Below are 57,671 nucleotides of genomic sequence, written 5' to 3'. Positions count from 1 at the left end.
AGATGCAATAGTTTTTGCCGCATCCCATCCTGCAATGATTTGAGATTTATTCAAAGCAGATGTTTTTGCATTCTCTTTGTGACAGGAGAAACACTTCGCTTTGTAGATTGCCGCGCCATCTGCTGCCATAAGGCTAGATACTGCTGCAATTGCCAAAACTGTACAAATTTTTTTCATTTGATACCCTTTCCTAAGTTGTGTGTGAAAAATTATAACCAAGCAGACTTTATCCCTGCTTATATTTTTTATCACCTTTGGGATACAATTTTCGTTTTATAAAAATTAGCTATAATTTAATCATATTGAATGTAGTAAAGAGGCATGGGTGTTTCGAGGATTTGTGTTAATCATGTGGATGCAAGTGGCGCTTTTTTCTGCAACGCACAGTGTATGTGAAAGTGAACGCATTGAAATAAGCAGAGCCAAAGAGATTGTTGAGTCTATCTTAAAAGAGGAGCCAACGAATGCCATTTGTATGCTACAACTTGCCAATATTTACCTGAAGCAAGGCGAAATCGCCAAAGGATTTGACACCTTAGTCAATGCCTATTTGCTTGACCCACACCATGTTCAAAACAGTAAAATCGCCTCTGTTCTTCCTTTTGCTCTTAAAGTCACCAATTTAAAACTACAAGCACAAAAAACAAACGATAAAGCCATTTGGAATGATTTGGGTGATGGCTATTTTGAGATGGGTATTTTTAATGAAGCTGCTTTGATGTACAAACAGAGCCTTTTCGCAGACCCAACACAACATATGATTCGCTTAAAACGTGCCCTTGCGCTTCAAAAAGAGTCGCATGTTTATACCGCTCTTGAAGAGGTACAAACGGTTTTAAATCAAGAACCTTCGCATGTCTTTGCAAATTATTATATGGCAAAATTTTTAGCGTATGATGTCAAAAATAGAGTCGAAGCAAGGGTGTTTTTTGAACGAGCACGGAGCGCATTGATTGCGCAAAAAGATGCCTTTGCTTATTTAGAATACACCAACTTACTCAGTGATATTACAAAAGAATTGGGAGAGTAGGGTGCAAAAAGCGGTGTTTTTAGACCGAGATGGGGTGATTAACGTCGATAAAGCCTATGTTTCTAAAATTGAGGATTTTGAGTTTTACGAAGGTGTTTTTGAGGCGCTGCGTCATTTTCAATCGTTGGGGTATTTGCTCATTATTGTGACTAACCAATCTGGCATTGGCAGAGGCTATTACAGCGAAGAGGATTTTCAAAAACTCACAGAGTGGATGAAAGAAACGCTTTTACATGTAAAGATAAACATTGATGCCGTGTATCATTGTCCGCACGCTCCAGAGGCAAATTGTGCGTGCAGGAAGCCTAAAAGTGGGATGTTTGAAGAGGCGATACGTGCTTTTGATATTGATGTGAAAGCTTCATGGATGATTGGGGATAAACCCAGTGATATGGAGGCCGCACAAGGTGTGGGCATAGACAATACCATTTTGCTTAGCCAAACGTGTGAGGGTGGGGTTAAATATTGCGTTAATTTAATTTTGGATACAATTAACCTTATTCAACACTAAGGTTTCGTATGCAAATTCCTTTTATTGATTTTAATCTTAAAACCGTTCTCATCACGGGTGGAGCGGGATTTATTGGTAGTAATTTAGCCTTTTATTTTCAAAAAAATTTCCCAAAATGTCGTGTCGTTGTTTTTGATTGTTTTCGCAGTGAAGAGACCTTTTCCAATGGCAATTTAAAGAGTTTTGGGCATTTTAAAAATCTCATTGGCTTTGAGGGTGAAGTCATCAGCGGTGACATTAACGATGCGGTGGCACTAAAAGCCTTAGAAGCGTACCGATTTGATTATATTTTCCATGAAGCAGCCATCTCGGATACCACGGTTTTAGATCAGGGCATTATGGTGAAAACCAATGTCAATGCCTTTAAAAGCATCTTAGAACTGGCGTTAAAGAGCAATGCAGTGGTGGTCTATGCCTCCAGTGGCGCAACCTATGGTGATGCACCTAGCCCACAGCGTGTTGGGTTTGAACAGCCTCAAAATGTGTATGGCTTTAGTAAACTCTCTATGGATTATTTAGCACGCAAATTTAGCGCAGAACACCCGCACATCTCTGTGGTGGGACTTCGTTATTTTAATGTGTATGGACCTCGTGAATACTTCAAAAATAAAACCGCCTCGATGGTTTTGCAATTAGGCTTGCAACTTTTAAGTGGCAAAGCGCCTCGTCTTTTTTACGACTCCGATAAGATTTTACGAGATTTTATTTACATTGACGATGTCATTCAAGCGAATATTAAAGCAGCCCTTTCAGGTACTTCAGGGGTTTACAATGTGGGAACCGCCCTGCCTCGTAGTTTTCAAGATATTGCTGATATTTTGCAAAAAGAGTTAGGCACGCATTTTCAAACAGAGTATTTTGAAAATCCTTATATTGGGGCGTATCAGATGCATACGCAGGCCGATATTGACCTTACATGTAAAGCGCTTGGGTATGCGCCAGAAGTGAGTTTGGAAGAGGGCATTAGAGCGTATGTTCCAGAAATTAGACGTATTTTTGAAAGTGAAGTGAAACGTGGATAGATTACGAGCGTATAAGCCTTCCCTTTTGGTGATTGGCGATGTGATGTTGGATCACTATTTGTGGGGAAAATGTGAACGCATCTCTCCTGAAGCACCCGTACAAGTGGTCGATGTGCAAAAAGAGAGTGTATTGCTAGGTGGTGCTGGCAATGTGGTCAATAACCTTTTAAGTTTGGGTGCAAACGTGAGTGTGCTCAGTGTCGTGGGTGATGATGAAAATGGCAATGAGCTTTTAGCCATGCTTGAAGCACTAGGCGCAGATGCCAAAGGCATTGTGCGTCAAGAGGGGCGTAAAACCAGTAAAAAAAGCCGTGTCATTGCTTCGCATCAGCAGGTGGTTCGTTTTGATAGCGAATCCAAAGATGAGATAAATGAGGCGTCTTCTTTGGCACTTTTGCGTGCGTGTGAAGCCTACTTGCCTCAGGTTGATGCTATTTTGCTCTCCGATTATGGCAAAGGGGTTTTAACGCCAAGCTTTACATGTAATATCATCTCTTTGGCAAAAAAACATGACAAACCGCTTTTGGTGGATCCTAAAGGGGATGATTACAGTAAGTACCGTGGAGCAACACTCATTACTCCCAATAAAAAAGAGGCAAGCATTGCTTCAAAGATTGCTATCAAGGATGAGGAGAGTTTGAAAAAAGCAGGAAACTTTCTCAAAGAGAGTTTGGATTTGGCGTATGCCATCATCACGCTCTCGGAGGATGGTATGGCGATTTTTGGAAATACTTTTCATAAAATGCCCACCGTTGCTCGTGAAGTCTACGATGTTACAGGGGCTGGCGATACGGTGTTGGCTTCTTTGGCATATGCCCTTACGTGTGGGCTTTCCATGCAAGAGGCCGCTTCCTTTGCCAATGCCGCAGCTGCGGTGGTGGTCGGAAAAATAGGCAGTGCCACCGTCACCCTCGATGAAGTGGATGCGTATGAACATGCTCTACGCTCAGCGACCTCAGAGAGTAAAATTAAAACCAAAGAGCAGATGCTAAGACTCCTTAAAGCCAAAAAAGGGCAGAAAATCGTCTTTACCAATGGCTGTTTTGATATTTTACATGTAGGGCATGTGAAGTACCTCGAAGTGGCTAAAAGCTTTGGCGATATGCTCATTGTGGGGCTCAATTCGGATGCGTCGATAAAGCGCTTAAAAGGGCCAAGTCGCCCCATTAATGCTTTAGAAGATAGAGCCTACATTTTAGCAGGACTTGAGTCGGTGAGTTATGTGGTGCCTTTTGAAGAGGATACACCTTTGGAACTCATCGAAGCGATTATGCCTGATGTGCTTGTGAAAGGGGCAGATTATGAGGGCAAAGAGGTTGTGGGAAGCCACATTGCCAAAGAGGTGCGCTTAGTCCATTTTGTTGAAGGAAAGAGCACCACGAATATTATTAAAAAGGTTCAAACCCAATGATGACCATGATACAAAACGAGATGCTCTCGCATCAAGACGTAATTGCAAAAACCATACAAAGCCTTCAAAACCATATTTATACGGCGTGTATTATCGCCACAGAAACCCTTAAAAATGGCAATAAAATTTTACTCTGTGGCAATGGTGGTAGTGCCGCAGATGCCCAGCACATCGCAGCGGAGCTCAGTGGTCGTTATAAAACCGAACGCAGAGGGCTTGCGGGTATTGCTTTAACCACAGACACCTCCGTGCTCACAGCTGTGGGCAATGACTTTGGTTTTGAGCGTATTTTTGATCGACAAGTCGAAGCACTCGCACGAGAGGGAGACCTTCTCATTGGTTTTTCAACGAGTGGACACAGTAAAAATGTCATTCGTGCTCTTAGTCTCGCTCGTAATATGGGGTGTAAAACCATAGGACTCAGTGGACGAGATGGTGGCGTGATGGATGAATTTTGTGACATTAATATCGTGGTTCCTAGTGATGACACCCCACGCATTCAAGAGATGCACATTATGATTGGGCATATTATCTGTCAAGCGATTGATGATTCGTGGAAGTAGGTGTGTATGAACATCGCTGTGCCCTTATTTTCTTATCATTTTGAAACCAAATTAGAAAAAGTTACGTTTTATTCGCTTCTTTTGTTTGTGCTATTGCTCCCTTTTTCAAAAGCGTTTATGAGTTTTTGTGTTTTTTATTTTCCTCTTTTACTTTTTTTAAACTTTGGGATCAAGGGCATATGGGAAAGACTCAAATGTATTCCTGCTATGCTTCCATTTTTTCTTTTTATCGGCTATATGAGTGTTACAGTGTTGTGGACAGAGCGTTTTGTACAGGCTAATGGTCTTTTAAAGCTCTATTTTTTACTCTCTTTGATTCCTTCTTTGGCTCTTTTGGTGAAAAAAGAGTGGCTTAAACCCTTGGTGGTGGCATTTTTATTTTCTCTTAGCGTAAGCAGTGCACTCTCTATGGGGCATTATTTGGAGTGGTGGCAGATTAGAGGTCAAGCACAGTTGAATACTTCACCTTTTATGAATTCTATTCATTACAGCGTATTTATGGCAGTAGGTGCTATCAGTACACTTTATATAATGATTACACTAAAACGAGATAGAGTAAAACAGTTTGGACTTTTAGCGCTCTCTCTTTTGTTGATCGTAACACTGTTTCTCTCAAATGGCAGAACAGGGCAACTCTCTTTTTTAGTGGCACTCTGTTGGATGATCGTTATGTTTTTTAGAGGGAATATGAAACTATTATCGGGATTGGTTTTTACCGTTTTCATTGCTGCTTATGGTATTTATAATGGTGTGCCTCAATTTCAAAAGAGGATTGATACCATTTTTGTGGATGTTCAGAAAATGAAACAAGGCGTGTGGAATACTTCTATTGGTCTACGTTTAAGTTACTGGTTACTTGCCAAAGAGATTGTTTTAGAACATCCTCTTTTGGGTGTTGGCTATGGGGACTATAAATTAGCCGTGGAAGAGGCACTTCAAAAGAATGATTTTGGTATAGAAGCAAAAGCGAAAGCATTTTTAATTACAAATGATTTACACAGTCAATATTTAATGGTGGTTGTACAAGGCGGTCTGATTGGGCTTGTGCTTTTTGTATGGTTTTTAATAGCGCTCTATCGTCTTCCTATTCAAAATCCTGTGTATAAACGACTCAGTCTATTACTTTTAAGCATTTATATTATTGGGTGTTTCCCTGAACCTTTACTGATTTTACTCAATCCTCTAACTTTGTTTGCCTTTTTTGTGGGATTGAGTATGGCTGTTTCTAGTAAACTTGACCAAGAGAAAGTGTTACATTAATGGATCGATTTTATTTTATTTTATTTTATTGTTTTAGTGCTTTAGTGAAATACACACCACGGAAAGTGTTAGATTTATGTTTGATTTTTATCGCTGATGTGGTGCGTTTTTTCGATACTAAACATCGCTCGATTATTATGACAAATCTCAATCTTGCCTATGAAAAAACCCTCTCTCTAGCGCAAAAAGAGGCGATTATGAAAGCGGCATATCGTAATCTTGCCTTTAATGGGGCGGATTTTGTACGCAATTATCCTACTACCAAAGAGGCTGTTTTAAAGAAAGTGCGTTTTGAAAATGAAGATATTATGCAAAAGGTACTAAAGAGTAAACGCCCGATTATTTTTCAAACGGGGCATTATGGGAATTGGGAGTTAATTTCATTAGCACTTGCCGCACGTTATGGCGCACTCAGTGGTATTGGAAGACCACTGGATTCACCGACGATGGATCGGATTGTTCGTACCAATAGAGAACAACTGGATATTGAGATGATTGATAAAAAAGGGGCAATGCGCCCGATGCTTAAAGCAGTTAAAGAGGGACGAAATATTGGATTATTGGTCGATCAAAACACCTCTCAAAAGGCAGGGATTGTTGTTAAGTTTTTTGGTAAAAATGTACGACATACCCCAGCTGCAAGCATTATGGCACGGCGTGTCAATGGTTTAATTGTCCCTGTTTTTATGACCACAAATGATCATGTGCTTTATACGCTGAGTTTTCATGAACCCATCGAAGTTGCCAATACAGAAAATATGGAGCAGGATATTTTAGAAGCGACTCAAGCCCAAGCTAATGTGATGGAAGCCGTGATTCGAGCAAAGCCTGAGGAGTGGTTTTGGTTTCATAGACGTTGGAAAGGCGAGCATAAAAGCGTGTACGGTGTGCGTAAAAAAAGGAAAAAAAGAGATGCCTAAATCGTTTTTACATGTAAACTTTGCGAAAGGATTTCGAGGTGGAGAACGTCAGACGTTGCTTCTTATTCAAGAGCTGTCCAAAAAAGGATATGTTCAAACACTTTTAACCAGAAATCAGGCGGAATTGGCAAAACGAGTCGCAGCGCTAAAGCTTCCTCATGTGATGATAATTGAGGTGAAAAAACCCTATTTGCTTTCGCTTAGCCTTCTTAAAAAGGCTGATGTGGTACATGCGCATGAGACGAAAGGGGCGCAATTTGCCTTTTTAGGGTATCTCTTTTTTAAAACACCGTATCTCATTACCAGATGGGTGGATAGTGCGATTAAAAAGAGTAGCTTTACAATCTTGATAAAGATTTGCGAAAGAGACTTACCGAGCGTGCCTTTCATGACACGGATACGTTTTCACCTGAGCGAATGGCTGAGCGCTACGAGGCATTGTATGCTGAGGTACTAGGGTGAGAATTTGCATCGTAAAGCTCTCCGCCATGGGCGATATTATTCATGCGATGGTAGCACTACAATTCATTAAAAAAGCCTTACCAACTGTGCGTATTGATTGGGTCGTGGAAGAGGCTTTTAAAGGTGTTTTGGAGAATAATCCCGATATCGATAATGTTTTGTGCGTCAATCTAAAATCTTTAAAAAAAAAGAAGTCGGCTCTCTTCTCACAGTATCGTCTTTTAAAAAGCTATGCTAAAAATAATTACGATGTGATTATTGATGCGCAAGGGCTTTTAAAATCAGCTTTGGTTGCAAAAATCATTGGGGCAAAAGAGATTGTGGGATTTGATAAAGCTTCTATTCGAGAGGGCATTGCCTCTTTGTTTTATAGCAAAACAGTCTCTATTGCCTACACGGCAAATACGATTGACCGTAATGTGCGAGTCTTGTGTGAGCCTTTGGGGATTGAGGTGAGCCCTCAAGAGATTATCCACAAAAAACCTTTTTTGGTAAGTAATCATGTTGTGGAAGCGTTGCCAGAGAAATTTTTGCTTTTGGTGATTGGCTCCACATGGGAGAGCAGAAATTATCCTAAAGAGAAGTTTGTGGCAGTTGCTGAGGCATTGGGCATGAAAGCGTTGGTGGTTTGGGGAAGTGAAGAGGAGCATCGTAAAGCTTTGTGGATGCAAGAGCAAAGCGCTTTCATTGAGGTGTTGCCAAAAGGCTCACTCGATGCTTTAAAATATGTGATTTCACACTGTGCTTTGCTCATTGGCAATGACACGGGACCTACGCATATGGCATGGGCGCTTAATGTTCCTTCCATCACTATTTTTGGCCCAACACCGATTAATAGAGTCTATGTTACTCCCATAAATAAGGTTGTGAAGTCCAAAAGCAGCGTCAACCCTCTAAAACTCAATAAGCAAGATTTTTCCATTCGAGAGATTGAAGCAGAAGAGATTGTGAAGGTTGCTAAAGCATTGCTTTTATCGTAAATGTTTAGGATTTCTTATCAAAGATATAAATATCATCAAAAAATTTATGAGACTTCTTGCAAAAATCATTTTGCAAGAAGGAGAAAAGCACCAAGGGTGCGTGGGCTTTTGGCCAAAGAAAACTCAGTGTTAACGTAACCTTTAGAGCTTTGCTTTAAAGGCGTGTCAAGAGTTCTGCAAGAACTCTAATAAAAATGTAGAAGAGTAAACGTGAATAAACCTATCCCTTTTGAGCATATTAGCTATGAAGAACATACCCTTTTGGACTATATCTTCGAATCTGTTTCCAATGATACTTTAGCGCACGTAGCAGAAAAAACTATTGAGACAGGGCGAACAGATCATCAACTTTTTATTGTTTCTCATCATTCTAAGCGTTATTTTGTCAAAATCTTTGACACATCTCATCATACAAGATGGGCAAGAAGAGTCGAACTTGGATTAAAAGATATTTTCTCTTCAGGAGCAAAGCGCTGTTTTGAAGGCTCCGTAATGCTCTATCGAAAAGGAATCCCAACGGCTAAACCGATTGGGTATTTTTCTATGGGATTAGTGCCATGGAAGAAAAAAAGTGTGGTCATTTTTGAAATGATAGAAGATGCGCAAGCGCTTCATGTATTGTATAAAGATTTGGATAGTCGTTTTGAAACATTTTTTGCTTTGATGGCGCACTATACCAAAAAAATGCACGATGCCAATATTCGTCATACAGATATTGTGTTACACAATTTTTTAGTGCAAGAAGACAATGGGGTACAAAAACTCTATATGATTGATACGGATAAAGTACATTATGCAGGTTTAAGTAGAATTTCTTTTCTGACAAAAACTTTTTTTGATATGCATTGTATTCGAAGGCTTAATGTGAGTGAAGAAGAAATAGAACTTTTTTTAAGACATTATTTTGGAGAAAAATACACGTCTTTTTGGAAAAAAGTGTTTGCTTTTTGGAGTAAAAAAACGCTCTAAAATGCTTACATGTAAGAAAGCAGATAAACAATGTATTTATCTGTTTTTCTTGTTACATGTAATGGATGTTTGAAGTTTTTTTATAGTGATTCAAAAAATTGAAGATAGTTAGAAACTGTTTTTGTGTGGGAAAACTCGTTATCAATCGTTTTTTTCACGTTAGCTTTTAGTTCGTTAAGCAAAGTGGGTGACTCATACAAAGAGCGAATTTTTTGGGCTATCGATAAAGCGTCTTTAATGGGAACGATAAGTCCATTGACATGGTCTTGAATGATTTCAAGTGAGCTTTCATTGGCTGAGGCAATGACGGGAGTACCGCTTGCAAGAGATTCAAGAATGACTCGAGGCAAACCCTCTTTACGGGTAGATGCATGTATAAGAACATCGCATGACGCAATAATCTGAGGAACGTCTTTGCGATGTCCTGTAAGGTGAATTCTCTCTTTCATTCCACTTTTTTCAATCACTTCTAAATAGTGTGGTTGATCAATATGATTTCCTATTAGGAGGATGTGCAAGTTTGGTATATCTGCGAGGTGATGCGCCGCTTCTAAAAGATAAATGAGTCCCTTGTGTTCTCGAACATTTGCGACGAAAGCTACATTGAAATTCGTTGGATGTGTTCCAAAGATTTCAAGATTAGCAGGCGTTTCGTTATACCATGCGGTATCGTGTCCTTTGTATATGGTGACAACTCTTTTTTTCGTTCTTTTTAACTGTTTTCTTACATGGTTTTCAACTGATTTGGAAACACACACGATGCCATCAACCCTAGGATTGAGCGCATTGAGATAAGAACTTATGTCATGTCTGTAGAGTCCTCCCGTTGTGCCTCGATAGACAATTAATTTTACAGGTAATGCGAGTGTCGCAAAAATGGCATTTGAAATCGCTTTTGAATTGGTAGCATACACGATTGAAATAGACTTTTCGCGAATAATTTTTCTTATCAATAAGATCGTTTTTAGACTGATTTTTCGTTGATATTCTGTATGAAAAAGTTCAATACCATGAGATTTTAATCTTTCAGTATAAGGTGTATTTTCTTGCGTCATAATGGTGACATTGTGCCCTGCTTTTGCGAGAGAGACAAAAATTTCTAATTCAGGTCTTACGCTATTGAAAGAATCATTAGACGCAGTAAGGATGAGAATATTCATGGTGTTGTTACCTTTAAAATTTAGATAATATGAGATAAAACCATCCCCGCATCAATGCCCTTCATGCACGCATGGTGACCCAAAGGGCAGGTGCGTTTCATGCAGGGCTGACAAGAGAGATTTAATTTTACAATGGTTTCATACGGGTTGTTCCAGCCATGTGTTTCGGTGCAAATGGTTGGTCCAAAAATGGCAATGGTTTTGACTTTGTAGGCTGCTGCGATGTGCAAAGGCCCGCTATCGTTGGTGATAAAAAGATCCACTCCTCCGATGTGCTCACACAAGCTTTTAATGGAGGTTTTTCCTGCAAGATTTTCAACATTTTCAATGCCCTGTGCTCGTATGAGATTTTCAATTTCGTGGGCGATTTCAACTTCGCTAGGCCCTCCAAAGATGACAATGTTATAGCGTTCATGCAAGGCAATCGCCACTTTGGCAAACTCCTCAGGATACCAGCGTTTCGCACTGCCATAGGTTGCGCCAGGGTTCAGTCCTAGGGTTTGTTTTTCGTAGCGATGCGCTTTAAAAGGCAGATACAAATCGCCCAACGGAAAGTTTACATGTAAAGCATGTGAGGCAAAATCGTTGTAGCGTTTGACTTGATGGATGGACTCTTTTGAGAGCCGTTTGTAATGCATTTTCTGTGTGGCACTCAGGCACAGCAGTAAAAATTTTGTGCTCCATTGTCTACGAAAAGAGAGGGCGATGTCGCATTTGCCAACCTCTTTGCTCATTTTGTAGAGCCATGCCCAACGGTTAGCACTTTTTTTACTCTCATCCACAATGACATAGCTTACACCCTCATAAGCTTTGTAGACTTCCATTGCCGCAAAGGAGCCAAAGAGAATAATCTCCGCTCCCTTAAAATGCTCAATAATATTTTTAATCGCTACACTTGCCATAATGGCATCGCCTAGCCATACAGGCGTTTCAATGAATAGTTTCATGCAAGACCTCTTTAAAGGCATAAAAGCCTTCCCTTTTTCGAATGCCCTCACGGTTATCGACCAGTCCGTATCCAGGGGCAATCAGTTGGTGCCAAAAGAGTTTACGCACCTTACCACTCTCTTTGGCGGTACGGATGTAGGCTTTTAAAAACGTGGCGTAGTCGCTTTCACTCACGCACTCTTTTTCGCTGGTTGGCGCATACGGAGCAGTGTTGGAAAGTGGCCAGTTCACTTCGGTAATGTAAATATCATCGCTACTTTTAGAGCTCAGCGCACACAAAGAGGAGAGCAGGTTGATTTTATCTAAAGTGTTAAAGCCTAGCTGGGTGTTGCTAGGTGCACCCCTTCTGTCCACATACAAAAGTGAAGTGTGTTTATCAAAACGCACATTAAAGCCATTAAAAAGGGCACGAGCCGTGTAGTGGTACTCAAAGTCGATGATGGAAGGACCTAAGAGAGATAGTTTGGGAAACTCTTTGTCTCGAAGGGCTTGTATGCAGGCATAAAAACGCAAATACTCTCCCACGCTAAAAAAGCCCCATTTGGCACGATTAATCGCATTGCCAATTTGAAATTCACTCACCAAAGGAGAAAAAAGCTCAAAAACTCTTTTTACATGTAAAGCGCTAAGTTCCAAATCTTCGATATGCTCTCTATCTTGCATGATGCAGAGCACACAGTGTTTATCCTCACCAAAACGCTTTAAAAAAGCCACATACGCTTCAATGTTTTGCATCTCCCAAAGTGGAAAACGACAGAGCAGATGCTTGACTCCCAACTCCTCCACGAGAGCGATTTGCTCTTCACCCTTGTCTAAATTGACACAAAGACCAAGATCAAACGCTTTGGCTACTTTTTGTGTGCGAAATTTCATGTGTAAAAACGCTACTGGCAGTATAAAAAGAGCGGTGAAAAAGGTTTTGAGGTACTCCTTCCACTGTAACGCCCGCATACGCTTTTTATAGGCTTTATCCTTTAAAACATGAGGCTGATCAGAGTAGCCATCCCAAAAAAACGGGGGTTTCACTGTGCGTCTCTTTCACGGTTGGCTTCGTAGAGTTTCATGTACTTGTAAAAGTTGGTCACCATGTGCGAAAAGGAGATGATAAGTCCTGGATAACCATCTAAAAAGCCACGTTTGAGGATGTAGGTTCTCAAAAAGGAGTAGAGGCCATTGAAAAAAGCTTTGGCGGGAGAGGAGGATTTTTTGCCCACAAAATCATTGGCAAAAAGGCTAGAGTAACGATCGGCTTTGATGATAAAATCGCTAATGCTAAGGTAGCTGTAATGCTCAATGTTTCCTCCCTCAAAACTCTTTACATGTAAACCCTCATCGATGATATTTTCATGCACATAGTTGTCGTTAAAACGGGTGATGGTTTTGTTGTAGAGGCGTTTAATTTTTTGATTGTTCCAGCCACAGTGATAAATGGGGAATTCTTTGTAAAAGGCTAAAAAGTTAAGCGAATAAACCGTTTTATCTTCGAGGGGTGTGCTTAAGAGTGCTTGCGACAAAGAAGCGTCAATCACTTCATCAGCATCCAAAATCAGCACCCAATCGTGTTTGGCAAAGGAAGCGGCTTGATTTTTTGTAGCTCCAAAGCCTTTAAACTCACCCTCAATGAGTCTCACATTGCCAAAGGGTTTGGCAATCTCTTTGCTTGTATCGCTTGAGCCATTATCGTACACGATGACATCATCAAAAGCATGCAGGCTTTGAAGGGAGCGCTCAATCGTTTTTGCACCGTTTTTAACAATCATAACAATGGAAATGTGATTCATCCGAGTACCTTTTTGAAAAAGCCTTTGAGCCAAAAGAGCGTGAGATTTTTAAGGCAAAAGAGCGCATGCGGTGTTTGCATGCCATCGCCGTTGATGCGATAATTGAGTCCTCGAATGCCTGAAAAATCGCTCTGCAAAGCGTTACCAATGCGAAAAATAAAGCGATAATGCTTTTGCGTCTCCTCTAAAATGGCAGCATTGTATTTACCAAAAGGAAAAACAAAACTCGATACTTCAACGCCTAAGGCTTCTTCTAGGAGTTTTTTAGAGGTTTTAATTTCAAGCTCCATATCCGTGTTGGGTAGGCAAAGATTGGTATGCGAATGGGCATGAGAGGCTACCATGACGTGCCCTGAGGCTATCATCTCTTTCATCTCTTCTATGGTGCAAAATGTCCCTTTTTTATAGTTTGCGTGGGCTTCTTGGTGAGAAAATGCCATGCGCTCTTCTGCTAAAAGAGAACTGTTTGGAATGAGATACGCACTAGAGAAGGCTAAAAGCGCTTTGAGTTGGTACTTTTTTAAGAGCGGATAGACTAAAAAATAAAAATCACAATAGCCATCATCAAAGGTAAGACAAACTGAAGTTTGCGTGATATTCTCCCCTGGAAGTACGCAGGTAAAATGCGCTTTAATGTAAGCAAAATGCGCTTCAAGCATTTCTACGCTATTGCTAAAAACCTCTTTATTGGCGTGATGGTACATAATGTTAATCAACAACGTTCACCCCTCGCAGACGTTTTTTGAAGTTAATTTTGGCTTTGTGTGAGCGTGAGGCTTTAAGTCCCTCTTGGATGAAGGCATCCACATCAAGATGTGCGAGTGAGGCATAGTGGCTAAGCATCAAGGTTAAATCTTCATCGCTTGCCCAAAGTTTGGCAAAATTGTGTGCTCTTTGTTTGAAACTTAGGGGTTTAAAGCTCATACGATTAATGTCCACCACACAGCACTTTAATCCCTCTTTTTGAATCAACACATTGCCAGGGGAGAGGTCTTTGTGGGTGATGTGCGCCTCATGTAAGGCATAGACAAACTGGGCAAAGGCCTTAAAAATAGCTTCACGCAGGGGAAAGGTTTTGTTTAAAAGGGGTTCTCGAATGGTAAAGTCATACGGCCATTTCACACTGACATAAAAGCTCTCTTTTAAAATCCCTTTTTCAAAAAACTCAATGTAGCCCACAGGGGAAGGCGTTTCAATGCCTTTTTCTTGAAGAATGCAGGCATGGGTGTAAGAGGTTTTGGCTTTGCTAGGGCGTAGAAAACTGTAAAAGTATTTTTGAATGCCACGGGGAACTTTAAAGGATTTGACCACCAATGCTTCTTCCATGTCGTTTACATGTAAGATTTTTAATTCATTTCTAGCACGATGAATACTCTCAGAGCTTGCATTAAAATGCGTTTTGATGGTTTGTAAGAAAGCATCGCATTTTTGAAAGTGTGGTGAGAGAGCATAGTGGTGGGTGTGCATTCAATGTGTTCCGTGTAAAATTTCTATATAATTGCTTCATTTTACTTTAAAAAATCTAAAAAGGTACTTTATGATTTGTGTATTTGACATCGAAACCATCCCTGATTGCGAGCTGATTCGTAAGATTTTGGGGCATGAGGGGAGTGATGAGGAGGTTTCACGCTTTGCTATTAAGGAGCAAGAGGAGAAGAGTGGAAGTGGATTTTTACCTCTGCCTTTTCATAAAGTCGTGGCGATTTCGGCGGTCATTGCGGATGATTTTGGCATCTTTCGTAAGGTGAGTAGCATTGAGGGACGTAATGAGTTTGAGATGGTGAAGAACTTTTTAGGCTTTATCAACAAACACAACCCAAAGCTGGTGAGCTTTAACGGGCGCAGTTTTGATATGCCACTTTTGATGCTTCGAGCGATGCAATACAACCTTACATGTAACGCCTATTTTGAAGTGGAAAACAAGGAGCTGAGTAAAAATAAATGGGAAAATTACCGCTCACGCTATTCAGATCGTTTTCATGTGGATGTGATGGATCATTTGTGTGAATTTGGTGCGGTGCGTGGCTTAAAGTTAGACCATGTCTGTGCGATGGTGGGACTTCCTGGAAAATATGATGTCCATGGTGATCAGGTGATGGAACTTTTTTACGCAGGTGAGCTTGAGAAAATCAAAGAGTATTGTGAGAGCGATGTGCTCAATACCTACTGGCTTTTTTTGAAATACGAACTGCTCAAAGGTAACCTCATTATAGAGGATTATCAGCGAGCTTTGGTTACAATGCAGGAAAATTTGAAGCATGACAAATCCTACACAGACGTGTTTGGCATAGCCATCGAAGATGAATTATACAAGGAGAACCATTGAAAACGATTTTTAGAGAGTATGACATTCGGGGTATTTACGAAAAAGAGCTTAATGAGCAGATGGTCAAGTTGATTGGCTATTTTTTAGGAAAGCGCATTTTGGAGGTGGGCAAAGTGGTCTCCATTGGCTATGACGCACGTTCTCACTCCCCCATTTTATGTGAATACCTCACCAGTGGCTTAAATAAAGCAGGGTGTAAAGTCCTCAATATGGGCTTAGTGGCAACGCCTGTGAACTACTTTAGTAACTTTCAAAGTTTCGATGGTATCACCCCTAATGCTTCTATTATGATTACAGGTTCACACAATCCCAGCGAATACAACGGCTTTAAAATTACCATCGATAAAAAGCCTTTTTTTGGCGAAGATATTTATGCTTTGGGTCGTGAGATTATGCAAAATTACGACGTGGACGTTGAGGATGATTTTAGCTCGATTGCTATTGACGCCAAAGAGCGTTACATCGCTTATATGATTAAAGAGTTTGACCATTTAAAGGGCTTTGAGAAACCGTTTGTGTATGACTGTGGCAACGGTGTAGCAGGGGTTGTGGTGCAAGATATTTTTAAAGCACTGAACTTTACATGTAAAGGTTTATTTGTAGACCCAGATGGTACGTTCCCCAATCACCATCCCGACCCAACGGTGGAGAAAAACCTGAGGGACATTAAAAACGAGCTAGAGGGTGACTTTGAGCTAGGATTCGCTTACGATGGCGATGCGGATAGAATTGCCTTTTTAACCAAGAAAAACAATGTCAAAGGCGACATTATGGCGATTCTCTTTTCTCGTGCGATGAAGAATCCAACGGTGATTGGTGAAGTGAAGTGCTCTCAAATCATGTACGATGATATTAACGCTAGAGGCAAGGCGATTATGTACAAAACGGGGCATAGTAACCTCAAAGTGATGATAGCAAAAACCAATGCAGACTTTGCGGCAGAAGTGAGCGGTCATCTTTTCTTTAACGATCGTTATTTTGGCTACGATGATGCCATTTATGCCACGCTTCGTATGATAGAGCTTGTTAAAAATGGCTTGGATGTGGATGGCGAAATCGCAAAACTTCCTGTGGTCTATTCGACTGAAGAATTAAAAGTAGAAACCAATGAAAACGATAAATTTCCTTTGGTTGAAAAAGTCAAAGAACTTTTGAAAAACCCTCCAAAAGATTTTCCGCTTATCAAAGAAATCGTTGATGTCGATGGCGTGAGGGTTATCTTTAATGATGGTTGGGGACTCGTGAGGGCGAGTAACACCACACCTGTGCTGGTCACCCGTTTTGAATCCACCAATGAAGAAAACGCAAAGTTGTACGAGCGAAAACTCAATGAAATTATAGCAACAGCTAAAGCAGAGCTTCACTAATCATGAAAGGGATTATCTTAGCAGGTGGATCTGGTACAAGGCTCTATCCTGTGACCAAAAGTATCAGTAAACAACTGCTTCCCATCTACGATAAACCCATGATTTATTATCCGCTCTCCGTTTTGATGCTAGCGGGGATTCGTGAGATACTCATTATCTCCACACCTCAGGATATTGGTAAATTTGAAGAGCTTTTGGGCGATGGCAGCATGTGGGGCGTGCAACTCTCTTACAAAATTCAACCCAGCCCCGATGGACTCGCACAAGCGTTTCTTTTGGGAGAAGACTTTATCGGTGATGATAGTATTTGTTTGATTTTAGGCGATAATATCTTCTACGGTCAAGGCTTTACCCCCTTGCTTCAGCACTCTGCCAAGCTTGAAAAAGGAGCGGTCGTTTTTGGCTATCAAGTCAAAGACCCACATCGTTTTGGGGTGGTGGAATTTGATGAGAACCAAAAAGCCATCAGCATCGAAGAAAAACCGATTCATCCTAAATCGAATTTTGCAGTCACAGGGCTTTACTTTTACGATAACGATGTGATTGAAATTGCTAAAAATGTGAAACCAAGTGAGCGAGGAGAGCTTGAAATTACCAGCATCAATGAGGCGTATTTGAAGCGTGGTGATTTACATGTAGAAGTTTTAGGACGTGGTTTTGCGTGGCTCGATACGGGCACACACGATAGCTTGCTTGATGCAGGGCAGTTTGTGCAAACCATTGAGAAACGTCAAGGCTACAAAATCGCCTGTTTAGAAGAGATTGCTTATAATTACGGCTGGATTGATAAAGAGCGTGTCTTAGAAATTGCCAAACCACTGAGCAAAAATGGTTATGGTGAATACCTCAAGGATTTGGTGAAATGAGTCAAAAAACAATCTTAGTAACAGGCTGTGCGGGTTTCATTGGCTCAAACTTTGTTCCCTACTTTTTAGCAGAGCATCCAGAGTATCATCTCATCAATTTAGACCTTTTAACGTACGCAGGTAATGTAGAAAATCTTAGCGAAGTAGAGCACCATCCTCGTCATACCTTTGTGCAAGGCGATATTTGCGATAGAGCGCTGGTGGAATCGTTGTTTGAGCAGTATGATATTCAAGGGGTGATTCATTTTGCTGCTGAGTCGCATGTGGATAACTCCATTAAAAACCCTGGCGTGTTTGTCGAAACCAATGTAACGGGTACCTTTACACTGCTTGATGTGGCGTACAAAGCGTGGATGCAAAAACCCTTTGTGTTAAAAGAGGGATATGAAACATGTAGGTTTCATCATATTTCCACCGATGAGGTTTATGGTACATTGGGTGAGACGGGTTTGTTTACTGAAAATACCCCGTATGCGCCTAATTCGCCATACTCCGCTTCCAAAGCAAGTTCGGATATGATTGTGAGAGCGTACCATCACACCTACGGAATGAACACCGTGATAACCAACTGCTCTAACAATTATGGCCCCAAACAACACGATGAAAAACTGATTCCCACCATCATACGAAAAGCACTTTCAAATCAAAACATTCCCATTTATGGGGATGGTAAAAACATTCGTGATTGGCTCTATGTGGAAGATCACTGTAAGGGAATTGATTTGGTTTTTCATGATGGAATCTCTGGTGAGACCTATAATATTGGTGGCAGAAATGAACGAGATAATCTCTACATTGCCCATAAAATCTGTGAAATCCTCGATACGTTAAAGCCAAAAGAGCATGCGTATAAAGAGCAAATCAGTTTTGTGGAAGATAGAGCGGGGCATGATAGACGCTACGCCATTGATGCGAGCAAAATCGAGACAAAGCTGGGATGGGTTGCTGAGGAGAATTTTGAGAGTGGCATTGTGAAAACCATTGAGTGGTATCTAAATAAATACGAGGCATAATGCGATTTGTTTGGCTTTGTTTCGTTTTAACATCTTTGGTTTGGGGAGCCAAGCCTGAACTTTTACTGTTAGAGACCTATAAAGATCAAACTATCTCAGGGTGGCTGATGAGTGAAAAAATGGATGGCGTGAGAGCCTACTGGGATGGGGAGAAGCTCATCTCCAGAGGCGGAACCTTCTTTGCCGCTCCTTTATGGTTTACGAAGGACTTTCCGCCTTTTGCGGTGGATGGTGAGTTGTGGAGTAGGCGGGATGATTTTGAGCACATTCAGTCCATTGTTATGCAAAAAGAGGCGCATGAGGGATGGAGAGAGCTTGCCTTTTATGCGTTTGATGTCCCTAAAGAAAGGGGTGGATTAACGAAACGCTTAGCAAAGTTGGATTATTATTTAAGTTCGCATTCTGTGGATTATTTAAAAATAGCTCCGCAGTTTACATGTAAAGATGAAAATGAGCTTCAACGCTTTTTACACGAAGTTGAAAAGGCAGGAGGCGAGGGCGTGGTGATTCGCCATCCTAATATGCCTTATGTGGCAACTAGAGATGCCTATTCGCTGAAAGTTAAGACCTTTCATGACGCTGAGTGTCGTGTCCTTTCTCATCACAAAGGTGAGGGTAAATACAAAGATGTTTTGGGCTCACTTACATGTAAAAATGATGTAGGGGTTGTCTTTAAAATCGGTTCTGGTTTTAGTGATACACAAAGGCACAATCCCCCAGCCATTGGGGCAAGAATCACCTATAAATATAAAGAGTTAACGAAAAATGGAAAACCTCGTTTTCCTGTGTTTGTGCGTATCAGAGAAGATTTGTAAAAGGTAAAAGAGTATGAAAATAGCCATTGTTGGAACGGGGTATGTAGGACTTTCAAATGGGATTTTGTTAGCGCAACATCATGAGGTGGTGGCTTTAGATATTGTGCCTGAAAAAATTGAGATGATTAATGCTAAAATCTCTCCTATCGAAGATAAAGAAATAGAAGACTATTTAAAAACGAAATCATTAAATTTCAAAGGGACGTTAGATAAACATGAAGCGTATAGGGATGCTTCGTTTATTATCATAGCAACACCCACAGATTATGACCCTGAGAGCAACTATTTTAACACCAAATCCATCGAAAGTGTTGTGGCGGATATTCTTACATGTAATCCTCAGGCGACCATGGTGATTAAATCAACCATTCCTGTGGGCTATACGAAAAGCTTGCGTGAGCGTTTTAATACCGATAATATCATCTTCTCTCCTGAATTTTTGCGTGAGGGCAAAGCGTTGTATGACAATTTGCATCCGAGTCGTATCATTGTTGGTGAAAAGAGTGAGCGAGCTCAGGTGTTTGCGTCCTTGCTTGAAGAGGGTGCGATTAAGAAAGATATCCCAAAACTCTTCACCGATAGCACGGAAGCCGAAGCGATTAAGCTTTTTGCCAATACCTACTTAGCAATGCGTGTGGCGTACTTTAACGAGTTGGATTCGTATGCGGCGATACATGGCTTAAATACCAAACAGATTATTGAAGGGGTTGGGCTAGACCCACGCATTGGGCTTCACTACAATAACCCTAGCTTTGGCTATGGTGGGTATTGTCTGCCTAAAGATACGAAACAACTTTTAGCCAATTATGCGAGTGTTCCTTCTAATCTCATTGAAGCGATTGTGAAATCAAACTCAACACGAAAAGATTTTATTGCAGACTCCGTGCTGAGAAAAAATCCAAAGCGTGTCGGCATTTATCGTTTGGTGATGAAAGAGGGCAGTGATAATTTTAGAAGCTCAGCCATTCAAGGCATTATGAAGCGTATAAAAGCTAAAGGCATTGAAGTGGTCGTGTATGAACCTAGCATTAAAGAAGAGAGCTTTTACCACTCTTCTGTGATAAAAAATTTGGATGATTTTAAGTCATCGTGTGATGTCATAATTGCCAATCGGATGAGCCATGAACTTGAAGATGTAAAAGAGAAAGTTTATACCCGTGATATTTTCAACAGTGATAGTTAAGGGATAGTAGGATTTGTTGGGTATCTTTTGGCAAAAAAATTAAAAATATTTAATCCTATTCAAAGTGTGAATACAATATTATTGAAACTTCAAATGCTATATCAAAGGTTATGAATTGAATCACGATGAGATTACGTTAGAAATTTTAAAAAATACGGGTCGAGTCATTTCTCATAAAGTATTGGCGGAGGAAATTGGGTACAGTGTAGGAAAGATAAATTATGTTCTTAGAGGGCTTATCGAAAAAGGTCTTATTAAGGCAGAGAGATTTATTAATTCGGATAAAAAGTTACAATACAAATACCTACTGACTGAAAAAGGTATTAAAGAAAAGATTGATATCACTCAAAGATTTATAGAAAGAAAAAAAGTAGAATACGACAAACTACAAAAAGAACTGGAGTCGTATAAAGGGCAATATGAATATGCTCAAAAGTGTGTGGCTCGATAATGGCAATACTTATAACAGGCGGGGCAGGTTATATAGGAAGCCATACCCTAATAGAACTAGCTAATGCAAATTATGACTTTGTAGTATATGATAACTTATCAAATTCATCAAAAGAATCACTTAAAAGAGTAGCTAATATTATCGATAAAGAGGTAACTTTTATAGAAGGTGATGTAAGAAATACTCAAAAATTAAAAGAAGTGTTTTTAACTTACTCTATTGACTCTGTTATTCATTTTGCAGGGCTTAAGGCGGTGGGTGAAAGTGTTGCTAAGCCACTTCAATATTATGATAATAACGTAGTAGGAACTTTAAATCTTCTTGAGATGATGAAAAAGTTTGATTGTAAAAAGATAGTATTTAGCTCCTCAGCTACAGTATATGGTGATCCTACTACTACTCCAATCGTTGAACATTTTCCAGTGGGTGCTACTACAAATCCATATGGAACTAGTAAATATATAATTGAAAGAATTTTAGAAGATTTATATATATCAGATAACTCTTTTCAAATAGTAATACTCAGATATTTTAATCCTGTAGGTGCACATGAAAGTGGTACTATAGGTGAAGATCCAAATGGTATGCCAAATAATCTTATGCCATTTATTTCGCAAGTTGCGGTAGGGAAAAGAGAATATTTATCTGTATTTGGAAGTGATTATGATACACATGATGGCACAGGAGTGAGAGATTATATCCATGTTGTGGATTTAGCAAATGCTCATGTAAAAGCAATAGACTATTTAAATAAACAATTAGATAATATCAAACTACTAATTACGAACATAGGTACAGGTAAAGGCTATAGTGTTCTTGATGTAGTGAAAGCCTTTGAAAAAGCGAGTGGCAAAGAAGTACCTTATAGACTATGTGGACGAAGAATAGGGGATATCGCAAAGTGCTATGCAAATCCTGCTTATGCAAAAGAAATTCTTGGCTGGGAAGCAAAAAGAACCCTAGAACAGATGTGTGAAGATAGTTGGAGATGGCAGTCAAATAATCCAAATGGGTATGGTTTTTAATGAAAATCTTAGTGACGGGAACGGCAGGATTTATAGGCTATCACTTAGCTAAAAAACTTCTAGAACGGGGTGATGAAGTCGTAGGAGTTGATAACATCAATGACTACTATGATGTAAATCTAAAATATGCAAGATTAGCAGAATTAGGAATCCATAAAAATGAAGTAAAAGACAATAAATTGCTTGGTTCAACAACTTATCCTAAGCATCAATTTATTAAAGTCAATCTTGACGATAGTGAAACTATAAATAAACTTTTTGAATCAGAAAAATTCGATGCAGTATGTAACTTAGCCGCGCAAGCGGGAGTGAGATACTCACTGGAAAATCCCCATGCCTATATCCAATCAAATGTAGTGGGATTTTTAAATATCTTAGAAGCGTGTAGAAATTATGGTGTTAAAAATTTATGTTATGCTTCTAGTTCTTCTGTATATGGATTAAATAAATCACAACCTTTTAAAACAAGTGACCACACAGACCATCCTATAAGTCTCTACGCTGCTACTAAAAAATCAAACGAGATGATGGCACACACTTATGCTCATTTGTATAATATCTCGTGTACGGGATTGCGGTTTTTTACTGTTTATGGGGAGATGGGACGGCCCGATATGGCTCCTATGCTTTTTGCAGATGCTATATTTAACGACAGACCTATAAAAGTATTTAACCACGGAAATATGAGTAGAGACTTTACTTATATAGGTGATATCGTAGATGGTATTGTCAAAGTGATAGACAATCCAGCTAAACCATCAGATAAATTCGATGCAAACAATCCTGATTCATCTATATCTAACGCACCATATAGAATCTATAATATCGGAAATAACTCTCCTGTGCAGCTACTAGATTTTATAAAAACGCTAGAAATTGCTATAGGAAAAGAAGCAGTACAAAATTTCATGGATATGCAAGATGGTGATGTCGTTTCTACTTATGCAGATGTGAGTGATCTTATCAATGATTTTGGGTATAAGCCTGATACTTCACTTGAAGTAGGAATTGAGAGATTTGTGAAGTGGTATAGAGAATTTTATGGAGTAAAAAATGATTAATATCATCTTGTGTGGCGGAAGTGGAACAAGGCTTTGGCCATTAAGTCGTACTCTTATGCCAAAACAATTTGTCAAGTTGTTTGATGGTCAATCCCTCTTTCAATTAACTATAAAACGTAACAGTCAACTGTGTAATGAACAGTTTATTGTTTCCAACAGTGAACAATATTTTTTAGCACTCGATCAACTTGAAGAGCTGAACAGCCTCCATAATCGCTATTTATTAGAGCCTATTGGTAGAAATACTGCTCCTGCAATTGCGTTAGCGTGCATGGCTTTAGATCCCAATGAAGTTGTACTGGTTACCCCCAGTGATCATCTCATTAAAGATCAAATAGCGTATGAAAATGCGGTGAATAGAGCGATTGTTCTTGCAGAAAAGGGCTTTTTGGTTACCTTTGGCATTCAACCAATTTTTGCTGAAATAGGCTTTGGCTACATTGAAGCCAATGGTGAAGAGGTGAAAGCCTTTCATGAAAAACCAGATAGTATAACGGCAGAAGCCTATATAAAAGCAGGGAATTACTACTGGAACAGTGGAATGTTTTGTTTTAAAGCAGGTACTTTTTTAGAAGAGCTTGAAATCTATTCACCAGAAATTTTTCTTACATGTAAAAAAGCTTATGAACATGCAAAATACGATGGGATGATTCGTATACACCATGAGGATATGCTGGTAATTCCTGAAGATAGCATTGATTATGCAGTGATGGAAAAGAGTCAAAAAGTTAAAGTGATTCCTAGTGATATTGGCTGGAGTGATGTCGGAAGCTTTGATGCCCTCTCCAATGAACTGAGTAATGATGAAGCGAATAATTTTATTCTTTCCCATAAACACGTCAGTTTGATTGATGTGCAGGACTTAATTGTTATTGATACGGAAGATGCGCTTTTAATTAGTCAAAAGGGAAGTTCTCAAAAAGTCAAAGAGATTGTAGGATGTCTTAAAAAAGAGAATATTGAACTTACAAAAACTCATGCAACCGTGCATCGACCATGGGGGACGTACAGCGTTTTAGAAGATAAACCAGGCTATAAAATTAAAAAAATTATAGTAAAACCTGGTAAAAGACTGAGTCTTCAAAAGCATTTTCATCGCAATGAACATTGGATAGTCGTCAGTGGTACCGCAACGGTGAGCGTAGAAGATAAAAGTTATATGGTAAGAGAAAATGAATCAACCTATATTAGAGCGGGTGAAATTCATCGACTTGAAAATCAAGGTAAAATTCCTATTGTACTCATTGAAGCGCAAGTGGGAAGTTACACGGGTGAAGATGATATTGTTAGAATTGAAGATGATTTTAAAAGGGAAAATATATGAGTCAAAAAGTAGCATTAATTACAGGCATTACAGGACAAGATGGAAGTTACTTAGCAGAGTTTTTGCTTAAAAAAGGGTACATTGTTCATGGTTTAAAAAGAAGAAGTTCTTTGTTTAATACGGATAGAATAGACCATCTTTACCAAGATCCTCATGAAAAAGATATCAAACTCTTTTTACATCATGGTGATATGACCGATAGTATGAATCTAACACGCATTATTCAAGAAACACAGCCTGATGAGATTTATAACTTAGCTGCAATGAGTCATGTACATGTGAGCTTTGAAACACCTGAGTATGTTGCTAATGCAGATGGTACAGGAACCCTTAGAATTTTAGAAGCGGTTCGTTTATTGGGGTTAGAAAAAAAGACAAAAATTTATCAAGCTAGTACCAGTGAACTGTACGGTAAAGTACAAGAAACCCCACAAAAAGAGACGACGCCTTTTTACCCAAGAAGCCCTTATGCGGTTGCGAAGATGTATGCCTACTGGATCACGGTTAATTACCGAGAAGCTTATGGGATGTTTGCGTGCAATGGCATACTTTTTAACCATGAGAGTCCCGTACGTGGCGAGACATTTGTTACACGTAAAATTACAAGAGCCGCTTCAAAGATTGCTCTTGGTTTACAAGATAAACTCTATCTTGGAAATCTCGATGCTAAACGTGATTGGGGTCATGCGAAAGATTATGTGCGTATGATGTGGATGATTCTTCAAGCCGATGAGCCAGAAGACTGGGTGATCGCAACAGGTCAAACAACAATGGTGCGTGATTTTGTACGTATGGCATTTGGGTATTGTGGCATTGAGTTAGAGTTTAGGGGCGAGGGTGTGAATGAAGTGGGTGTTGTTAAAGCCTGCATGAACCCAGAATATCAGGTAGCAATAGGCAAAGAAGTTGTAGCGGTTGATCCTCGCTACTTTAGACCAACTGAAGTTGATCTTCTTTTGGGTGATCCAAGTAAAGCAGAACAAAAACTAGGATGGAATAGAGAATACAATCTTCAAAACCTAGTCGAAGATATGATGAAAAGTGACCTAAAACTGATGACAAAAGATGTTTATCTTAAAGAGGGTGGCTATAAAATCATGAGTTACTTTGAGTAGGATTTCGTAAATATGCAAAAAATATTAATAACTGGTTCAAGTGGCATGGTTGGGAAAAATATAGTAGAGTTTGAAAAGTCAAAAAACTATATTCTCTTAACACCATCAAGTAAAGAGCTTAATCTTTTGGATAAAAATTCAGTTGAGATGTATCTAAAAATAAATAAGCCAGATGTTGTAATTCACTGTGCTGGGAGAGTTGGTGGCATTCAAGCTAATATGGCTCATCCTGTTGATTTTTTAGTGCAAAATACTCAAATGGGACTAAATATCATCATGGCTTCTTATGAAGCTAGAATTACAAAATTCATCAATATGAGTAGTTCTTGTATGTATCCACGATATGCCAAAAATCCATTAGGGGAAGAGTTGATACTTAAAGGTGAACTTGAACCAACAAATGAGGGTTATGCAATAGCAAAAGTGACATCCACTAGACTTTGTGAATATATTAATAAAGAGAATAAAGAATTTCACTATAAAACGATCATACCATGTAACCTTTATGGAAGATATGATAAGTTTGACCCAAAACATTCTCATATGCTTCCAGCAGTAATAAAAAAAATACATGAAGCAAAAATGAACAATGAAGCTACCTTAGATATTTGGGGTGATGGAGAAGCAAGAAGAGAATTTATGTATGCTGAGGATTTAGCAGATTTTACATACTTTGCACTTGAAAACTTCGAATCTATACCACAAAATATAAATGTAGGTTTAGGACATGACTATACTATAAATGAATATTATAAAGTTATAGCAGAAGTTATTGGTTTTGAGGGTGAATTTGTGCATGACTTATCACAGCCTGTTGGAATGAAACAAAAGCTTATTGATGATACTAAACTTAAAAACTTTGGTTGGAAATATAAAATATCTTTAAAAGATGGAATCAAAAAAACATATGAATATTACTTAAAAGAGGTATTAAATGACAAATAGCTATCCGTTAGCAACATCAACATGGGATGAAAAAGAGTTAGAAGCAATTCAAAATGTAATAAATAGAGATATGTACACTATGGGTGAAAGTGTTGCACAGTTTGAGAAAGATTTTTGCCAATTTACTGGAAGTAAATATGCAGTTATGGTAAGCTCAGGTTCAACTGCAAACTTAATAGCAACAGCAGCACTTTTTTATACAAAAAATCCAAAGCTTAAGCGAGGTGATGAAGTCATAGTTCCTGCTGTTTCATGGTCAACTACATACTATCCATTACATCAATATGGATTAAAATTAAAGTTTGTAGATATAGATTTAGAAACTTTGAATTATGACTTAGATGCCTTAAAAGAAGCAATTAGTGAAAATACAAAAATGATTATGGTAGTAAATCTTTTAGGTAATCCAAATGATTTTGATAAAATTTTCGAGATGACAAAAGATAAAGATATTATCGTTTTAGAAGATAACTGTGAATCTATGGGCGCAGAATATAAAGGTAAACAAGCCGGTACATTTGGAATCATGGGAACATTTTCAACTTTCTTTTCTCATCATATGTCTACGATGGAAGGTGGATTTGTGGTAACAGATGATGAAGAACTTTATCATATATTACTCTCTTTAAGAGCTCATGGATGGACTAGAAATCTTCCAAAAGAAAATAAAGTATGTACTAAAAGTGATAATTGGTTTGAAGAGTCATTTAGGTTTGTACTACCAGGGTACAATGTTCGACCAGTAGAGATGAGTGGCGCAATAGGAATAGAACAACTTAAAAAACTTCCAAACTTTTTAGCTAAAAGAAGAGAAAATGCAAAATTGTTTCAAGAGTTGTTTTCAAATCATCCTGATTTTATTATTCAAAAAGATATTTGTAATAGTTCTTGGTTTGGATTTTCATTTATCATTAAACCAAATTCAAAATTAAAACGAGTAGATGTAGTAAAAAAACTTATGGAAGCTAAAATAGATTGTAGACCAATAGTAACTGGGAATTTCACAAGAAATGATGTTATGAAATATTTTGATTATGAGATACATAGTGAACTCAAAAATGCTGATTATTTGCATGAAAATGGATTGTTTGTTGGGAATCATCAGATAAGTTTAGAAGATGAGATTAAAAATTTATATAAAGTATTAAAATGATAATAATTAAAATTATGGGTGGATTAACTAGTCAAATGCATAAATATGCATTAGGACGTGTTTTATCTTTAAAATATAATGTTCCTTTGAAATTAGATTTAACATGGTTTGATAATCCAAAAAGTGATACGCCTTGGGAATATCAACTGGATTATTTTAATATAAATGCTACTATTGCAACAGTAAGTGAAATAAAGAAATTGAAAGGCAATAATTTATTTAATAGAATTGCTAGAAAGATAGAAAAATTTTTTTCAATAAGAATTTATAAAAAGAGTTACATTAATAAAAGTTTTATCTCAATATCTGATTTTCATAAATTAAAATCAGATATTTATTTAGATGGAGAATGGAATGGATTTAAATATTTTGAAGATTATCAAGATACTATAAAAAATGAGTTAACGTTAAAAAGAGGATCAAGCATTAATATTCAAAATACAATAAAAGAATTAAAATCAAGTGATAATTCAGTTTTTCTTCATATTAGGAGAGGTGATTATCTTTCAAATAAAAATGCTGCAGCTTTTCATGCAAAGTGTAGTTTGGATTATTATTATAAAGCAATTCAAATTGTAAAAGAAAAAATAGACAATCCAATTTTTTATATTTTTTCAGATGACATATTATGGGTAAAAAAAAATTTCGTAATAAACGAGTCTTGTAGATTTATGGAAAAAAATCAGAATTTTGAAGATTTGTTATTAATGTCATATTGCAAACATGGAATAACAGCAAATAGTGGATTCAGTTTAATGGCAGGTTGGCTTAACCAAAATAAAGATAAGATGATTATAGTTCCTCAGACATGGGTTAATGACGATAGAATAAATATAAATATTCTTAATTCCCTTGAACAAGATAATTTTACAATAATTAGATAAAAAAATGAAAGGGATAATATTAGCAGGTGGTAGCGGAACAAGACTTTATCCAATAACAAGAAGTATAAGTAAGCAACTACTTCCAATCTATGATAAACCAATGATATATTATCCTTTATCAGTTTTGATGTTAGCAGGTATTAAAGAGATACTTATTATTTCAACTCCGCAAGATATTGTAAAGTTTGAAGAACTTTTAGGAGGTGGAAGTGATTGGGGAATAAATTTAAAATACAAAATTCAACCAACTCCAGATGGGTTAGCTCAAGCTTTTATTTTAGGTGAAGAGTTTATTGGCAATGATAGTGTGTGCCTTATCTTGGGTGATAATATATTTTATGGTCAAGGATTTTCTTCTATGCTTAAAGAGGTGGCAACTTTAAAAGATGGAACAGTTATATTTGGATATCAAGTAAAAGATCCAGAAAGATTTGGTGTAGTTGAATTTGATAAAGATAAAAATGTAATCAGTATAGAAGAAAAACCAAATAAGCCAAAATCAAACTTTGCAGTAACAGGATTATATTTTTATGATAATGATGTGATTGAAATAGCAAAAAATGTTAAGCCAAGTGAGAGAGGTGAATTAGAAATTACAACAGTGAATCAAGAGTACCTAAAAAGAGGAAAATTAAAAGTTGAGCTTTTAGGAAGAGGATTTGCATGGCTAGATACTGGTACTCATGATAGCTTAATAGAAGCAGGACAATTTGTACAAACTATAGAGCATAGACAAGGATATAAAATAGCTTGCCTTGAAGAGATAGCATATAGAAATGGTTGGATAAATAAAGATAAAGTGCTAGAAATAGCAAAACCACTTTCTAAAAATGGTTACGGACAATATCTTTATGATTTAGTAAAGGAAGATGATGCTCAATAACAATAATAAATCATTACTCCTCACAGGAACAGCAGGATTTATAGGCTCAAATTTTGTACCATATTTCCTAGAAAAATACCCAGAGTACAATTTAGTAAACCTAGACTTGCTCACTTACGCAGGGAACTTAGAAAACCTAAAAGAGTGTGAACAAAATCCACGATATAAATTTATCAAAGGGGATATTTGTAACCGTGAGCTTGTAGAGTTTATCTTTAATGAATACGATATAAGAGGTGTTATCCACTTTGCGGCTGAAAGTCATGTAGATAACTCTATCAAAAACCCAGGTGTATTTGTCCAAACAAATGTAAATGGTACTTATACCCTTGTCGATGTAGCGAAAAACTATTGGATGGAGAAGCCTTTTACTTATAAAGAAGCTTATCAAAACTGTAGATTTCACCATATTTCAACAGATGAAGTCTATGGAACACTCACCCTTGACCCAAATGATTTGTTTACAGAAACCACTCCCTATATGCCAAACTCTCCATATTCCGCTTCAAAAGCTTCAAGTGATATGATTATTCGAGCATATTATGAGACTTATGGACTCAATACTGTTATCACAAACTGCTCAAATAACTATGGACCAAAACAACACGATGAGAAACTCATCCCAACTATCATAAGAAATGCCCTTAAAGGAAACCCAATACCAATCTATGGTGATGGGAAAAATATCCGAGATTGGCTTTATGTACTTGACCACTGTAAAGGGATAGATATCGTTTATCATACAGGTAAAACAGGAGATACTTATAATATCGGTGGGAGAAATGAAAGAACAAATCTTCAGATAGTAGATAGAATTTGTACTATTTTAGACCAACAAGTTCCAAAATCAAATTTTTCATATAAAAGTTTAATAACATTTGTAGAAGATAGAGCAGGACATGATAGACGCTATGCTATTGATGCCACAAAACTAAAAAATGAACTAGAGTGGAAAGCAAACGAAACATTCGACACAGGAATAGTTAAAACTATTGAGTGGTATTTAAATAAATATGGGATTAGTAAATGATTACAACTTTACAAGAATTTAAAGTATTAGGAGACTATAGAGGGCAACTTATAGCACTTGAAGCAAATAGACAAATACCTTTTGATGTCAAAAGAGTTTTTTATATCTACGGAACACAAGAAGGAATTCCTAGAGGAAATCATTCTCATTATAAAACAAAACAGTTTCTTGTATCTGTTGTGGGAAGTTGTAAAGTTACTTTAGATAATGGAAAAGAAAAAAAAACATATGAACTGAACAAACCAAATTTGGGCCTTTTTCAAGATGCACTTATTTGGGGAACGATGCATGATTTTAGTGGTGATTGTGTACTTATGGTTTTAGCTGATGAATATTATGATGCTAGTGATTATATTACTAACTATGATACATTCTTAGAGATGGTAAATAATGATTCATAAATTAGCAGATGTTCAAACGAAACATATTGGTGCAAATACAAATATTTGGCAGTTTTGTGTTGTTTTAAAAAATGCAAAGATAGGTAATAACAGTAATATCAATGCTGGAGTTCTAATAGAAAATGATGTAATTATAGGAGATAATGTAACCATAAAAAGTGGTGTGCAAGTTTGGGATGGAATAACCCTAGAAGATAATGTTTTTATCGGTCCAAATGTAACTTTCACAAATGATTTTTTACCACGAAGTAAACAATATCCAAAAGAGTTTTTAAAAACTATTATAAAAAAATCAGCTTCAATAGGTGCAAATAGTACGATTGTAGGTGGTATCACTATTGGAGAATATGCGATGATAGGAGCGGGAAGTGTTGTAACCAAAGATGTAGGAACTCAAGAACTTTGGTATGGAAATCCTGCTAAACATAAAGGGTATGTTTGCAAATGTGGACAGAAGTGTGATGAAAGCCTTACATGTAAAGAGTGCTTAGAGGGGGGGGGGTAGATAGTTATGTTAGCCTAATGGCGGCATGATCATTTATGGCAAAAATATAAATATGAGAACAGTTACTATAGAAGATGCAGAGTTTATTTATAGCATGAGACAAAATCAAGATAAAACGAAATATCTTTCAAAAGTAACAGGTACAGTTGCGTCTCAAAAAGAGTGGATAAAAAGTTATAAACAACGAGAAGAAGAGAAAAAAGAATTTTACTTTGTAATCGAATCAAAAGATGAAGAAAAACTTGGACTTGTAAGAATGTATGATTTTAAAAATAACTCATTCTGCTGGGGAAGTTGGCTTATAAAAGAGGATGCTCCAAAAACTACAGCCATAGAATCTGCACTTCAAATATATGAGTTTGCCTTTTACACACTAGGGTTTGAAAAATCTCATTTTGAAGTTCAAAAAGGAAATGATAAAGTGACAGCATTTCATCAAAGATTTGGAGCAAAAGTGGTAGCTGAAAACGAGTTGGAATATTTTTTCAATTTTGAAAAAAGTGAATATGAAATAACAAAAGAAAAATATAAGAGGTATTTGTAAGATGATTCCATTTTTAGATTTAAAAGGCATAAACACTCAGTATAGAGCTGCGTTAATAGAAGCTTGCACAAGGGTGATAGATAGTGGTTGGTACATACAAGGAAATGAACATAAAGAGTTTGAAAAAGAGTTTGCAGCGTATTGTGGTACAAAGTATGCCATTGGTGTTGCAAATGGTCTTGATGCACTTATCTTAGTTCTAAGAGCATATAAAGAGATGGGTGTCATGAGCGATGGGGATGAAGTGATAGTTCCTTCAAACACTTACATTGCATCTATCTTGGCAATTTCTCAAAACAATCTTGTACCTATTTTAGTAGAACCAGATATAAATACTTTTCTTTTAGACCCAGCTAAAATAGAAGAAAAAATCACTTCAAAAACAAAAGCAATTTTGCCAGTACATCTATATGGACAAACTTGTGAGATGAGCAAGATAAACGCAATAGCAAAAAAACATAACTTAAAAGTGATAGAAGACTCAGCCCAATCTCATGGTGCATACTTTGAAGATAAACGCAGTGGAAATCTAGGAGATGCAAGCGGATTTAGCTTTTACCCTGGAAAAAATCTTGGAGCCTTAGGTGATGGTGGAGCAGTTACAACAAATGATGAAGAATTAGCGAGTGCTATAAAAGCACTAGGAAACTATGGAAGCCATAAAAAATATGAAAATCTTTATAAAGGAATAAACAGCAGACTTGATGAAATGCAAGCAGCAATGCTTAGAGTAAAATTAAGATACCTTGATAATGAAGTAGAAAAAAGAAGAGGGATAGCAAACTATTATCTACAAAATATCAAAAATGATAAATTAATTTTACCAACTTTAAGAGCAGAAGATAATCATGTGTGGCATCTGTTTGCGATAAGAACAAATAAAAGAGATGAACTACAAAAATATCTACAGGAAAATGACATTCAAACACTTATCCACTATCCACTACCTCCACATAAACAAAATGCTTATAAAGAGTGGAATAATGATAGTTATCCAATAAGTGGACAAATACATAATGAAGTGTTGAGTTTGCCTATTAGTGGTGTTCAGAGTTTGGAAGATACTATGCAGATTGTTAAGGTTTTAAATGAGTATAAATAATTTTATCTTTAAGGTAAAGCGAAAACTAAAGCATATCGTTGAGTATTTTATTTTTCAATACCCAAGAATTTTGAAGTACAAAATGTTATCAAACTGTAAAAATATAGTTGGCAAACCAATCTATAATCAGCCAACTCAACTATTAGGGGGGGGGACAATCGTGTTTGGTAAAAATGTAAACCTTGGTGTAACGCCAAGCCCTTATCTCTACAGTGGTTATGGATATATTGACACTAGAAATGAACATTCAAAAATAGTTATCGGTGATGATGTTTGGATAAATAATAACTTTATGATCACAAGTGAAGGTGAAGGGATTGAAATAAGAGAAAAAACTCTTATTGGACTAAATGTTGAGATAACAGATAGTGATTTTCACGATTTACATCCAGAGAGACGAATGACGGGAACTCCAAAAACTGCAAAAGTAGTTATTGGTAAAAATGTATTTATTGGTTCTAATGTAAAGATTTTAAAAGGTGTAACTATTGGAGACAATAGTGTGATAGCAAATAGTTCTGTTGTTACAAAATTAATTCCTGAAAATGTAATTGCTGGTGGATATCCTGCAAAAGTGATAAGAAAATTGGATATTTAATATGATAATAATAAAAATAATGGGTGGCTTGGCGAGTCAATTACATAAGTACTCAGTTGGTAGAGCATTGTCTCTAAAATATAATACTGAATTAAAACTTGATATTTTTTGGTTTGATAATATTTCAGGTTCTGATACTATTAGAGAATATCACTTAGACAAATATAATGTGGTTGCAAAGATTGCAACAGAGCAAGAAATAAAACAGTTTAAACCCAATAAGTATTTATTAAAAATTAATAATTTATTTCAGAAATTTACTAACTGGAAAATAAATTATAGAAATTATTGTAATGAAAGTTTTATTTCCTTGGAGAATTTCAATTTGCTTCCAGATAATATTTATGTTGAGGGAGAATGGAGTGGAGATAGATATTTTAGTCATATAAAAGAAATTTTACAGAAAGAATTGACTTTAAAATCTGAATATATGGATTCAACAAATCATTTTTTGGCTAAGCAAAGTAGTGATTTTGCGCATGATGATAATGCATCGAAATTACATTGTACTTGTAGTTTGGAATACTATAAAAAAGCACTTCAATATATATCAAAGAATTTATTGAAAATGAAATTACTAATCTTTTCAGATGATCTTGATTGGCTTAAGCCCAATTTTAATTTTTTAGATAATGTTGAATTTGAATTTGTTGAAGGATTTCAAGACTACGAAGAGTTTCATTTGATGACTTTAAGTAAGCATAATATTATTGCTAATAGTGGTTTTAGTTTGTTTTTTGCATGGTTGAATATTAATCATAATAAAATTATTATATCTCTATCAGAATGGGTATTTGAAGAAAAACTAAATAAGTATATTATTGATAATATAAAAGATAAAAATATTTTATTTTTGGAAAACTTAGAATGAATAAACCATTAGTTTCGGTATTAATACCATTATATAACCATGAAAGTTTTGTTGAATTTGCTATTGAAAGTGTTATGCAACAGACATACAGGAATATAGAATTAATAGTAATAAATGATGGTTCTACTGATAATTCAGATGATGTAGCACAAAAACTGTTAGTCAAATATAGTTTTCAATATTATAAACAAGAAAATCAAGGATTAATTTTTACTATAGAAAAATTAAGAAGTCTATCCAGAGGAAAATATATTTCACTTTTGGCTTCTGATGATGCGTTTGTAGATAACAAAATTGAAGTTTTAGTTAATTATCTTGAAAATAATCCTCAATATGCAATGGTTTATTCTAATATGTATTTTATAAATATGAAAAATCAAATTATAGGTAAGATTAAAGATGGTGGAGAAAAAGGAAATATATTTGAAAGTTTACTTTGTGGAAATTTTTTTATTAATAGTTTAACAACACTTATAAATAAAGATATATTTATGAAATATAATTATGACAAAGGATATATTGAAGATTTTCAGATGTGGTTGAAAATAACAAAAGATAATCAAATAGGTTATGTAGATGAATATTTAGCTTTATACAGAGTTGGTAATGCATTAAGTTTATCTAGTAATATATCAAAAATGCAAAAAGCAGAAGAAGAGATAATCTTAAAATATTCAAATGAACCAATTTTTGATGAAGCTTTGAGAAAGTGGAATATTAGATGGCTTGGAAGTTTTGGAAAATGCAATAAAATTTATGCAATAAAATATTTTTTATTTAAAAATATTACATATAGAAATTTTTTTGATTTAAATTTTTTTAAAGCACTATTAAAATTATTGATACCTTGTTTCATTTTTAAAAGAATTAAATGAAAGAAATATATTACACTGTATTAACTCAGGCTATTCAAATGGGTGGAGGACTTCTGGTTTTTAAGATACTTACCTCAAAGCTATCTGGTTTAGATTTTGGGCTTTATGCTTTGATCTTATCCTTCAGTGCAATCATTTTTACATTTCCTTTTACAGCCATTCAACAAGCTTTGACAAAGTATACATCTGTATTATCACAAAAGAGAGCTATTGATGTTTACAAAACAATTTTCATATTAGATATAGCATTTTTTGTAATCTATATAGTTTTAACAATGATTTTATTTTTTTCTAATCTGATAAATATTGATGGTGTTGAATATATTGTAGTTATGGCTTATATTGTAAGTGAAGTATTAAAAATTAATAACTATATATTTATAAATTCTTTAAGAAATAGAAAAAAATATCTTAATTCTATTTTTGTTGAATTTTTCTTGAAATTAGTGTTATTGTCTATTCTCTCAAATTCTACTATGGGAGTATTTACCATATTTATAATAGTAAATATAGTAATTATTATCTATTCTAAACCTAAGAATTCAGATTTCAATTTTCCAAATAGGGTTCAGTTTTTTTATTGGGCAAAAATGATATATATTTTTGCTTCTCCTTTGGCTATTTGGGGGATATTTGGCTGGATGAGAGATATGTCTAATAGGTGGATAATAGAATATTATCTCACTTTAGAGGATGTAGCTCTTTTTGCTGTAATGAATTCTTTGGTGGTAATAATTCCAGGAGCATTACAAGCTTTTTTTGGAATGTATTTTATGCCAATACTATATAAAAAAGAAAAGGAAAAAAAAGGTTCAATTAGAGAATTTAATAAAAAAATATTAATTATAGGTTTTTTCATAATGATATTTGGAGCATTATTTATTAATTTCTTTTCTGAATATATAGTTACTATTTTATCTGATGTTAAATACATTGGGGGAGCTTGGATGCTAGTACCTATGTTTTTAACATATTCATTGTTTTCGCTAACAATGTCAATTACTTCAGAAATATTTGCACACAATAAAACAAAACTATTATTAATGCCAAATATTATTTCAGGAATAGTTTCAATGATAGCTTTTTTATTTTTAGTTAAATTTTATGGAATGAACGGTGCATTATATGCTTTTATTATCTCATACTTGAGTTATAGTATATTAACTTTTTTTGTAGTCTATAAGTTTAAAATATGATATTAAATAGAAAAATTTTATTTTTACAATTTTTATCAAATATATTAATTATTTGTTTAGTTTTATTAACAATTAGAAAGAGATCAATAGATATAAATATTATATATTTTTGTTATTTTATATTAGTATTGACATATTTAGATTCTTTTTTTTTACATAAAACGGAAGATTCTCCTACGGAGAGTTTTGTTTCTTTTAACATAAGTAGATATTTAGTTTTTTTCATAGGATATGTGATTTTTTACTTTGCGTATTATTACCCTAAGAATGAAATAATAAGTGTAATCGCTCCTGATGAATATTTTGATAGTGGTATGTATGTGTATGTGGCCAAAAATCTTGTTAATGGATTGTCTGTTGTAAATACAGATTTTGCATTATATTATGGTACGCAGATGTCTCCTAATTGGGCATTGATCGTTTACCTTTATGGGGGAATGTTTTTAATATTTGGAATTGAAGAACAAATTTTACCAATGATAAATTTATTTATTTATTCTTATATGTTTTTCTTCTTTATATATATTTTAAAAATGACAAATTTAAGTAAAAATAAAATTTATAGTATTTCTTTTTTGATGTTATTGTTACCTGGACCAATCTATTGGATCGCATCACTATCAAAAGAAGTTTTATATTATGTTTTTTTGGCAATATTGTTTTATTTATTATTTAAGAATAAAAAAGTTATTTCAAAAAGAATAATATTCATTTCACTTTTAGCTTCATTTCTTTCTAGATTTAATATTGTGGCAATAATAATTTTTAGTAAAATTTCTAATTTATTAAACTATAACACTAAAAAGTCATTTATTAAAAATTTATTTAAAACTTATATTTTTATTTTATTTATCTTTATATTGTCAATATATTTCTTAGATTTATTGTTCAATATAAATTTTTTTCAAAGTCCAATGTATATCCCTTTTGGCTTTGATACAGAAGAGCTTTGGGGATATAAAATGGACTATGTTCCTATGAGTATTTTAGAACTACTGTATAAACTCCCAGTGAAATTTTTATTAACAATTTTTAGTGAAGTGAATATTATCTATTTATTTAGGTTTCCTTATGGAAATACAAATTCATATGCTATTGTTTTTAATATACTAGAGGGATTTATAAGGAGTATGTTTATAATACTTCTCTTAGTAAATTTTTATAGGAAAAAAGATATTAATAATATAACCTATAAGTTTATGGGATTAACTTTTATATTTTGGCTTTTATTTGCGATATCCATTGGTTTTTTTCAATCAAGATATTTGATTTTCGGGGATTACCTTTTAATATTTTCATATATTTTTTTAAAATCAAACAGGAGATATCAATGAATAAAATTGGAATATTGTACATATGTACAGGTGATTATTGGAAATTTTGGGAAAATTTTTATAAAAGTTCAGAAGAATTATTCTTAACAAATGAAGAAAAACACTATTTTCTTTTTACGGATAATAGGGAACTGTTAAATATTAATAATGAAAGAATTCATTCATTTTTTCAAGAAAAGATGGATTGGCCATATCCAACTTTGTATAGATATAAAACATTCATAAAGTATAAAACAGTATTCCAAGATATGGATTATTTAATATTTTGTAATGCAAATCTATTATTTAACGAAAAAATTTCAAGAAATGACTTATTTGCCAATAAAGAGTTGTTTGCTACCTTGCATCCAGGTTTTTTTGATAAAAAACCTCAAAAGTTTACTTATGAAACAAATATAAAATCTTTAGCTTATACTGAAAAAAAAGTAGATAGCATTTATGTATGTGGTGGATTTAATGGTGGAATAAAAAATGATTTTCTTAAGATGGCAGAGATATTAGATGATAATATAGATAAAGATTTTTCAGAAAGTATAATCGCAATTTGGCATGATGAAAGCCATATAAATAATTATGTACAAAATAATAAAGAAAAATTTAATATTCTTTCACCTAGTTTTTGTTATCCTCAGCATTATAGTATCGATATTAATAAAAAAATTATAGTTCAAGATAAAGAGAAAATAATAAGTATAAAACACAAGGGAGTATTTTATAATATTCGATTTCTTATTATTAAAATGTTAAAAAAAATGTTCAGGCATAGGAGATAAATTGATTTTAGTAAGATTGGTAGGAGGCTTAGGTAATCAAATTTTTCAATTATCTGCTGCATTGTTATTGGCAAAAAGATTAGGATTAGAAAAGATTTTAATCGATATATCTGGACTTAATAAATATGAAATAAAACACAAAAATGAGTTAGTTTATTTTTTTGATTTTAAAAATATTGAAGTCCAATATATAAGAAATAAAATTCTTGATTTTAGAATTCCTAAAATATTTCCACTTAAATTTCCTTTTTATCCATTTATTAATGATAAAAATTTTCAATGGGGAATGAAATATCCCAATAAGCAACTCATAATTTTAGATGGTTATTTTCAAGATTGTTTATTACAAGAAGATTTTAATAGTGAGATAAAAATATTAAAAGAGATTTTCATACCAAGTAAATATGATGAAAATGAAGAATATTGTGTTATTCATATTCGAGGTGGGGATTTTGTAAAACTTGGATGGAATATTGTTTCTCCGAAAGAATATTATATTAAAGCTATTGATATTATGAAAAGTGAATATCAGCGAGATAAGTTTCATATAGTTACGGATGATACAAATTATGCTAAAACTATTTTGGATGAACTGAATATTGATTATAAATTTATTGGGAATAATATTTATGATGATTTTTATTTAATAGGTAGATATCAATACCGTATTCTGTCTTCAAGTACATTTGCTCTATGGGCTAGTGCATTAGCAAATAATGAAAACAGTGTCGTAATTTCGCCTGAATATTGGACTCCCAATAATCTAAGAAAAATATTTTTACCAAATGAAAGAAGGATTTTATTTTGAATCAGTTTTCAGTACTAATGTCAATTTATTACAAAGAAAAACCTGAGTACTTTAATAGAGCTATGCAAAGTATTTGGGATGACCAGACTATTAAACCGAATGAGATAGTTCTAGTTCAAGATGGAAAATTAACTCTTGAATTGTATGAAGAGATAAAAAAATGGAAAGAAAAATTAAAAGATGTTTTTATAACTGTTCCTTTAGAACAGAATGTTGGTTTGGGTGATGCCCTCAACATTGGCGTACAACATTGTTGTTATGACTTGATAGCTAGAATGGATACAGATGATATTTCATTACCATATAGGTTTGAAAAGCAATTAAAAGTTTTCGAAAATAACAATGTTGATGTTTCTAGTGCTTGGATAAGTGAGTTTGTTTGTAGCGAAAATGAGATTTTAAGATATAGAAAGCTACCTCAAAATCATAATGACATAATAAAATATGCAAAAACTAGATGTCCTATAAATCATCCAGTTGTTATGTATAAAAAGGCTGTAGTTCAAAATTCAGGTGGATATCAAAAAATGATGTTAATGGAAGACTATTATTTATGGGGGAGAATGATAGTACAAGGTGCAAAGTTCTACAATATTCAAGAAGTACTTCTGAACATGCGAGCAGGTGATGATATGCTTAAAAGACGAAGTGGCATTGTTTATGTGAAAAGTGAGCTAACTTTATTAAAGGAATTTAGAAATATTGGATTTATTTCAACTCTTGAACTTATTAAAAATATGTTCATAAGAGTTCCAGTTAGATTAATGCCAATAAAAATTTTAAAAATTGTATATAGTATTATAAGAAGTTTATAAGTTATGAAACTATTAATTACAGGCTCAAGGGGCTTTCTAGGAAGCTATTTTATAAATAAATATAAAGAAAAGTATGAAATAAAAACTTTTAGTTTTTTACAAGATGATATCAATATCTTGGATTGTCAAGAAATTGATATTATCTTACATCTCTCTGCTTTAGTACATCAAATGGCTGGAGCGAGTGCTGAGGAATATGAAAAAGTAAATGTTGTTCAGACTTTAAAATTAGCAAAAAAAGCAAAAGAGAGTGGAGTAAAATACTTTCTTTTTATGAGTACAGTGAAAGTATATGGAGAAGAGACGGAATCTAAATATGCTGAAAATAGTGTTTGCAATCCTGAAGATGAGTATGGAAAAAGTAAATTAAAAGCAGAAATCGAACTTCAAAAATTAGAAAACGAAAACTTTAAAGTAAGTATCATAAGAACTCCTATCGTATATGGATATGGAGTAAAAGCAAATATAAAAAGCCTTTTACATCTTGTAAATAAAATTCCTCTATTACCTTTTAGGGGGATTGAGAACAAACGAAGTATGGTTTATATAGGAAATCTCTGTCATATGATAGATAAGATAATAACTCAAAAACAAAACGGTGTATTTTTAGCTAGTGATGATGAGCCTTTAAGTACTTCAAAATTGATAGAACTCATAGCAAAAAATCTTTCTAAAAAAATATATCTAATAAAAATACCTTTTTTTGAGTTATTACTGAAAATAGTTAAACCATCATTTCACAAGCGACTTTATCGAAGTTTGGCAGTTGACAATAGCATCACAAAAGAGAAGTTAGATCTTAAAAATCCTTATACGATAGAAGATGGTATTAGATTGATGATACAAGGAGAGTCTATTTGATTTATATAGTTTTATTTTCAATATCTTTTGCCCTTACATACTTCATAAAAGAGTATGCCATAAAAAAATCACTTATAGCTACTGTGAATGAGCGAAGTAGCCATACAGTACCTATTCCTCATGGTGGAGGAATTGCAGTTGCTATTACTTGGTTTGCAGGGCTTATCTATCTGTATATAAACAATCAAATAGAGCCAACACTCTTCTTTGCATTTATTATCGGTGCTGTGATAGCTGTAGTTGGGTTTGTGGATGATATAGTAGAATTATCTCCAAAAATCAGAATGATAGTGTTTGCATTGGTAGGCGCTACTGGGCTTTATATCATAGGTGGACTTGATGTACTAACTTTTGGATTGTTTGATATATCAAATACTTTTATTACATCAGTATTTGCAATGCTACTTATACTTTGGTATATAAATCTTACTAATTTTATAGATGGGATTGATTCTTATCTTGGTGTGAAATTTATATTTTTAAGTGTCGCCGGATTAGTTATATTTGGAGCTGATTACTTTGCAGTGCTCGGTGTATCAGTACTGGGCTTTTTATATTGGAACTGGCATAATGCAAAGATATTTATGGGAGATGTGGGAAGTACACTTCTTGGGTATACCATAGCTATTATTACTCTATACTATGCAAATATACAAAGCCAAAATTTATGGATATGGATCACACTCTATGGGGTATTTTGGTTTGATGCTACTATGACTTTAGTTCGTAGAAAGTTAAATGGTGAAAAGCTAAGTCAAGCTCATAAAAAACATGCTTATCAACGACTCACACAAGCAGGATGGAGTCACAGCAAAGTTACGCTTTATGCTCTAGGACTCAATGTAGTAATATTTTTATTGGTCTATTTTATACCAAATATTGCTGTTAGTTTTGCTCTTAGTTTAGTTTTGCTTTATGTTGCCTATAGGTTTGTGGATAGTAAGAAGAAGTTTGAATCATGAATTACAAAAAACTTGAAATACCAGAACTCATACTTTGTGAGCCAGTTTTTCATAACGATAACCGTGGATTTGTTTTTGAGGCATTTAAAAAAGAAAGTTTTAATAAATTTGTAGGATATGAAGTTGATTTTTGTCAAGATATTATTTCACATAGTAAATATGGTGTAATAAGAGGACTTCATACAAATACTCTTAATTTTGCTCAATCAAAATTAGTTAGCGTACTACGAGGAAAGATTTTAGATGTTGCAGTTGATTTTAGAGTTGGAAGTCCAACTTTTGCAAAAGTCGTGAGTGTAGAGCTGGATGATGTTGAAAATAAACAGCTCTTTGTTCCAAAAGGATTTTTGCATGGGTTTTCAGTTTTAAGCAATAAAGCTATTGTAAATATGAAAATAGATAGATATTTTGAATCTGGTGAGAGTATAGGTGTGAGATATAACGATTGTGATTTAAATGTTGAATGGAAGATAAAACCGCAAGATATTATTTTAGGTAAAGCAGATATTGGACTAAAAATGTTTAGTGATGCAGTAAGTCCATTTGATTATGGTAAAAAATATTACTAGTGAAGTGATGTATATGTTTTTTTAAGTAAAATAAGATCTAAAAAATAAAGGTTTGATAACACAAAAATAAAACTTATTTATGTATGATGAATATTTTAAATAGGGCTATTGTGTAGCAAATAGTATGATGACAATACAAAAGGATGTATTAATGATAGACAACAAAATTAAAAAAAATTTGGTTTAAGATATGATGACTGTTGATAAACGTATTTTAAACATTTTAGTGATTGTAGTGCTTTCTTGTATGAGCTTTGTGTGGACATTTTGGATCTTTCATCTACCGATTCAGTGGAGTACAATCGGAATCGTTATCGCTGTACGTATAGTGGCTTCTATTGTTATTTTTAAAGATTTTTCACTCTCTTGGTCAAAGGTAACGCAAAAAACATTTCTGATGAAAAGTTTTGTGTATATAGTTGCTTTTTGTGTGTATGTTCCTTTTTATTATGGAAAATTGCGTCTTTCATTTATGCTCTCAGAACTCTTTTTGTATCTCTTTTCGATTAATTTTTTAATGTATGCTTATTATCTGTTCGTGAACAGAAGTCATGTGAGCAAAGAGAAAAATCTTGTTATCTATGGGGCTGGAAAAGCAGGGTTAAAACTTGCAGAGGAATTTAGAGATAGTCAGTATAAGATACGTTATTTCGTCGATGACAACACACTGCTTCAAAAACGAAGTATTGATGCGATTAGAATCATTTCCAAAGAAAAATTAAAACAAAAAATGCAATCGAGCACATATGATTTGTTGTTGATTGCGATACCCTCAGCACCAACAAAAAAAATCAATGCACTTTACGAAGAATTCAAGCCTTTTTTTAGTGAAATTAAAATTTTACCGACATTGGAGAATATTCTCTCCGATACAGTTTTATCGAATCAACTCAAAAATATTACCGTTGAAGATTTATTAGCTAGGCATCCTCAAGATTTGGATAAGGTCAAAATTGGGGAATTTATCCATGATAAAGTGGTCTTGATAACAGGTGCGGGTGGAAGTATTGGTAGTGAAATTGTGCGACAGTGTTTAAAATACAATGCAAAAAAGCTGATTTTAGTGGATCATAGTGAGTTCAATTTGTATCAAATCATAGAAGAGCTACACAGTGATAAACTTGTACCCATTATGCAAAGCGTTTTAAACGAGTCATTGTTGGAAGATGTTTTTCATCGCTATCGCCTAGATATTGTGGTACATGCCGCTGCCTATAAACATGTACCACTGGTGGAGGCAAATCCAAAAGAGGGCATTTTAAATAATATTTTGGGTACAAAAATTTGCATTGATTTGGCGATTAAATATGAAGTAGGTAAATTTATTTTAATCTCAACCGATAAAGCAGTACGTCCCACCAATGTGATGGGTGCGACAAAACGTGTGTGTGAGCTGTATGCTCAAAATGTGGATGCGGGTAACACACACATTGTTGCAGTACGCTTTGGAAATGTTTTGGGTAGTAGTGGCTCTGTTATCCCTAAATTCAAAGCGCAAATTGAAAAAGGAGGTCCCATTACGGTTACGCATCCTGACATTACACGCTATTTTATGTTAATTCCTGAAGCGTGTGAGTTGGTACTTCAAACAGGAGCGATTGGGAGGAGTGGGGAGCTGTTTATTTTGGATATGGGTGAACCTGTAAAAATCGTCGATTTAGCGCAAAAAATGATAGAACTCTCAGGAAAAAATGATATTACTATCGAATTTACAGGACTGCGACCTGGTGAAAAGCTGTATGAAGAGCTTTTGATTAATGAGAGTGATAAGAAGACTGAGTATACTTCTATATTGGTTGCACATCGAAGTATGTATCCGATTGAAAAACTTGAACACGAGATAGCAACACTTTTTACATGTAAAGATATTTTGGCACAGCTTAAACATATTGTGCCTGAGTTTAATCATCAAAAAAACATATAAGGAAAGAAAAAAAGATGAGTGAGACGATACAACAAATGCCACATGAAGATGAAATTGATTTAAGAGAACTTTTTAGAACGATAATACGGTATAAAAAATTTATCGTTGTGATAACTGTATGTGTGACACTGTTTGCCGCTGTGTATAGTGTTCTAAAAACACCTATTTATGAAGTAAAGGCTATACTAGAAATAGGTTTTTTTACTAATACTAATACTAATACTAATACTAATACTAATACTAATACTAATACTAATACGTTTCTTGAATCACCAGCAAATCTTATACAGCGATTAGAGTTAAATTACATAGATAATCAAAAAGGGAGCAAAGAAACATCTTTTCTTTCAAAAGCTTTATTGATCAAAGGTACGAATAACTTAGTAGAATTAGTCATCGAAGCACAATCAAACGAAGAAGGTTTGAAAAAACTGAACGCTATTGTAGATGAAGTAAAGCTTAAACATCAAAAAGTTATTGAAGCTTATTTAAAACAGATGCATATAAAAATAAGTAATATCCAAGCTCAAAAAGAGGAGCTTTCGCTAGAAAAAGAGAAGTTAAGCAACTTCATAAGCAATAAAACTCTCATGGTTGATCAAATTTTAAAAGATAACCCAGCTGTTGCTGCAATTTATAGTATAGAGTTAAATAATAAGTCCCTAGAGCTCACAGAGCTGAAAAATAAAATTTATACTCTCAATAATCAGTTAAGTGATTTAGAATTATTAATTGCTCCTAGTAATGTTAAAGAAACATCGTTCTTAGGTAATATCACAAAATCTGACAAACCTGTAAAACCTAAAAAAGCTTTGATTGTTCTTGTATCATCCATCACAGGATTTATTTTATCGATATTTATGGTATTTTTATTTGAGATGTTTAGAAGTCCCAAAAATGAAAAGTAAGATATCTTTTAGTTTAATTTTTTGTATCTTTATTGCGTTTGTATTTAGTTTTGTGGTTCGTCTTATCTGGGTCTATCAATTCAATGATTTGGAAAGCTTTCAATTTGCTGGGCAATTTATGATCAATACCAACGATGGGTATTATTGGGCTGAGGGAGCTAGGGACTTGCTTAGTGGCATTTCTCAAAAGTACGACCTCTCTCCCATTAATTCAGCACCTGCGTGGTTGACGTATGTGGCTGTTAAGCTTTTGCCTTTTTCGTTTGAGAGTATTATTTTTTATATGCCTGCTATTTTGGGCTCACTTATTGTTATTCCTCTCATTCTTATTTCTCATAACCTTAAAATGATAGAAGTAGGGTTTTTAGCTGCTCTCTTAGCTTCCATTGCAGTGAGTTATTACAATCGTACCATGGTGGGGTATTATGATACGGATATGCTCACCATTGTTTTCCCCACTTTTCTTTTATGGTCACTGATTTTGGCTTTTCGTACGCAAGAAGAGAAGTATCTTTTAATCACAGCTTTAGAGATTATTGCATATCGATGGTGGTATCCGCAAAGTTACTCATTAGAGTTTGCATTTTTTGGATTAATTTTGCTCTATACTCTGTTGTTTCAGCGTAAAAATCTTTTTTATTATCAGCTTCTCAGTATCATGTTGTTTGCTATGATGGGCTTAGATACCTTGATTCGTTTGCTCATAGTCATTGGCGTGTATGGAGTATTTAGACAAGAAAAATGGCAAAAATATACTTATCTATTTTTAGGCGTTGCTACCGTACTCTTTTTTTTAAGTGGAGGGTTTGAGCCGATTTGGGTGCAACTTGAAAGATATGTGTTTAAAGAGGCTATTGAGGCAAGCGAGGGGAAACTTTCACTTCATTTTTTCTCTGTGATGCAAACGGTACGGGAAGCGGGGCAAATTTCGTTTACGGTCTTTGCGGAGCGTATTAGTGGACATACTCTAACGTTTGTTTTCTCTCTTGTAGGATATGCATTGTTACTGAAGCGTTATCCTGTGATGTTTTTAGCATTACCTCTTTTGGGACTTGGATGTTTAGCCCTGTGGGGTGGGCTTCGTTTTACGATTTACGCTGTTCCTGTGTGTGCCTTAGGCATTTCCTATTTTATTTTTACATGTAACGGATGGATTCTCTCCTCTTTTCGCAATGAACGTTTAGGAAACTTTGTTAAATCAGCCTTTGTCATTCTCTCAAGTTTAGCGATTTTATATCCTAATCTTTTACATGTAATGAACTATCGTGTTCCCACGGTTTTCAATCAAGCTGAAGTCGCTCAACTAGATGCCTTAAAATCTCAGCTACAACGAGAAGATTATGTGGTGAGTTGGTGGGATTATGGGTATCCACTTCGTTATTACAGTGATGTAAAAACACTGATTGATGGAGGAAAACACAGCGGAGAGGTGAACTTTCCTGTGAGTTTTATGCTTAGTAATCCTATGGATGCAGCGGCACGCTTGGCACGCTTGGAAGTTGAGTATACTGAAAAAGCGTCCGCATTAGCAGAAGAAAATAAAACAAAACCTAAAAAAGAGCGAACCAAAAATTTAAGTAATACAGCGAAAATGACCTTAGATTATGGGTTCAAAGATGCCAATGATTTTTTAGATGCTTTGCAAACCCCGCTGGTTCTTCCTCAAAAAACGAGGGATGTCTATTTTTATCTTCCGTATCGTATGATGAGCATTTTTCCAACCGTTGCTCAATTTAGCAATATTGATGTGATGAGTGGTAAAACGGTGCGAGAGCCTTTTTTTTATCAAACACAGCAGTTTAGTGATCAAGGGGCTACATTGATGTTTGGTAATGGTATTGTGTTAGATAAAGCAAAAGGGATGTTAAAACTAGGGCAAAAAGAGCTTGCGGTGAAATATTTTATTCAAACAAGCTATACCCCAGAGATGCAATTTTCTAAAGCCCAAAATCTTTTACATGTAAATGGTGCTGTGTCGATTATTTATATGCAAGCGTACAACACTTTTTTAATTGTTGATGAGGCGATGCTTAACTCTTTGTATGTCCAGTTATTTGTTTTAGAAAATTATGATGAACGTTTTTTTGAGCCGATAAGTTTAGAAGCGTATGCTAAAGTGTATAAGCTAAAAATTTAGCTAAAATAGGCAAAAACAAAAGGTGTGAGATGGTCATTCGTGAAATTCAACAATTTTCTGAAGTAAGAGCACGAGCAAGGGCTTATTTATGCTATCTCTTTACTCGTAATATTCCCAATCGTATGCCTGAACCCAATGTGGATGTGATTACGGGGAGTTTAGATAAAATTGTCCATGAAGTGGAAGAGTTTGAAGCGTTGTATCTTCTCGATCATCGAGGTGAACAAGTGATTAATAACATTACCGATGACCCTCATAAAAAGGGTGGTCTAGGGCAAAATCGAAGTGCTAAGTCTTACTATTATCGGGCGGTACGTGAAAAGCGATGTGTTTTAAGCGATCCCTATCCTTCAACGCTCACCAACGATTTGACGGTGACAGCTTCTTATCCCATTTATGATGAACAAGGGATTTTGAAATACATTGCTTGTATTGATGTCTCGTTGGAGCATATCTTAAAAATAGCACACCCTTCTTCTTTACAGTCTATGTTTGGGAGAAGTTCACAAGTTATTTATTCTATTTTTTCTCTCTCTTTGCTTGCGATTGCAATGTTACTTTTATTTAATGGGATGAAAAGTCTTTTTACCCACGGTTTTGCCTTTAATCTTCTAGATATTGAAGCGATGTTTCAATCGACGATTTTAATTACGCTTTCACTAGCCATTTTTGATTTGGTTAAAACTATTTTTGAAGAGGAAGTCTTAGGTCGCCATGAGCGTGATGAGAGCTCAGGAATTCATAAAACCATGGTGCGTTTTTTGGGTTCTATTATTATTGCTTTGGCTATTGAGGCACTGATGTTGGTTTTTAAATATGCCATTATTGATTCATCCCATATCTTAAATGCCGTTTATTTAATTGGTGGAGTGACACTGCTTCTATTTGGATTAGCATTTTATTTGAAAGCAATTTCACAAAAGAGAGATGAATGATTGGCTTAATTGATTACAATATGGGAAATCTTCAAAGCGTGAGTAACGCTTTTGAAAAGCTTGGTGTAACTGTTAAGATTATACAAAAAGCAGAAGAGATTGCTGTGTGCGATAAAATTATTTTACCAGGCGTTGGGGCTTTTAAAGATGCGATGCAATGTTTAAAAGAGAGAGAAATGGATGAGGCGATTCGAGATTTTGCTACATCCCATAAACCCCTTCTTGGTATTTGTCTTGGAATGCAACTTCTTTTTGAAAGCAGTGTGGAGTTTGGAAAAAGTGTAGGGCTTGGATTGATTGAGGGGGAAATTGTTCAGTTTGATACATCACGATTTCAAAGTCGTCTAAAAGTACCACATATGGGATGGAATGAACTTTTTATAACACAAAAATCGGCTTTGTTTAAAGGTATGCCAGAAGCGTTTTATCTCTATTTTGTGCACAGTTTTCATGCGCAGTGTGACGAAAAATATATCATTGGCAAAACGATGTATGGGTATGAATTTCCCAGTGCAGTACAAAAAAATAATGTGTATGGGTTTCAGCCACACCCTGAAAAGTCTCATGACAATGGCTTGAAAATTTTAAAGAATTTTGTGGAGTTATGATGGAAATTTTGCCAGCGATTGATTTAAAAGATGGACAAGCGGTTAGGTTAACAAAAGGTTTAATGCAAAGTGCTAAAATTTATTCAAATGAGCCTTGGGAAGTTGCCAAAAAATTTGAAGAGATGGGTTCACATTGGGTTCATTTGGTGGATTTAAATGGTGCATTTGCGGGTGAACCAAAAAATTTGGAACAGATTGAAAAAATTCGTCAAAAGTGTCACCTAAAGTTAGAACTAGGGGGTGGTATTCGTGATGAGGAGACTATTCGTCGCTATGTTGATTTGGGAATCGATAGAATTATTTTAGGTTCTATTGCTTTGAAGAATCCCTCTTTTGTGAAAGAAATGGCACAAAAATACCGTATCGTCGTGGGTATTGACGCGATTGATGGGTATGTTGCTGTTGAAGGATGGGCAGAAAAATCGACGATGAAAGCAACTGATTTAGCCAAAGCATTTGCGGACGCTGGTGTTGAGGCGATTATTTGTACTGATGTAGGACGTGATGGTATGTTAAGTGGGGTGAATGTCGATTTTACACTCTCTATTGCGGATGCTTCAGGTATTGCTACGATTGCCAGTGGAGGATTAAAAAATTTGGACGATATAGTAGCATTGCAAGAGACTCAAAAAGTTTCAGGAGTCATTGTTGGTAAAGCCTTTTATGAGGGAACGTTAGATTTGCCAAAAGCATTTGATTTTCTCGCTAAAAACGTGCTTTAAACTAAGTTCAAACTAAAGTTCGTTAGAATTTAAAGATAGTCAATAACACATAACAACAAAGGAGTGACATTGAAGCTGCTTGTAGTAGATGATAGCTCAACAATGCGCCGTATAATCAAAAATACTTTACAAAGACTCGGATATGATGATGTTCTTGAAGCGGAGCACGGCGTGGAAGCGTGGCAGATTATGGAGAGAACACCTGATATTAATGTCTTGATTACTGACTGGAACATGCCTGAAATGAACGGATTGGATTTGGTTCGTAAAGTAAGAGCTGAAAAAAAATATGAAAACATGCCAATCATTATGGTCACCACAGAGGGTGGAAAAGCTGAAGTGATTACGGCTTTAAAAGCAGGGGTTAATAATTACATCGTAAAACCATTTACCCCACAAGTACTAAAAGAAAAACTAGAGGACGTATTGGGTTAATGAAACAAACCTACAACGAGCTTCATATAACCCCAAGCGGAGAATATCCGCTTTTTCTTGATTTGATAATGAGTCTCACGGATGAGGCGATTGAAGAGTTTAATGGTACGCTGATTTTGCGTAGCGAAAATGATTTGGAGATGGTTTTGTTTGGCGCAGAGGCTTTTGCACAGGAACTCTCTAAATTATATGGTAAAGAGATTACCCTTGAAACCAAAATGTTGGTAAAAGAAAATGAAGATTGGATAGCGCAGTATCGTAATTCTATTCAACCTTTAGATGTCGGAAATTTTTACATTCATCCTAGTTGGCTTTCACATCGTGAAGGAAAAATCAATATTATTATCGATCCTGCACTTGCTTTTGGTTCAGGACATCATGAAACAACATATGGTTGTTTATTACTCTTACAAAAATACGTTCGACCAGGCATGACGCTTTTAGATGTTGGATGTGGCAGTGGAATCTTGAGTATTGCAGCTCGGAAATGTGGTGCTATTGTTGATTTGTGTGATACGGATGAGCAAGCAACGCAGAGTGCACAAGAAAACTTTGCTTTAAATCATGAAAATTTTAATGGCATTTGGACGGGTTCTGTTCAAAAACGAAAATTTGAATACGATGTTGTTGTTGCAAACATTATTGCAGATGTGTTGATTATGTTGGCAAGTGATTTAAAAAAAGCGGTGAAAGAAGGAGGAATGTTAATTCTCTCTGGTATCTTAGATAAATATATTGATAAAGTAGAACAAAAGTTTTCTTCAATGAGATGTGTTGAAAAGTATCAAAAAGAAGAGTGGTTTACACTCGTGCTACAAAGGAATTAAATGAGTCAAAATCATCAAAATAGAGATCCTAAAAACGAAAAGAAAAATAATTTTTTTAACCAAAATCCTCTTTTAGTGTTTGCTATCTTTTCGATCATTGTTATCTTACTTTTTAAAAATTTTACTTCTATGTCTGATTCAGGTATGGAATCAGGATTTGCAACGCAAAACAGTGCAAGTAAAAATATTAGTTATTATGAACTCAAAGAGTTGATTAAAAATGGTCAAATCAGTTATGTCGCCATTGGACAGACAACCATTAAAGCTTTTTCTGCAACGACAAGTGGACAAAAAGTTGTTTATATGGTTAAAAAAGTAGGAGAGGATAATACGCTTATCCCTCTGATGGATGAGAAAAAAGTCGGTTATGGTGGCTATAACGAGTCGAATATTTTAACAGAAATTCTTTTTTCATGGGTTTTACCTGTGTTTATTTTCTTTGGTATTTGGATGTTCTTAGCTAATAAAATGCAGAAAAATATGGGTGGTGGTATTCTTGGAATGGGAAGCAGTAAAAAGCTTGTCAATTCTGAAAAACCAAAAGTTAAATTTCAAGATGTTGCAGGTGTAGAAGAAGCAAAAGAGGAAGTTAAAGAAATTGTAGATTTTCTAAAATTTCCTGATCGTTATATGAGCCTTGGTGCTAAAATTCCTAAAGGTGTTCTTTTAGTGGGACCTCCAGGTACAGGTAAGACGTTACTCGCCAAAGCGGTTGCGGGAGAGGCAAGTGTACCATTCTTTTCTGTTTCAGGTTCAAGTTTCATTGAGATGTTTGTAGGTGTGGGTGCCAGTCGTGTACGTGATTTGTTTGAAAATGCTAAAAAAGAGGCTCCTGCTATTGTTTTTATTGATGAAATTGATGCGATTGGTAAAAGTAGAGCGGCAAATGGTATGATGGGTGGCAATGATGAGAGAGAACAAACGCTCAATCAACTTCTTGCGGAGATGGATGGTTTTAGTTCTGATAAATCACCTGTTATTGTTCTCGCCGCAACCAATCGACCTGAAGTTTTAGATGCCGCTCTTTTGCGACCAGGTCGTTTTGATAGGCAAGTCTTGGTTGATAAACCTGATTTTCAAGGTAGAAAAGATATTTTAAAAGTACATAGTGCTGATATTAAATTAGATAAAAATATTGATTTAGAAGAGATTGCACGTTTAACGGCTGGACTTGCGGGCGCTGATTTGGCCAATATTATTAATGAAGCTGCCTTGTTGGGTGGTCGAAAAAGTAAGGCATATGTTGAGCAACAAGATCTTATTGAAGCTGTGGAGCGAGCTATTGCTGGTTTAGAAAAGAAGAGCCGTCGTATTAATCCAAAAGAGAAGCGTATTGTTGCGTATCACGAAAGTGGACATGCATTGATTGCGGAAACGACAAAAGGTGCTAAAAAAGTCTCAAAGGTTTCAATTATTCCTAGAGGACTTGCTGCCCTTGGCTATACCCTTAATACGCCAGAAGAAAATAAATTTTTAATGCAAAAGCATGAACTGATCGCAGAGGTGGATGTTCTCTTAGGCGGACGTGCAGCAGAAGATGTTTTCTTAGGTGAAATTTCAACGGGTGCAGGGAATGATTTAGAACGTGCAACAGATATTATCAAAGCGATGGTAAGTCTGTATGGTATGAGTGATGTTGCTGGATTAATGGTGCTCGAAAAACAACGTAATACTTTTTTAAATGGTGGAACGACCAAAGATTATAGTGATAAAATGGCTGAAAAATTAGATGAACACATTAAAAAAGCATTGCAAGAACGTTATGAAATTGTCAAGGCACGTTTAGAAGAGTACCGTGAGTGTATTGAACGTATTGTCTCAAAATTGACAGAAGTTGAAACGATGGATGGAGAACAGCTCAGAGAGATTATTCACGCATATGAGCAAGAGTTTAACATTGCTTCGATTACAGAAAAAGAGTCTCAAGCGTAATGGTACGCCATCACTACACGACAACACAATTAATTGCGAAAGAGGGGTGGAATCATATTGTTTTTACATTTATGGTTTTTCTTCTTTCGTATGCGTTGTCGTTTTTTTCATGGTTTTTTTTCTTTGTTTTAGTGGTAACTATTTATATTTATCGTAATCCTGAACGGATTGTAGAGGAGAGTGATGAGCTTACATTGCTTTCTCCTGTCGATGGAACAATTTTAAAAATATCTAAAGTAGATTTGAAAGATGGAAGTGAAGCTTTATGTGTGGTTATTCGTAAATCCATTTGGGATGTAGGAATTCTTAGAGCTCCCATTGGCATGGAAATCATAGAAGTGAAAAATCGTTTTGGTCTGTTTATCTCCTCAGGTTCTTCTCTTTTTTCAAATCTGTGTGAGCGAAAAACCTTTACATGTAAAAACAAATTTACCTCGTTTAAAATCGTTGTTTCCGCAGGACGATTGAGTCAGAGTATTGTTTTTTTTAATAAAAATGCCTATAAAGCCAATGAGCGTTTTGGTTTTTTACGAGAGGGAGAAGTGGCGCTTTTACTTCCACTTGATGTGCGTATAAAAGTCTCTTTAAATCATTCAGTTAAAGCAGGAGAGAGTGTTTTGGGCTATCTTGCATATAAGGACAATCATGACAAACAGTAGTAATAAACTTCAATTAATGTATCTTTTCCCAAATCTTTTTACCGCAGCAAGTGCTTTTTTAGGGGTGATTAGTATTTTATGTTCTGCTAGTGGACAATTTGAAAAAGCAGCTTTTTATATTTTACTTTCTTTGATTTTTGATGGACTTGATGGACGTGTCGCACGATTGACGAATGCAACCAGTAAATTTGGTGCAGAGTTTGATTCACTAGCTGATATTGTTGCATTTGGTGTTGCTCCTGCAATTTTGTTCTATTTTAACATTGGGCACATGTATGGAAAATTAGGCTCTCTTTTATGTGCGATGTATGTTGTTTTTGGGGCAATTCGATTGGCACGTTTTAATATTATGATTGGGGTGAGTGAGCCTTCTGTTTTTATTGGTGTGCCTATTCCGACGGCGGCTGTTGTGCTTGCTATGTGGATTCTCTTTTATGGTGAATATGATATTCTCAAAGGAGCAGAATGGATTTTATTGGTAGGTATTGGATTGCTCTCTTTTTTAATGGTGAGTAATATTCGTTATCCTAGTTTTAAAAAAGTAGATTTAAAAAAAGCGCATTTGATTAAAATTTTGGTCTATTTAGTTGTTGCTTTCTCATTTTTATATTTGTATCCTATTGAAGTTGGCACAGGTTTAATTACAGTCTATTTACTTTATGGATTGGTTCGAGCTATTTATACCTTCTGCGTTGTCAAATTTCATAAAAATTTAGTATAATACGCCAACCTTGAGGCAAAAGTATCTTTTTTGCCTCAGACATTTTTTAAAGGAGAAGCGATGAATAGCGTAGATATCGGTATTATGAAGTCGATTAAAATTTTGCCCAAAATAGAGATTAAAAACGCTCTCCTGCAACACCTCCTCTCCCTCTAACCCCTTTTTATTTTTCAAATTTCTTATATCAATACATACCGTAAGGACAATACCATGAGCACAGATAATAAAATTATCATTTTTGATACAACATTAAGAGATGGCGAACAAAGCCCCGGTGCTTCGATGAATACAGAAGAAAAAATTCAAATTGCTTTGCAACTTCAAAAATTAGGGGTTGATGTGATAGAAGCAGGGTTTGCAGCGGCCAGCCCTGGTGATTTTGATGCGATTTCTCGTATTGCTGAAGCGGTCACAAAAAGTCGTATTTGTTCACTGGCTCGTGCATTGGAAAAAGACATTAAAGCAGCAGGTGAAGCAGTTTCTAAAGCGAAGATGAATCGTATTCATACATTTATAGCGACCAGTCCTATTCACATGGAATATAAACTTAAAATGACACCTGATCAAGTCATTAAGAAAGCAGTTGAAGCCGTACAGTATGCTAAAACCTTTTGTGAGGATGTTGAGTTTAGTTGTGAAGATGCAGGACGCAGTGAAGTGAGTTTTATGAAAGAAGTGTTAGATGCGGTCATCAATGCAGGGGCTACCACACTGAATATCCCTGATACAGTAGGGTATCGTTTGCCAACAGAAATGGGGGCTATTATTAAGTCTTTGCATGATTTTGTGGGAGATAGAGCGATTATTTCGGTGCACAATCATAATGATTTAGGTTTAGCCGTTGCCAACTCTTTAGCGTGTATTGAAAATGGTGCACGTCAGGTGGAGTGTACCATTAATGGTTTGGGAGAGAGAGCTGGTAATGCGGCGTTAGAGGAAATCGTTATGGCGCTTCGCACACGTAAAGATCATTTTAGTGGTTATGAGACCAATATCAACATCAAAGAGATTTACCCAACCAGCAAATTGGTTTCATCCATCACAGGTATTGAGCCTCAGCCTAACAAGGCGATTGTAGGGAAAAATGCTTTTTCTCACGAGAGTGGTATTCATCAAGATGGTGTTCTAAAACACACGCAAACGTATGAAATTATGAGTGCGAAAGACATTGGCTTAGATAAAAATTCTATTGTGCTTGGAAAGCATTCGGGTCGTCATGCCTTTAAAGATAAGTTAAATAGTTTAGGGTATGAACTAAAAGATGAAGAGATTAATGAAGCGTTTGAGCGATTTAAAATTTTAGCGGATCAGAAGAAAGATATTTTTGATGATGATTTACGTGCTTTGGTCGCAGATGAAATTACCAAAATTCCTCAAGTATTTGAATTGGTGCGCTTACAACTTTCAGATTGTTCTCCAGGAGGGCTTCCAAGTGCTGCTGTTACGATTAGCCATGAGGGTAAAGAGATAACAGATGCGGCGATTGGAAATGGAACGATGGATGCCATTTTTAAAGTTATTGATAGGGTATGTGGCGTGAGTGGTGAACTTAGAGATTATAAGGTTGATGCTGTGTCTCAAGGTAAAGATGCGATGGCTCGTGTTTTGGTTAAAGTGGTCTTTGATGAGAGCAAACCTGCCATTATGGGGCATGGACTTAGCGTGGATACGATGTTAGCAACAGCTAAAGCGTACATTGGAGCGTTGAACAGTTATATGTCTATGAGAGAGCGTTTGCGAACCATTAAAAATCACACCAGCGAGGGAATTTAACGTTTTAATGTTTTTACATGTAAAGATAGAACTCTTTACATGTAAAGCTTATCTCGCAATGTTAAAGCTAAAATAGCGTGAGATAAAACCGCTGTTTCCAATGCTTCGATATTGCACACTCGCTGCTTCAAAATTTCCTATTTCTTGATAGAGTAATCCTAACGCATAACGGCTTTCCATATTTGCAGGATCTGTGAGTTTAGAGAGTTCTAGGAGTGCGATGGCATTTTCATTGTGTCCTGCACCGATGGCGGCAACGGAAGCTAGAAAAATAGTGTAGGTATCTTTTTTGTGATAATCATCAATGAGTTTATTGTAGAGAGTAAAAGCCTCTTCAAAACGATTGGTGTAGATTTCCATAAAAGCGAGTGTTTGCATCATTGCAGGGATGTCTTCTTGCTCTTTTTCCATCTGTGCTCTCACACTATCACGTTTTTGATGCAGTAAGCCTCCAATCTGAAGGAGTTTAATGTACTGCTCTTTAACCATTTTAGGTCCGTAATAAAAGGTATCATACTCTAATGGAAGTTTGTTAAACTCCATTTGAATCTCTTTGGCATAACTCTTAATCGCTTTTTTATGGTACTTCGCATTAAAGGCAATAATATTTGCCATAATGTCTTTGGGTAGCAGCGCTTGAAGTTTTTGAGTACTGCGTTCATACATACGTTCATTGCTCAGTTTTTGCGAAGCGATGATATTTAAAACAAGGCTTAGTGGGCTATCTTCTTTTTCCATTTCAAGCCATCGTGTCAGTGAAAATTCATTTTTATCGGTAAGATAAAGAAGTGAAAGATAAAGGTTCTCTTTTTCTAACGCTGGATTTTTGTGGATACTCTCTTTAACATCTTCTAACAGTTTTGCAACATCTCTGTTGATGAGATGCCCACTCATAATCGCAAAAACACCCGCAAGGTAGTTGTTATTATCTAAATGGTAGCTTTTGGAAAAGTTTTTGTACGCAGCCGCATAATCGCCTATTTGTGCGTAGGTTAAGGCTAGATTGTAGTGCAAAATGGAGTGATTTTTATACTCTTCTACCATGTGTGCAAAGATGGTATTGGCTTCATAGACGTGGGCATTTAAAGCTTGTTTAATTCCTTGGCTAATGGCGATATTGACTTTAGAAATGGTTGAACTTGCTTTAAGGTATGAGAGGGCAGGACCGATCTCATCAATAAAAATATTCATACTTCCTTTTCGAATATAATCAATCGTCTGTTTAGCGTCAAAAACTTTGTACGGGGCGTAATAAAAAAGGAGACCATAGATATTTTCTTGCGTGAAAAAAAGCTCTTTTTCAAACTCTTTTTGTGCATTTTGTACATCAAAAAGAGAGGGTTTTAAAATGGTATGAAGGTTGTAAAGAGGTTTGGTTTGGGCGTTTGTATCGTTGATTTTATACACTTCACCAAGGA

Annotated in this window: 61 protein-coding genes (2 of these 61 cut by a window edge); 53 read left to right on the top strand and 8 right to left on the bottom strand. The window is 35.4% G+C overall.

Features of this window, described 5'->3' with window-relative positions; translation table 11 throughout:
• On the bottom strand, nt 1-177 hold the 5' portion of the coding sequence (locus SDEL_RS09195; protein WP_012857582.1) for a c-type cytochrome. Its footprint begins 120 nt before the window's first position; only the first 177 of its 297 coding nucleotides appear in the window; the start codon lies at nt 175-177; its stop codon lies off the left edge, out of view.
• Nucleotides 178-325: 148 nt separating this feature from the next.
• On the opposite strand from SDEL_RS09195, the gene SDEL_RS09190 reads away from it, so the two are divergent.
• The 10 genes from SDEL_RS09190 (at nt 326) to SDEL_RS09145 (ending at nt 9,128) form a co-directional block, all read left to right on the top strand.
• A complete protein-coding gene (locus tag SDEL_RS09190) occupies nt 326-1,030 on the top strand; it encodes a tetratricopeptide repeat protein (RefSeq protein ID WP_012857581.1) in 705 nt (234 codons plus the stop codon).
• Between the two features lies 1 nt (nt 1,031).
• Nucleotides 1,032-1,541, top strand: coding sequence for a D-glycero-beta-D-manno-heptose 1,7-bisphosphate 7-phosphatase (gmhB, locus tag SDEL_RS09185; protein ID WP_012857580.1), 510 nt, complete (start codon nt 1,032-1,034; stop codon nt 1,539-1,541).
• An 8-nt stretch (nt 1,542-1,549) separates the two neighbouring features.
• Nucleotides 1,550-2,563, top strand: coding sequence for an ADP-glyceromanno-heptose 6-epimerase (gene rfaD / locus SDEL_RS09180; RefSeq protein WP_012857579.1), 1,014 nt, complete (start codon nt 1,550-1,552; stop codon nt 2,561-2,563).
• Nucleotides 2,556-3,974 carry a D-glycero-beta-D-manno-heptose-7-phosphate kinase gene (rfaE1, locus tag SDEL_RS09175; protein ID WP_012857578.1) on the top strand — a complete coding sequence of 473 codons (1,419 nt, stop codon included), beginning with the start codon at nt 2,556-2,558 and terminating at the stop codon, nt 3,972-3,974. The genes rfaD and rfaE1 overlap by 8 nt, the downstream gene beginning before the upstream one ends.
• Nucleotides 3,971-4,537 (top strand): D-sedoheptulose 7-phosphate isomerase, encoded by a 567-nt coding sequence (gene gmhA, locus SDEL_RS09170; protein ID WP_012857577.1) that lies wholly within the window; start codon nt 3,971-3,973, stop codon nt 4,535-4,537. Before rfaE1 ends, gmhA begins: the two co-directional genes overlap by 4 nt.
• A gap of 6 nt (nt 4,538-4,543) precedes the next feature.
• Nucleotides 4,544-5,797, top strand: a complete 1,254-nt coding sequence (locus SDEL_RS09165; RefSeq protein ID WP_012857576.1) for an O-antigen ligase family protein — start codon at nt 4,544-4,546, stop codon at nt 5,795-5,797.
• On the top strand, nt 5,797-6,717 hold the full coding sequence (locus SDEL_RS09160; RefSeq protein WP_012857575.1) for a lipid A biosynthesis lauroyl acyltransferase: 921 nt from the start codon (nt 5,797-5,799) through the stop codon (nt 6,715-6,717). The genes SDEL_RS09165 and SDEL_RS09160 overlap by 1 nt, the downstream gene beginning before the upstream one ends.
• Nucleotides 6,710-7,174 (top strand): glycosyltransferase family protein, encoded by a 465-nt coding sequence (locus SDEL_RS09155; protein ID WP_012857574.1) that lies wholly within the window; start codon nt 6,710-6,712, stop codon nt 7,172-7,174. Before SDEL_RS09160 ends, SDEL_RS09155 begins: the two co-directional genes overlap by 8 nt.
• A gap of 1 nt (nt 7,175) precedes the next feature.
• On the top strand, nt 7,176-8,159 hold the full coding sequence (gene waaC / locus SDEL_RS09150) for a lipopolysaccharide heptosyltransferase I (protein ID WP_012857573.1): 984 nt from the start codon (nt 7,176-7,178) through the stop codon (nt 8,157-8,159).
• Nucleotides 8,160-8,369: 210 nt separating this feature from the next.
• Nucleotides 8,370-9,128 (top strand): lipopolysaccharide kinase InaA family protein, encoded by a 759-nt coding sequence (locus tag SDEL_RS09145; protein WP_012857572.1) that lies wholly within the window; start codon nt 8,370-8,372, stop codon nt 9,126-9,128.
• 80 nt (nt 9,129-9,208) lie between these two features.
• Here SDEL_RS09145 and SDEL_RS09140 read toward each other — a convergent pair whose 3' ends face one another.
• From SDEL_RS09140 to SDEL_RS09115, 6 genes are read right to left on the bottom strand one after another with little or no spacing between them, the layout of a single operon-like run.
• Nucleotides 9,209-10,288, bottom strand: a complete 1,080-nt coding sequence (locus SDEL_RS09140; RefSeq protein ID WP_012857571.1) for a glycosyltransferase — start codon at nt 10,286-10,288, stop codon at nt 9,209-9,211.
• A gap of 20 nt (nt 10,289-10,308) precedes the next feature.
• Nucleotides 10,309-11,235 (bottom strand): glycosyltransferase family 9 protein, encoded by a 927-nt coding sequence (locus SDEL_RS09135; RefSeq protein WP_012857570.1) that lies wholly within the window; start codon nt 11,233-11,235, stop codon nt 10,309-10,311.
• On the bottom strand, nt 11,219-12,262 hold the full coding sequence (locus SDEL_RS09130; RefSeq protein ID WP_012857569.1) for a hypothetical protein: 1,044 nt from the start codon (nt 12,260-12,262) through the stop codon (nt 11,219-11,221). Before SDEL_RS09130 ends, SDEL_RS09135 begins: the two co-directional genes overlap by 17 nt.
• Complete coding sequence (locus tag SDEL_RS09125; protein WP_012857568.1) at nt 12,259-13,017, bottom strand: glycosyltransferase family 2 protein; 759 nt, start codon at nt 13,015-13,017, stop codon at nt 12,259-12,261. The genes SDEL_RS09130 and SDEL_RS09125 overlap by 4 nt, the downstream gene beginning before the upstream one ends.
• Nucleotides 13,014-13,736 carry a polysaccharide deacetylase family protein gene (locus SDEL_RS09120; RefSeq protein ID WP_012857567.1) on the bottom strand — a complete coding sequence of 241 codons (723 nt, stop codon included), beginning with the start codon at nt 13,734-13,736 and terminating at the stop codon, nt 13,014-13,016. Before SDEL_RS09120 ends, SDEL_RS09125 begins: the two co-directional genes overlap by 4 nt.
• Nucleotides 13,726-14,484 (bottom strand): lipopolysaccharide kinase InaA family protein, encoded by a 759-nt coding sequence (locus SDEL_RS09115; protein ID WP_012857566.1) that lies wholly within the window; start codon nt 14,482-14,484, stop codon nt 13,726-13,728. Before SDEL_RS09115 ends, SDEL_RS09120 begins: the two co-directional genes overlap by 11 nt.
• Nucleotides 14,485-14,554: 70 nt before the next feature.
• On the opposite strand from SDEL_RS09115, the gene SDEL_RS09110 reads away from it, so the two are divergent.
• The 43 genes from SDEL_RS09110 to SDEL_RS08900 all read left to right on the top strand — a co-directional run bounded on the left by SDEL_RS09110 (nt 14,555) and on the right by SDEL_RS08900 (nt 56,253).
• Nucleotides 14,555-15,343 carry a 3'-5' exonuclease gene (locus SDEL_RS09110; RefSeq protein WP_012857565.1) on the top strand — a complete coding sequence of 263 codons (789 nt, stop codon included), beginning with the start codon at nt 14,555-14,557 and terminating at the stop codon, nt 15,341-15,343.
• Nucleotides 15,340-16,710: a phosphomannomutase/phosphoglucomutase gene (locus SDEL_RS09105; protein WP_012857564.1), complete on the top strand. Its 1,371-nt coding sequence runs from the start codon at nt 15,340-15,342 to the stop codon at nt 16,708-16,710. The genes SDEL_RS09110 and SDEL_RS09105 overlap by 4 nt, the downstream gene beginning before the upstream one ends.
• A gap of 2 nt (nt 16,711-16,712) precedes the next feature.
• The gene (gene rfbA / locus SDEL_RS09100; RefSeq protein ID WP_012857563.1) at nt 16,713-17,576 is read left to right on the top strand and encodes a glucose-1-phosphate thymidylyltransferase RfbA; all 864 of its coding nucleotides are present in this window, start codon (nt 16,713-16,715) and stop codon (nt 17,574-17,576) included.
• Complete coding sequence (gene rfbB, locus SDEL_RS09095; protein ID WP_012857562.1) at nt 17,573-18,589, top strand: dTDP-glucose 4,6-dehydratase; 1,017 nt, start codon at nt 17,573-17,575, stop codon at nt 18,587-18,589. The genes rfbA (SDEL_RS09100) and rfbB (SDEL_RS09095) overlap by 4 nt, the downstream gene beginning before the upstream one ends.
• Nucleotides 18,589-19,404 (top strand): DNA ligase, encoded by an 816-nt coding sequence (locus tag SDEL_RS09090; RefSeq protein ID WP_012857561.1) that lies wholly within the window; start codon nt 18,589-18,591, stop codon nt 19,402-19,404. Before rfbB (SDEL_RS09095) ends, SDEL_RS09090 begins: the two co-directional genes overlap by 1 nt.
• Before the next feature lie 13 nt (nt 19,405-19,417).
• Complete coding sequence (locus tag SDEL_RS09085) at nt 19,418-20,587, top strand: nucleotide sugar dehydrogenase (RefSeq protein ID WP_012857560.1); 1,170 nt, start codon at nt 19,418-19,420, stop codon at nt 20,585-20,587.
• Nucleotides 20,588-20,702: 115 nt separating this feature from the next.
• A complete protein-coding gene (locus SDEL_RS09080; RefSeq protein WP_012857559.1) occupies nt 20,703-21,038 on the top strand; it encodes a MarR family EPS-associated transcriptional regulator in 336 nt (111 codons plus the stop codon).
• Entirely contained in the window at nt 21,038-22,063 is a 1,026-nt protein-coding gene (gene galE / locus SDEL_RS09075) for a UDP-glucose 4-epimerase GalE (RefSeq protein WP_012857558.1), read from the top strand. Before SDEL_RS09080 ends, galE begins: the two co-directional genes overlap by 1 nt.
• The gene (locus SDEL_RS09070) at nt 22,063-23,124 is read left to right on the top strand and encodes an NAD-dependent epimerase (protein ID WP_012857557.1); all 1,062 of its coding nucleotides are present in this window, start codon (nt 22,063-22,065) and stop codon (nt 23,122-23,124) included. Before galE ends, SDEL_RS09070 begins: the two co-directional genes overlap by 1 nt.
• The gene (locus tag SDEL_RS09065; RefSeq protein WP_012857556.1) at nt 23,117-24,448 is read left to right on the top strand and encodes a mannose-1-phosphate guanylyltransferase/mannose-6-phosphate isomerase; all 1,332 of its coding nucleotides are present in this window, start codon (nt 23,117-23,119) and stop codon (nt 24,446-24,448) included. The genes SDEL_RS09070 and SDEL_RS09065 overlap by 8 nt, the downstream gene beginning before the upstream one ends.
• Nucleotides 24,445-25,563: a GDP-mannose 4,6-dehydratase gene (gene gmd / locus SDEL_RS09060; RefSeq protein WP_012857555.1), complete on the top strand. Its 1,119-nt coding sequence runs from the start codon at nt 24,445-24,447 to the stop codon at nt 25,561-25,563. Before SDEL_RS09065 ends, gmd begins: the two co-directional genes overlap by 4 nt.
• Before the next feature lie 12 nt (nt 25,564-25,575).
• Complete coding sequence (locus tag SDEL_RS09055) at nt 25,576-26,508, top strand: GDP-L-fucose synthase family protein (RefSeq protein ID WP_012857554.1); 933 nt, start codon at nt 25,576-25,578, stop codon at nt 26,506-26,508.
• On the top strand, nt 26,498-27,661 hold the full coding sequence (locus SDEL_RS09050) for a DegT/DnrJ/EryC1/StrS family aminotransferase (RefSeq protein WP_012857553.1): 1,164 nt from the start codon (nt 26,498-26,500) through the stop codon (nt 27,659-27,661). The genes SDEL_RS09055 and SDEL_RS09050 overlap by 11 nt, the downstream gene beginning before the upstream one ends.
• Nucleotides 27,658-28,545, top strand: a complete 888-nt coding sequence (locus SDEL_RS09045) for an alpha-1,2-fucosyltransferase (protein WP_012857552.1) — start codon at nt 27,658-27,660, stop codon at nt 28,543-28,545. The genes SDEL_RS09050 and SDEL_RS09045 overlap by 4 nt, the downstream gene beginning before the upstream one ends.
• A 4-nt stretch (nt 28,546-28,549) precedes the next feature.
• Nucleotides 28,550-29,428 carry a glucose-1-phosphate thymidylyltransferase RfbA gene (gene rfbA / locus SDEL_RS09040; RefSeq protein ID WP_012857551.1) on the top strand — a complete coding sequence of 293 codons (879 nt, stop codon included), beginning with the start codon at nt 28,550-28,552 and terminating at the stop codon, nt 29,426-29,428.
• Nucleotides 29,418-30,458: a dTDP-glucose 4,6-dehydratase gene (gene rfbB, locus SDEL_RS09035; protein WP_012857550.1), complete on the top strand. Its 1,041-nt coding sequence runs from the start codon at nt 29,418-29,420 to the stop codon at nt 30,456-30,458. Before rfbA (SDEL_RS09040) ends, rfbB (SDEL_RS09035) begins: the two co-directional genes overlap by 11 nt.
• A complete protein-coding gene (locus SDEL_RS09030) occupies nt 30,455-30,859 on the top strand; it encodes a sugar 3,4-ketoisomerase (protein WP_012857549.1) in 405 nt (134 codons plus the stop codon). Before rfbB (SDEL_RS09035) ends, SDEL_RS09030 begins: the two co-directional genes overlap by 4 nt.
• On the top strand, nt 30,849-31,364 hold the full coding sequence (locus SDEL_RS09025) for an acyltransferase (RefSeq protein ID WP_012857548.1): 516 nt from the start codon (nt 30,849-30,851) through the stop codon (nt 31,362-31,364). The genes SDEL_RS09030 and SDEL_RS09025 overlap by 11 nt, the downstream gene beginning before the upstream one ends.
• A gap of 25 nt (nt 31,365-31,389) precedes the next feature.
• Complete coding sequence (locus SDEL_RS09020; RefSeq protein WP_012857547.1) at nt 31,390-31,908, top strand: GNAT family N-acetyltransferase; 519 nt, start codon at nt 31,390-31,392, stop codon at nt 31,906-31,908.
• Nucleotide 31,909: 1 nt separating this feature from the next.
• Nucleotides 31,910-33,010 carry a DegT/DnrJ/EryC1/StrS family aminotransferase gene (locus SDEL_RS09015; protein ID WP_012857546.1) on the top strand — a complete coding sequence of 367 codons (1,101 nt, stop codon included), beginning with the start codon at nt 31,910-31,912 and terminating at the stop codon, nt 33,008-33,010.
• Nucleotides 32,997-33,608 (top strand): acyltransferase, encoded by a 612-nt coding sequence (locus tag SDEL_RS09010; protein WP_012857545.1) that lies wholly within the window; start codon nt 32,997-32,999, stop codon nt 33,606-33,608. Before SDEL_RS09015 ends, SDEL_RS09010 begins: the two co-directional genes overlap by 14 nt.
• 1 nt (nt 33,609) lies before the next feature.
• Nucleotides 33,610-34,479, top strand: coding sequence for an alpha-1,2-fucosyltransferase (locus SDEL_RS11725; protein WP_012857544.1), 870 nt, complete (start codon nt 33,610-33,612; stop codon nt 34,477-34,479).
• Nucleotides 34,476-35,354, top strand: a complete 879-nt coding sequence (locus SDEL_RS09000; protein WP_012857543.1) for a glycosyltransferase family 2 protein — start codon at nt 34,476-34,478, stop codon at nt 35,352-35,354. The genes SDEL_RS11725 and SDEL_RS09000 overlap by 4 nt, the downstream gene beginning before the upstream one ends.
• Nucleotides 35,351-36,550: a lipopolysaccharide biosynthesis protein gene (locus SDEL_RS08995; protein ID WP_012857542.1), complete on the top strand. Its 1,200-nt coding sequence runs from the start codon at nt 35,351-35,353 to the stop codon at nt 36,548-36,550. The genes SDEL_RS09000 and SDEL_RS08995 overlap by 4 nt, the downstream gene beginning before the upstream one ends.
• The gene (locus SDEL_RS08990) at nt 36,547-37,884 is read left to right on the top strand and encodes an O-antigen polymerase (protein ID WP_012857541.1); all 1,338 of its coding nucleotides are present in this window, start codon (nt 36,547-36,549) and stop codon (nt 37,882-37,884) included. The genes SDEL_RS08995 and SDEL_RS08990 overlap by 4 nt, the downstream gene beginning before the upstream one ends.
• The gene (locus SDEL_RS08985) at nt 37,881-38,657 is read left to right on the top strand and encodes a glycosyl transferase (protein ID WP_012857540.1); all 777 of its coding nucleotides are present in this window, start codon (nt 37,881-37,883) and stop codon (nt 38,655-38,657) included. The genes SDEL_RS08990 and SDEL_RS08985 overlap by 4 nt, the downstream gene beginning before the upstream one ends.
• Before the next feature lies 1 nt (nt 38,658).
• Nucleotides 38,659-39,465, top strand: coding sequence for an alpha-1,2-fucosyltransferase (locus tag SDEL_RS08980; RefSeq protein WP_012857539.1), 807 nt, complete (start codon nt 38,659-38,661; stop codon nt 39,463-39,465).
• Entirely contained in the window at nt 39,462-40,280 is an 819-nt protein-coding gene (locus SDEL_RS08975) for a glycosyltransferase (protein WP_012857538.1), read from the top strand. Before SDEL_RS08980 ends, SDEL_RS08975 begins: the two co-directional genes overlap by 4 nt.
• A 3-nt stretch (nt 40,281-40,283) precedes the next feature.
• Nucleotides 40,284-41,141: an NAD-dependent epimerase/dehydratase family protein gene (locus tag SDEL_RS08970; RefSeq protein ID WP_012857537.1), complete on the top strand. Its 858-nt coding sequence runs from the start codon at nt 40,284-40,286 to the stop codon at nt 41,139-41,141.
• Nucleotides 41,138-42,103, top strand: a complete 966-nt coding sequence (locus SDEL_RS08965) for an MraY family glycosyltransferase (RefSeq protein ID WP_012857536.1) — start codon at nt 41,138-41,140, stop codon at nt 42,101-42,103. Before SDEL_RS08970 ends, SDEL_RS08965 begins: the two co-directional genes overlap by 4 nt.
• Complete coding sequence (rfbC, locus tag SDEL_RS08960) at nt 42,100-42,672, top strand: dTDP-4-dehydrorhamnose 3,5-epimerase (RefSeq protein WP_012857535.1); 573 nt, start codon at nt 42,100-42,102, stop codon at nt 42,670-42,672. Before SDEL_RS08965 ends, rfbC begins: the two co-directional genes overlap by 4 nt.
• Before the next feature lie 190 nt (nt 42,673-42,862).
• Nucleotides 42,863-44,596 carry a UDP-N-acetylglucosamine 4,6-dehydratase (configuration-retaining) gene (gene pglF / locus SDEL_RS08955; protein WP_012857534.1) on the top strand — a complete coding sequence of 578 codons (1,734 nt, stop codon included), beginning with the start codon at nt 42,863-42,865 and terminating at the stop codon, nt 44,594-44,596.
• Nucleotides 44,597-44,610: 14 nt separating this feature from the next.
• Nucleotides 44,611-45,504 carry a Wzz/FepE/Etk N-terminal domain-containing protein gene (locus SDEL_RS08950; protein WP_012857533.1) on the top strand — a complete coding sequence of 298 codons (894 nt, stop codon included), beginning with the start codon at nt 44,611-44,613 and terminating at the stop codon, nt 45,502-45,504.
• Entirely contained in the window at nt 45,494-47,641 is a 2,148-nt protein-coding gene (locus tag SDEL_RS08945; protein ID WP_012857532.1) for an STT3 domain-containing protein, read from the top strand. Before SDEL_RS08950 ends, SDEL_RS08945 begins: the two co-directional genes overlap by 11 nt.
• A gap of 29 nt (nt 47,642-47,670) precedes the next feature.
• Nucleotides 47,671-48,576: a PDC sensor domain-containing protein gene (locus tag SDEL_RS08940; RefSeq protein ID WP_012857531.1), complete on the top strand. Its 906-nt coding sequence runs from the start codon at nt 47,671-47,673 to the stop codon at nt 48,574-48,576.
• Nucleotides 48,573-49,184 (top strand): imidazole glycerol phosphate synthase subunit HisH, encoded by a 612-nt coding sequence (hisH, locus tag SDEL_RS08935; RefSeq protein WP_012857530.1) that lies wholly within the window; start codon nt 48,573-48,575, stop codon nt 49,182-49,184. Before SDEL_RS08940 ends, hisH begins: the two co-directional genes overlap by 4 nt.
• A complete protein-coding gene (hisA, locus tag SDEL_RS08930) occupies nt 49,184-49,906 on the top strand; it encodes a 1-(5-phosphoribosyl)-5-[(5-phosphoribosylamino)methylideneamino]imidazole-4-carboxamide isomerase (protein ID WP_012857529.1) in 723 nt (240 codons plus the stop codon). The genes hisH and hisA overlap by 1 nt, the downstream gene beginning before the upstream one ends.
• A 69-nt stretch (nt 49,907-49,975) precedes the next feature.
• Entirely contained in the window at nt 49,976-50,341 is a 366-nt protein-coding gene (locus SDEL_RS08925) for a chemotaxis response regulator CheY (protein WP_012857528.1), read from the top strand.
• Nucleotides 50,341-51,168: a 50S ribosomal protein L11 methyltransferase gene (locus tag SDEL_RS08920; protein ID WP_012857527.1), complete on the top strand. Its 828-nt coding sequence runs from the start codon at nt 50,341-50,343 to the stop codon at nt 51,166-51,168. Before SDEL_RS08925 ends, SDEL_RS08920 begins: the two co-directional genes overlap by 1 nt.
• Entirely contained in the window at nt 51,169-53,100 is a 1,932-nt protein-coding gene (gene ftsH, locus SDEL_RS08915; RefSeq protein ID WP_012857526.1) for an ATP-dependent zinc metalloprotease FtsH, read from the top strand.
• Nucleotides 53,100-53,759, top strand: coding sequence for a phosphatidylserine decarboxylase (locus SDEL_RS08910; protein WP_012857525.1), 660 nt, complete (start codon nt 53,100-53,102; stop codon nt 53,757-53,759). Before ftsH ends, SDEL_RS08910 begins: the two co-directional genes overlap by 1 nt.
• The gene (gene pssA / locus SDEL_RS08905) at nt 53,746-54,480 is read left to right on the top strand and encodes a CDP-diacylglycerol--serine O-phosphatidyltransferase (protein WP_012857524.1); all 735 of its coding nucleotides are present in this window, start codon (nt 53,746-53,748) and stop codon (nt 54,478-54,480) included. Before SDEL_RS08910 ends, pssA begins: the two co-directional genes overlap by 14 nt.
• A gap of 210 nt (nt 54,481-54,690) precedes the next feature.
• Nucleotides 54,691-56,253 (top strand): 2-isopropylmalate synthase, encoded by a 1,563-nt coding sequence (locus tag SDEL_RS08900; RefSeq protein ID WP_012857523.1) that lies wholly within the window; start codon nt 54,691-54,693, stop codon nt 56,251-56,253.
• 48 nt (nt 56,254-56,301) lie between these two features.
• Here the strand turns inward: SDEL_RS08900 and SDEL_RS08895 are convergent, their stop codons facing one another.
• Nucleotides 56,302-57,671 carry the 3' portion of a tetratricopeptide repeat protein gene (locus tag SDEL_RS08895; protein ID WP_012857522.1) on the bottom strand. The gene runs 982 nt beyond the window's last position, so only the last 1,370 of its 2,352 coding nucleotides appear in the window; its start codon lies off the right edge, out of view; the stop codon is at nt 56,302-56,304.

The organism is Sulfurospirillum deleyianum DSM 6946, from assembly GCF_000024885.1.
In the GTDB taxonomy this organism is placed as follows: Bacteria; Campylobacterota; Campylobacteria; order Campylobacterales; family Sulfurospirillaceae; genus Sulfurospirillum; species Sulfurospirillum deleyianum.
Note: the sequence above shows the minus strand (reverse complement) of the source record. Positions and strands in the feature narration are given on the sequence as shown.

Excerpts from the sequence above, each read along its gene's own strand:
- rfbA (WP_012857563.1), top strand. The coding sequence starts at position 16,713 with ATGAAAGGGATTATCTTAGCAGGTGGATCTGGTACAAGGCTCTATCCT.
- ftsH (WP_012857526.1), top strand. The coding sequence starts at position 51,169 with ATGAGTCAAAATCATCAAAATAGAGATCCTAAAAACGAAAAGAAAAAT.
- SDEL_RS09045 (WP_012857552.1), top strand. The coding sequence starts at position 27,658 with ATGATAATAATTAAAATTATGGGTGGATTAACTAGTCAAATGCATAAA.
- SDEL_RS09015 (WP_012857546.1), top strand. The coding sequence starts at position 31,910 with ATGATTCCATTTTTAGATTTAAAAGGCATAAACACTCAGTATAGAGCT.
- rfbA (WP_012857551.1), top strand. The coding sequence starts at position 28,550 with ATGAAAGGGATAATATTAGCAGGTGGTAGCGGAACAAGACTTTATCCA.
- SDEL_RS08970 (WP_012857537.1), top strand. The coding sequence starts at position 40,284 with ATGAAACTATTAATTACAGGCTCAAGGGGCTTTCTAGGAAGCTATTTT.
- hisH (WP_012857530.1), top strand. The coding sequence starts at position 48,573 with ATGATTGGCTTAATTGATTACAATATGGGAAATCTTCAAAGCGTGAGT.
- SDEL_RS09115 (WP_012857566.1), bottom strand. The coding sequence starts at position 14,484 with ATGCACACCCACCACTATGCTCTCTCACCACACTTTCAAAAATGCGAT.
- rfaD (WP_012857579.1), top strand. The coding sequence starts at position 1,550 with ATGCAAATTCCTTTTATTGATTTTAATCTTAAAACCGTTCTCATCACG.
- rfbB (WP_012857562.1), top strand. The coding sequence starts at position 17,573 with ATGAGTCAAAAAACAATCTTAGTAACAGGCTGTGCGGGTTTCATTGGC.
- SDEL_RS09025 (WP_012857548.1), top strand. The coding sequence starts at position 30,849 with ATGATTCATAAATTAGCAGATGTTCAAACGAAACATATTGGTGCAAAT.
- gmhA (WP_012857577.1), top strand. The coding sequence starts at position 3,971 with ATGATGACCATGATACAAAACGAGATGCTCTCGCATCAAGACGTAATT.
- SDEL_RS08995 (WP_012857542.1), top strand. The coding sequence starts at position 35,351 with ATGAAAGAAATATATTACACTGTATTAACTCAGGCTATTCAAATGGGT.
- rfbC (WP_012857535.1), top strand. The coding sequence starts at position 42,100 with ATGAATTACAAAAAACTTGAAATACCAGAACTCATACTTTGTGAGCCA.
- SDEL_RS09090 (WP_012857561.1), top strand. The coding sequence starts at position 18,589 with ATGCGATTTGTTTGGCTTTGTTTCGTTTTAACATCTTTGGTTTGGGGA.
- SDEL_RS09070 (WP_012857557.1), top strand. The coding sequence starts at position 22,063 with ATGAAAATCTTAGTGACGGGAACGGCAGGATTTATAGGCTATCACTTA.
- SDEL_RS08945 (WP_012857532.1), top strand. The coding sequence starts at position 45,494 with ATGAAAAGTAAGATATCTTTTAGTTTAATTTTTTGTATCTTTATTGCG.
- hisA (WP_012857529.1), top strand. The coding sequence starts at position 49,184 with ATGGAAATTTTGCCAGCGATTGATTTAAAAGATGGACAAGCGGTTAGG.
- galE (WP_012857558.1), top strand. The coding sequence starts at position 21,038 with ATGGCAATACTTATAACAGGCGGGGCAGGTTATATAGGAAGCCATACC.
- SDEL_RS09010 (WP_012857545.1), top strand. The coding sequence starts at position 32,997 with ATGAGTATAAATAATTTTATCTTTAAGGTAAAGCGAAAACTAAAGCAT.
- SDEL_RS09155 (WP_012857574.1), top strand. The coding sequence starts at position 6,710 with ATGCCTAAATCGTTTTTACATGTAAACTTTGCGAAAGGATTTCGAGGT.
- rfbB (WP_012857550.1), top strand. The coding sequence starts at position 29,418 with ATGCTCAATAACAATAATAAATCATTACTCCTCACAGGAACAGCAGGA.
- SDEL_RS09000 (WP_012857543.1), top strand. The coding sequence starts at position 34,476 with ATGAATAAACCATTAGTTTCGGTATTAATACCATTATATAACCATGAA.
- SDEL_RS09065 (WP_012857556.1), top strand. The coding sequence starts at position 23,117 with ATGATTAATATCATCTTGTGTGGCGGAAGTGGAACAAGGCTTTGGCCA.
- gmd (WP_012857555.1), top strand. The coding sequence starts at position 24,445 with ATGAGTCAAAAAGTAGCATTAATTACAGGCATTACAGGACAAGATGGA.
- SDEL_RS08910 (WP_012857525.1), top strand. The coding sequence starts at position 53,100 with ATGGTACGCCATCACTACACGACAACACAATTAATTGCGAAAGAGGGG.
- SDEL_RS08920 (WP_012857527.1), top strand. The coding sequence starts at position 50,341 with ATGAAACAAACCTACAACGAGCTTCATATAACCCCAAGCGGAGAATAT.
- SDEL_RS09135 (WP_012857570.1), bottom strand. The coding sequence starts at position 11,235 with ATGAAACTATTCATTGAAACGCCTGTATGGCTAGGCGATGCCATTATG.
- SDEL_RS08950 (WP_012857533.1), top strand. The coding sequence starts at position 44,611 with ATGAGTGAGACGATACAACAAATGCCACATGAAGATGAAATTGATTTA.
- pssA (WP_012857524.1), top strand. The coding sequence starts at position 53,746 with ATGACAAACAGTAGTAATAAACTTCAATTAATGTATCTTTTCCCAAAT.
- SDEL_RS09125 (WP_012857568.1), bottom strand. The coding sequence starts at position 13,017 with ATGAATCACATTTCCATTGTTATGATTGTTAAAAACGGTGCAAAAACG.
- SDEL_RS09165 (WP_012857576.1), top strand. The coding sequence starts at position 4,544 with ATGAACATCGCTGTGCCCTTATTTTCTTATCATTTTGAAACCAAATTA.
- SDEL_RS08985 (WP_012857540.1), top strand. The coding sequence starts at position 37,881 with ATGAATAAAATTGGAATATTGTACATATGTACAGGTGATTATTGGAAA.
- SDEL_RS09030 (WP_012857549.1), top strand. The coding sequence starts at position 30,455 with ATGATTACAACTTTACAAGAATTTAAAGTATTAGGAGACTATAGAGGG.
- SDEL_RS08940 (WP_012857531.1), top strand. The coding sequence starts at position 47,671 with ATGGTCATTCGTGAAATTCAACAATTTTCTGAAGTAAGAGCACGAGCA.
- pglF (WP_012857534.1), top strand. The coding sequence starts at position 42,863 with ATGATGACTGTTGATAAACGTATTTTAAACATTTTAGTGATTGTAGTG.
- SDEL_RS09055 (WP_012857554.1), top strand. The coding sequence starts at position 25,576 with ATGCAAAAAATATTAATAACTGGTTCAAGTGGCATGGTTGGGAAAAAT.
- SDEL_RS09160 (WP_012857575.1), top strand. The coding sequence starts at position 5,797 with ATGGATCGATTTTATTTTATTTTATTTTATTGTTTTAGTGCTTTAGTG.
- SDEL_RS09085 (WP_012857560.1), top strand. The coding sequence starts at position 19,418 with ATGAAAATAGCCATTGTTGGAACGGGGTATGTAGGACTTTCAAATGGG.
- SDEL_RS09050 (WP_012857553.1), top strand. The coding sequence starts at position 26,498 with ATGACAAATAGCTATCCGTTAGCAACATCAACATGGGATGAAAAAGAG.
- SDEL_RS09110 (WP_012857565.1), top strand. The coding sequence starts at position 14,555 with ATGATTTGTGTATTTGACATCGAAACCATCCCTGATTGCGAGCTGATT.
- SDEL_RS09140 (WP_012857571.1), bottom strand. The coding sequence starts at position 10,288 with ATGAATATTCTCATCCTTACTGCGTCTAATGATTCTTTCAATAGCGTA.
- SDEL_RS09020 (WP_012857547.1), top strand. The coding sequence starts at position 31,390 with ATGATCATTTATGGCAAAAATATAAATATGAGAACAGTTACTATAGAA.
- SDEL_RS08900 (WP_012857523.1), top strand. The coding sequence starts at position 54,691 with ATGAGCACAGATAATAAAATTATCATTTTTGATACAACATTAAGAGAT.
- SDEL_RS11725 (WP_012857544.1), top strand. The coding sequence starts at position 33,610 with ATGATAATAATAAAAATAATGGGTGGCTTGGCGAGTCAATTACATAAG.
- SDEL_RS08990 (WP_012857541.1), top strand. The coding sequence starts at position 36,547 with ATGATATTAAATAGAAAAATTTTATTTTTACAATTTTTATCAAATATA.